53 protein-coding genes, 1 other RNA gene and 1 pseudogene (2 of these 55 running past the window's edge) are annotated in these 56,966 nt (G+C 62.4%); 19 read left to right on the top strand and 36 right to left on the bottom strand.

Annotated features, from left to right (window positions below):
* The 9 genes and pseudogenes from gspK to MU848_RS05900 all read right to left on the bottom strand — a co-directional run.
* On the bottom strand, positions 1-499 hold the 5' portion of the coding sequence (gene gspK, locus MU848_RS05940; protein WP_247230823.1) for a type II secretion system minor pseudopilin GspK. 491 nt of this gene lie to the left of the window's left edge; 499 of the gene's 990 nt are visible here — the first part of the coding sequence; its start codon is at positions 497-499; its stop codon lies off the left edge, out of view.
* Positions 492-1,193: a type II secretion system minor pseudopilin GspJ gene (gspJ, locus tag MU848_RS05935; RefSeq protein WP_247230822.1), complete on the bottom strand. Its 702-nt coding sequence runs from the start codon at positions 1,191-1,193 to the stop codon at positions 492-494. Before gspJ ends, gspK begins: the two co-directional genes overlap by 8 nt.
* Positions 1,193-1,546 (bottom strand): annotated as a pseudogene (gene gspI, locus MU848_RS05930) (type II secretion system minor pseudopilin GspI); the annotation flags it as partial. The pseudogene gspI and the gene gspJ, both read right to left, overlap by 1 nt.
* Positions 1,547-1,691: 145 nt before the next feature.
* Positions 1,692-2,177, bottom strand: a complete 486-nt coding sequence (locus MU848_RS05925; RefSeq protein WP_281494305.1) for a GspH/FimT family pseudopilin — start codon at positions 2,175-2,177, stop codon at positions 1,692-1,694.
* A complete protein-coding gene (gene gspG / locus MU848_RS05920) occupies positions 2,149-2,664 on the bottom strand; it encodes a type II secretion system major pseudopilin GspG (protein WP_380800648.1) in 516 nt (171 codons plus the stop codon). Before gspG ends, MU848_RS05925 begins: the two co-directional genes overlap by 29 nt.
* 27 nt (positions 2,665-2,691) lie before the next feature.
* Positions 2,692-3,909, bottom strand: a complete 1,218-nt coding sequence (gspF, locus tag MU848_RS05915; protein WP_097091954.1) for a type II secretion system inner membrane protein GspF — start codon at positions 3,907-3,909, stop codon at positions 2,692-2,694.
* Positions 3,902-5,443 (bottom strand): type II secretion system ATPase GspE, encoded by a 1,542-nt coding sequence (gene gspE / locus MU848_RS05910; protein ID WP_315862419.1) that lies wholly within the window; start codon positions 5,441-5,443, stop codon positions 3,902-3,904. Before gspE ends, gspF begins: the two co-directional genes overlap by 8 nt.
* A complete protein-coding gene (gene gspD / locus MU848_RS05905) occupies positions 5,440-7,644 on the bottom strand; it encodes a type II secretion system secretin GspD (RefSeq protein WP_201514595.1) in 2,205 nt (734 codons plus the stop codon). The genes gspE and gspD overlap by 4 nt, the downstream gene beginning before the upstream one ends.
* Positions 7,641-8,465, bottom strand: coding sequence for a type II secretion system protein N (locus MU848_RS05900; protein ID WP_247230818.1), 825 nt, complete (start codon positions 8,463-8,465; stop codon positions 7,641-7,643). The genes gspD and MU848_RS05900 overlap by 4 nt, the downstream gene beginning before the upstream one ends.
* 169 nt (positions 8,466-8,634) lie before the next feature.
* Between MU848_RS05900 and MU848_RS05895 the strand changes: the two genes are divergently transcribed.
* Entirely contained in the window at positions 8,635-9,288 is a 654-nt protein-coding gene (locus MU848_RS05895; RefSeq protein WP_247231678.1) for a prolyl hydroxylase family protein, read from the top strand.
* Here the strand turns inward: MU848_RS05895 and MU848_RS05890 are convergent.
* The 7 genes from MU848_RS05890 to MU848_RS05860 form a co-directional block, all read right to left on the bottom strand.
* Positions 9,285-10,721: a CYTH and CHAD domain-containing protein gene (locus tag MU848_RS05890; protein ID WP_247230816.1), complete on the bottom strand. Its 1,437-nt coding sequence runs from the start codon at positions 10,719-10,721 to the stop codon at positions 9,285-9,287. The genes MU848_RS05895 and MU848_RS05890 overlap by 4 nt on opposite strands.
* A gap of 123 nt (positions 10,722-10,844) precedes the next feature.
* Entirely contained in the window at positions 10,845-13,547 is a 2,703-nt protein-coding gene (locus MU848_RS05885; protein WP_247230814.1) for a TonB-dependent receptor domain-containing protein, read from the bottom strand.
* Positions 13,548-13,638: 91 nt separating this feature from the next.
* Complete coding sequence (locus MU848_RS05880; RefSeq protein ID WP_247230813.1) at positions 13,639-15,225, bottom strand: hypothetical protein; 1,587 nt, start codon at positions 15,223-15,225, stop codon at positions 13,639-13,641.
* A 258-nt stretch (positions 15,226-15,483) separates the two neighbouring features.
* Complete coding sequence (locus MU848_RS05875) at positions 15,484-15,867, bottom strand: tetratricopeptide repeat protein (protein WP_247230811.1); 384 nt, start codon at positions 15,865-15,867, stop codon at positions 15,484-15,486.
* A 305-nt stretch (positions 15,868-16,172) separates the two neighbouring features.
* Positions 16,173-16,516: a transfer-messenger RNA gene (gene ssrA / locus MU848_RS05870) on the bottom strand.
* A gap of 4 nt (positions 16,517-16,520) precedes the next feature.
* Positions 16,521-17,033, bottom strand: a complete 513-nt coding sequence (locus MU848_RS05865; protein WP_247230809.1) for a hemerythrin domain-containing protein — start codon at positions 17,031-17,033, stop codon at positions 16,521-16,523.
* Positions 17,034-17,099: 66 nt separating this feature from the next.
* Positions 17,100-17,501 (bottom strand): DUF6766 family protein, encoded by a 402-nt coding sequence (locus tag MU848_RS05860; protein ID WP_247230808.1) that lies wholly within the window; start codon positions 17,499-17,501, stop codon positions 17,100-17,102.
* A 118-nt stretch (positions 17,502-17,619) separates the two neighbouring features.
* Here MU848_RS05860 and MU848_RS05855 point away from each other — a divergent pair, with 118 nt between their 5' ends.
* The 5 genes from MU848_RS05855 to MU848_RS05835 all read left to right on the top strand — a co-directional run bounded on the left by MU848_RS05855 (position 17,620) and on the right by MU848_RS05835 (position 21,719).
* Positions 17,620-18,210 (top strand): anthranilate synthase component II, encoded by a 591-nt coding sequence (locus tag MU848_RS05855; RefSeq protein WP_247230806.1) that lies wholly within the window; start codon positions 17,620-17,622, stop codon positions 18,208-18,210.
* A gap of 86 nt (positions 18,211-18,296) precedes the next feature.
* Positions 18,297-19,289, top strand: a complete 993-nt coding sequence (gene trpD, locus MU848_RS05850) for an anthranilate phosphoribosyltransferase (protein WP_247231676.1) — start codon at positions 18,297-18,299, stop codon at positions 19,287-19,289.
* Positions 19,286-20,077: an indole-3-glycerol phosphate synthase TrpC gene (gene trpC / locus MU848_RS05845; RefSeq protein ID WP_247230805.1), complete on the top strand. Its 792-nt coding sequence runs from the start codon at positions 19,286-19,288 to the stop codon at positions 20,075-20,077. The genes trpD and trpC overlap by 4 nt, the downstream gene beginning before the upstream one ends.
* On the top strand, positions 20,074-20,544 hold the full coding sequence (gene moaC, locus MU848_RS05840) for a cyclic pyranopterin monophosphate synthase MoaC (protein ID WP_247230803.1): 471 nt from the start codon (positions 20,074-20,076) through the stop codon (positions 20,542-20,544). The genes trpC and moaC overlap by 4 nt, the downstream gene beginning before the upstream one ends.
* A complete protein-coding gene (locus tag MU848_RS05835; RefSeq protein ID WP_247230801.1) occupies positions 20,541-21,719 on the top strand; it encodes a molybdopterin molybdotransferase MoeA in 1,179 nt (392 codons plus the stop codon). The genes moaC and MU848_RS05835 overlap by 4 nt, the downstream gene beginning before the upstream one ends.
* A 55-nt stretch (positions 21,720-21,774) precedes the next feature.
* Here the strand turns inward: MU848_RS05835 and MU848_RS05830 are convergent, their stop codons facing one another.
* A complete protein-coding gene (locus MU848_RS05830) occupies positions 21,775-21,930 on the bottom strand; it encodes a hypothetical protein (protein ID WP_176502205.1) in 156 nt (51 codons plus the stop codon).
* A gap of 151 nt (positions 21,931-22,081) precedes the next feature.
* On the opposite strand from MU848_RS05830, the gene lexA reads away from it, so the two are divergent.
* Positions 22,082-22,753 carry a transcriptional repressor LexA gene (gene lexA, locus MU848_RS05825; RefSeq protein ID WP_097091969.1) on the top strand — a complete coding sequence of 224 codons (672 nt, stop codon included), beginning with the start codon at positions 22,082-22,084 and terminating at the stop codon, positions 22,751-22,753.
* Here the strand turns inward: lexA and MU848_RS05820 are convergent.
* Positions 22,714-24,849: a ComEC/Rec2 family competence protein gene (locus tag MU848_RS05820; RefSeq protein ID WP_247230799.1), complete on the bottom strand. Its 2,136-nt coding sequence runs from the start codon at positions 24,847-24,849 to the stop codon at positions 22,714-22,716. The genes lexA and MU848_RS05820 overlap by 40 nt on opposite strands.
* A 75-nt stretch (positions 24,850-24,924) precedes the next feature.
* Here MU848_RS05820 and gltX point away from each other — a divergent pair, with 75 nt between their 5' ends.
* The gene (gltX, locus tag MU848_RS05815; protein ID WP_247230797.1) at positions 24,925-26,388 is read left to right on the top strand and encodes a glutamate--tRNA ligase; all 1,464 of its coding nucleotides are present in this window, start codon (positions 24,925-24,927) and stop codon (positions 26,386-26,388) included.
* Between the two features lie 10 nt (positions 26,389-26,398).
* On the top strand, positions 26,399-27,685 hold the full coding sequence (locus tag MU848_RS05810; protein WP_097092843.1) for a citrate synthase: 1,287 nt from the start codon (positions 26,399-26,401) through the stop codon (positions 27,683-27,685).
* A 61-nt stretch (positions 27,686-27,746) separates the two neighbouring features.
* Here MU848_RS05810 and MU848_RS05805 read toward each other — a convergent pair whose 3' ends face one another.
* From MU848_RS05805 to MU848_RS05790, 4 genes are all read right to left on the bottom strand, one after another.
* Positions 27,747-29,129, bottom strand: a complete 1,383-nt coding sequence (locus tag MU848_RS05805) for a sensor histidine kinase (protein ID WP_247230796.1) — start codon at positions 29,127-29,129, stop codon at positions 27,747-27,749.
* Positions 29,129-30,208, bottom strand: a complete 1,080-nt coding sequence (locus MU848_RS05800) for a DUF2336 domain-containing protein (RefSeq protein ID WP_247230794.1) — start codon at positions 30,206-30,208, stop codon at positions 29,129-29,131. Before MU848_RS05800 ends, MU848_RS05805 begins: the two co-directional genes overlap by 1 nt.
* A gap of 58 nt (positions 30,209-30,266) precedes the next feature.
* Positions 30,267-31,433: a hypothetical protein gene (locus tag MU848_RS05795; protein WP_247230792.1), complete on the bottom strand. Its 1,167-nt coding sequence runs from the start codon at positions 31,431-31,433 to the stop codon at positions 30,267-30,269.
* A gap of 78 nt (positions 31,434-31,511) precedes the next feature.
* Positions 31,512-31,814, bottom strand: coding sequence for an Hpt domain-containing protein (locus MU848_RS05790; protein ID WP_097091974.1), 303 nt, complete (start codon positions 31,812-31,814; stop codon positions 31,512-31,514).
* Between the two features lie 79 nt (positions 31,815-31,893).
* Here MU848_RS05790 and MU848_RS05785 point away from each other — a divergent pair, with 79 nt between their 5' ends.
* Entirely contained in the window at positions 31,894-34,566 is a 2,673-nt protein-coding gene (locus MU848_RS05785) for a hypothetical protein (protein ID WP_247230790.1), read from the top strand.
* Positions 34,567-34,804: 238 nt separating this feature from the next.
* Here the strand turns inward: MU848_RS05785 and MU848_RS05780 are convergent, their stop codons facing one another.
* From MU848_RS05780 to MU848_RS05740, 9 genes are all read right to left on the bottom strand, one after another.
* Positions 34,805-36,916, bottom strand: coding sequence for a GumC family protein (locus MU848_RS05780; protein ID WP_380800351.1), 2,112 nt, complete (start codon positions 36,914-36,916; stop codon positions 34,805-34,807).
* On the bottom strand, positions 36,916-37,626 hold the full coding sequence (locus MU848_RS05775) for a polysaccharide biosynthesis/export family protein (protein ID WP_247230788.1): 711 nt from the start codon (positions 37,624-37,626) through the stop codon (positions 36,916-36,918). Before MU848_RS05775 ends, MU848_RS05780 begins: the two co-directional genes overlap by 1 nt.
* 123 nt (positions 37,627-37,749) lie before the next feature.
* Positions 37,750-39,045 carry a UDP-N-acetyl-D-mannosamine dehydrogenase gene (gene wecC, locus MU848_RS05770; protein ID WP_247230786.1) on the bottom strand — a complete coding sequence of 432 codons (1,296 nt, stop codon included), beginning with the start codon at positions 39,043-39,045 and terminating at the stop codon, positions 37,750-37,752.
* Between the two features lie 90 nt (positions 39,046-39,135).
* Positions 39,136-39,909 (bottom strand): exodeoxyribonuclease III, encoded by a 774-nt coding sequence (gene xth, locus MU848_RS05765; protein ID WP_247230784.1) that lies wholly within the window; start codon positions 39,907-39,909, stop codon positions 39,136-39,138.
* A 66-nt stretch (positions 39,910-39,975) separates the two neighbouring features.
* Complete coding sequence (erpA, locus tag MU848_RS05760) at positions 39,976-40,302, bottom strand: iron-sulfur cluster insertion protein ErpA (RefSeq protein ID WP_247230782.1); 327 nt, start codon at positions 40,300-40,302, stop codon at positions 39,976-39,978.
* Positions 40,303-40,378: 76 nt separating this feature from the next.
* On the bottom strand, positions 40,379-41,104 hold the full coding sequence (locus MU848_RS05755) for a M23 family metallopeptidase (RefSeq protein ID WP_201514620.1): 726 nt from the start codon (positions 41,102-41,104) through the stop codon (positions 40,379-40,381).
* A 109-nt stretch (positions 41,105-41,213) separates the two neighbouring features.
* Positions 41,214-41,969 carry a ferritin-like domain-containing protein gene (locus MU848_RS05750; protein ID WP_247230780.1) on the bottom strand — a complete coding sequence of 252 codons (756 nt, stop codon included), beginning with the start codon at positions 41,967-41,969 and terminating at the stop codon, positions 41,214-41,216.
* 50 nt (positions 41,970-42,019) lie between these two features.
* A complete protein-coding gene (gene bcp, locus MU848_RS05745; RefSeq protein ID WP_247230778.1) occupies positions 42,020-42,481 on the bottom strand; it encodes a thioredoxin-dependent thiol peroxidase in 462 nt (153 codons plus the stop codon).
* Positions 42,465-45,137: a bifunctional [glutamine synthetase] adenylyltransferase/[glutamine synthetase]-adenylyl-L-tyrosine phosphorylase gene (locus MU848_RS05740; protein ID WP_247231672.1), complete on the bottom strand. Its 2,673-nt coding sequence runs from the start codon at positions 45,135-45,137 to the stop codon at positions 42,465-42,467. The genes bcp and MU848_RS05740 overlap by 17 nt, the downstream gene beginning before the upstream one ends.
* A gap of 377 nt (positions 45,138-45,514) precedes the next feature.
* On the opposite strand from MU848_RS05740, the gene MU848_RS05735 reads away from it, so the two are divergent.
* A complete protein-coding gene (locus tag MU848_RS05735) occupies positions 45,515-45,844 on the top strand; it encodes a hypothetical protein (RefSeq protein ID WP_247230776.1) in 330 nt (109 codons plus the stop codon).
* A 16-nt stretch (positions 45,845-45,860) separates the two neighbouring features.
* Here the strand turns inward: MU848_RS05735 and ypfJ are convergent, their stop codons facing one another.
* Positions 45,861-46,736 carry a KPN_02809 family neutral zinc metallopeptidase gene (ypfJ, locus tag MU848_RS05730; RefSeq protein WP_247230774.1) on the bottom strand — a complete coding sequence of 292 codons (876 nt, stop codon included), beginning with the start codon at positions 46,734-46,736 and terminating at the stop codon, positions 45,861-45,863.
* Between the two features lie 144 nt (positions 46,737-46,880).
* On the opposite strand from ypfJ, the gene MU848_RS05725 reads away from it, so the two are divergent.
* From MU848_RS05725 to MU848_RS05705, 5 genes are all read left to right on the top strand, one after another.
* Entirely contained in the window at positions 46,881-48,059 is a 1,179-nt protein-coding gene (locus MU848_RS05725; RefSeq protein ID WP_247230772.1) for a DUF3734 domain-containing protein, read from the top strand.
* On the top strand, positions 48,056-48,847 hold the full coding sequence (locus MU848_RS05720) for a 3-hydroxybutyrate dehydrogenase (RefSeq protein ID WP_247230771.1): 792 nt from the start codon (positions 48,056-48,058) through the stop codon (positions 48,845-48,847). The genes MU848_RS05725 and MU848_RS05720 overlap by 4 nt, the downstream gene beginning before the upstream one ends.
* A 117-nt stretch (positions 48,848-48,964) precedes the next feature.
* Entirely contained in the window at positions 48,965-49,519 is a 555-nt protein-coding gene (locus MU848_RS05715; RefSeq protein WP_097091987.1) for an opacity protein, read from the top strand.
* Between the two features lie 122 nt (positions 49,520-49,641).
* A complete protein-coding gene (locus MU848_RS05710; RefSeq protein WP_247230769.1) occupies positions 49,642-50,997 on the top strand; it encodes an amidohydrolase in 1,356 nt (451 codons plus the stop codon).
* Between the two features lie 25 nt (positions 50,998-51,022).
* Entirely contained in the window at positions 51,023-51,610 is a 588-nt protein-coding gene (locus tag MU848_RS05705) for an arsinothricin resistance N-acetyltransferase ArsN1 family B (protein ID WP_247230767.1), read from the top strand.
* Here MU848_RS05705 and MU848_RS05700 read toward each other — a convergent pair.
* Genes MU848_RS05700 through MU848_RS05685 form a run of 4 tightly spaced genes read right to left on the bottom strand, consistent with a single transcriptional unit; the run spans position 51,607 to position 54,274 of the window.
* Positions 51,607-52,638, bottom strand: coding sequence for a nucleotidyltransferase domain-containing protein (locus MU848_RS05700; RefSeq protein ID WP_247230765.1), 1,032 nt, complete (start codon positions 52,636-52,638; stop codon positions 51,607-51,609). The two genes, MU848_RS05705 and MU848_RS05700, sit on opposite strands and share 4 nt — an antisense overlap.
* The gene (locus MU848_RS05695; protein ID WP_247230763.1) at positions 52,635-53,498 is read right to left on the bottom strand and encodes an HprK-related kinase A; all 864 of its coding nucleotides are present in this window, start codon (positions 53,496-53,498) and stop codon (positions 52,635-52,637) included. Before MU848_RS05695 ends, MU848_RS05700 begins: the two co-directional genes overlap by 4 nt.
* Positions 53,495-53,776, bottom strand: a complete 282-nt coding sequence (locus MU848_RS05690) for an HPr-rel-A system PqqD family peptide chaperone (RefSeq protein ID WP_097091991.1) — start codon at positions 53,774-53,776, stop codon at positions 53,495-53,497. Before MU848_RS05690 ends, MU848_RS05695 begins: the two co-directional genes overlap by 4 nt.
* A gap of 57 nt (positions 53,777-53,833) precedes the next feature.
* A complete protein-coding gene (locus MU848_RS05685) occupies positions 53,834-54,274 on the bottom strand; it encodes a hypothetical protein (RefSeq protein ID WP_380800343.1) in 441 nt (146 codons plus the stop codon).
* A gap of 98 nt (positions 54,275-54,372) precedes the next feature.
* Here MU848_RS05685 and MU848_RS05680 point away from each other — a divergent pair, with 98 nt between their 5' ends.
* The 3 genes from MU848_RS05680 to pstC all read left to right on the top strand — a co-directional run.
* Positions 54,373-55,626, top strand: a complete 1,254-nt coding sequence (locus MU848_RS05680) for an ATP-binding protein (protein ID WP_247230761.1) — start codon at positions 54,373-54,375, stop codon at positions 55,624-55,626.
* Between the two features lie 145 nt (positions 55,627-55,771).
* Positions 55,772-56,824 (top strand): substrate-binding domain-containing protein, encoded by a 1,053-nt coding sequence (locus MU848_RS05675; RefSeq protein ID WP_247230760.1) that lies wholly within the window; start codon positions 55,772-55,774, stop codon positions 56,822-56,824.
* 9 nt (positions 56,825-56,833) lie between these two features.
* A protein-coding gene (pstC, locus tag MU848_RS05670) for a phosphate ABC transporter permease subunit PstC (protein WP_247230758.1) crosses the window boundary here: on the top strand, positions 56,834-56,966 show its 5' end (the start). 1,262 nt of this gene lie beyond the right edge of the window; only the first 133 of its 1,395 coding nucleotides appear in the window; it begins with the start codon at positions 56,834-56,836; the stop codon falls past the right edge of the window.

Here is a 56,966-nt window from a genome sequence, read left to right as displayed (position 1 = left end):
CGCCCGGCTGCGGCACGCTGTCGCTGTCGATCCAATCGGCCAGCGACGCCGCCGCCACCTGCGCCTGACGCGCATCGATGCCCAGCGCCTGCAACAATGCCTGGAATTGCGACACGCCGACCGGCCGGACCTTCAGATTGGACTCATTCTCGCCAGCCACCACGCTGTTGAGGTTGAAGCAATTGCCCGCGTCGCTCACCCGCGCACTCGCAGCCCCACCCGGAACAGCAACCGGCTGCGGCGTCCCCATCCAGTTCCCGGCCAGCGTCGTCTTGCCCGGACTGGCGGCGACCAGATCTCCGATCCGCAGCCGCGCCATCTCAACGCCCGCATCGGCAAAGGCGCGCGCCTGATCCACCGCGCCGCCATTTCCCGTCATACGCGTCGCAAGCGCCAGCCGCTCCAACGCCGTTGAAGCAACCACCGCCATCACCGCGACCAGCAGCAACACCGTCAGCAGCGCCGCGCCGCGCTCGCCTTTCTTCCCGGGATCAGGCACCGGCCATCTCCCCTTCCAGCTTCTCCGCAGGCCCGGGTCCCACCAGAAAGCGCAGGGTAACGGGCGGCTCGCCCGTGCGCGTCACCGTCATTTCGACAGCGCGCGGCATCAGGTCGGGTTGCGTCGGGATCCACTCATTGCGCCACTCGCCCTGCCCATCGCGAAAGCGCAGGGCGACATCATCGACATGATCCAGCAGCGTGGCCGGTTCATCCCCCGCCGCGCCATCGACCTGCGCATAGGTGCGCCGTTCCAGCCGACCCTGCCGCACCCAATATTCGACCTTTTGCAGCGAAGGGCGCGGCAAATCGCCCAGATTGTCCCATCCGCCCCGCACGAACTGCATCACCGGCACGGCCTCGCCCTCCCGGTGGGACCAGAATGCAGGGGCGAGCGTCCCTGCCTCTGTCCGGCTAATGCGCGGCACCGCCTGCCCAAGATCGGCCGCCAGCGCTCCGCCTGCCCGCTGAACGGCCGCCATGTCATCCAGCCGCGCCTTCACCTGCGCCTGCGCGGACACGCTGTTGCCGAGCAGCAGCACGCCCGCCGCCGCCAGCATCGCGAAGATCATCAGCGCCACCAGCAGTTCGATCAAGGTAAAGCCCGCCTGCGCCCGGCCTCCCCCCCGATCGGTCCTATCGGAACGGAGAAGGCCGGTATTCGCCCCCGATCCCTGCTGATCCCGGCGCCTCATCACTGCACCGCTCGCACAAAGCTCAACACGACCGGCGACGTCCCCGCCTGCCCACTTACCGTCAAGTCGACCTGCAACAGCCGTTTGTCGCTTGTGGCCTTCACCATCCGCACCCAATGCCAGCGCCGCCCGCCATTCTCGACATCACCTTCTTCGCTCCCGATCGAAGGCGGCGCGGCATCGGTCTGCACCTCCACCATCAGGTTGCGCGCGACGATCTGTCCCAGCGCCTTGCTGTCGAGGTCCGCCGCCGTTCGCAACGTCACCCCCTGCAACCGCACCAGCGCCAGCGCCGCCAAGCTGAACACGGCAAGCGCCACCAGCATCTCCAGCAGTGTGAAGCCTTGCTCGCTCGCTGGAGCCGTTCTTCCACCCGCTAGAGCCGCCCCCTCACCCGTTCGGGCTGAGCTTGTCGAAGCCTGTCCTGAGCGCCTGCTGCAAGTAGGCAATCGAAGGGCCTCTTCCTTCTTTTCAGAGAGAAGCTTGAAAACCCAGCGCCTACCCATCGACCATGACCTTTCCAGTCATATCGACGGTGACGGACACCCGCTCCGCCTCCCGGGCCAAGGTCACCGTCATCGCATCGGTCGGCAGCCCCGTCCCATCAAAACCAATCTGCTGCCGCCCGTCTTTGCCAAGCAGCGCCCGTGTCCCCGACTTCCAGTTCGCCGTCACGAACGGCTTCTCCTCCACCGGCACCCATTGCCCGCCATCGCGGCGCTGAAATCCATAGCCTGATGCGGACACCCACACCCCCATCGGCCGCGCGGTCACGACCGCTTCGTCGCGGGCGGCAGCAACGCGCGCGGCAAAGCGATCGGCATCCTCGACAACCCGTCCGCGCGGATCGGGCATGGCAAGCACTACAGCAGCCGAAATGAAGCCGATGATCGACAACACGACCATCAGCTCGATCAAGGTGAAGCCGCACTCGTCGGAAGGCGAGCTCTCGGCCTCAAAGCTCGCTGGAATAAATATCCGCATTCTCGCTCTCGCCGCCCGGCTGGCCGTCCGCGCCCAGCGAACTGATGTCGAACGCGCCCTTCCGCCCCGGCACCGCATAACTATAGGCGCGGCCCCACGGGTCCTCCGGCAGCTTCTTAATATAGCCGCCTCGGCGATACCGTTGCGGCTGCGCCAGTGACGCGGGCGGGTTGATCAGCGCCTGCAATCCATCCGTCTGCGAAGGATAGCTCAGATTATCGAGCCGATACTGCTCCAGCGCCTGCTCGATCGTCGCGATATCCGCCTTCGCCTTCTCGACCCGCGCCGTATCTGTCGCCGGAATGACGTTGATCGCCACGATCGTTGCCAGCAACCCGATGATGACGATCACCACCATGAGTTCGACCAGCGTAAAGCCGTGTTCGGCGGAACGCCTCGAAAAGGTGAAGCCATCCTCGCCTGCGATCCGGCCTCCGTCCGCACCGGGCTTATTGAAGTGCCCTTCTTCTTTCTGGAAAAAGCGCATGGCTCTGGAAATAGACATAATCACTCCTCAAGCCCCCGTCAGGCTCTGCAATTGCAGGATGGGCAGCAGGATTGACAAGATGATCACCGCCACGATCCCGCCCATCAATATGATGATCACCGGCTCCAGCATGGCGAGCGCGGCGGAGGTGAAGCTGTCAAACTCCCGCTCCAGATAATCGGCTGCCCGCTCCAGCATCGTGTCCAGCCGCCCCGCGCTCTCCCCGCTCGCCGCCAGATAGACCAGCAGCGGCGGAAATACGCCCGCGCGCCGCAATGCCGCCGAAAGGCTCCCGCCACCGCGAATGGCCTCGACAATCTCTTCCGAAGCCTGCCGCAGCACACGATTATGCACCGTCTGCGTCGTCAGCGACAAACCCTCCATCAATGGCAGGCGGCTTGCCACCATCGTCGACAAGGTCCGCGCCATGCGCGCGGCATGCAAGTCGCGGATCAACCTGCCCAGCAGCGGCAGCCGCAACAACGTCGCGTCAAATCGATAGCGAAAAGCCTCGACCTTCAAGGCGCGCCAGAAGGCAAAAGCGCCCACCGCGATCAGGATCGCCAGCAGCCACCAATAGCCCGCAAGAAAAGCGGAAATCCCCATCACCATTCGTGTCAGCAGCGGCAGGTCCTGCCCCACCGTGTCGAATTGCTCCACGACCTTTGGCACGACGAAGATCATCAGCGCCGCGACCACGCACACGGCAAAGGCAGCCAGCACGCTTGGATAGGCAATCGCCGTCAGCACCTTGGACCGGATCACCGCCTGTCGTTCCATCAGGTCGGACAGGCGCTCCATGATCGTCGGCAGGCTGCCGGAGCTTTCACCCGCAGAGATCATGGCCCGATACAGTGCCGGGAAGCTCCTGGGCTCCGCGCCCAGGGCATCCGCCAGCCGCCGCCCTTCCAGTACGCCTGAATGCACCTTGCTGACGATCGCGCGTACATGCTCCTGCTCGCTCTGCCGCCCGATCGTCCGCAGCGATTCCTCCAGCGGGCTCACCTGGATCAACGTCGAAAGCTGCCGCGTGAACAGCGTCAATTCCTTGGCCGACAGCCTCGGTGCGCGCAGGGAAAAGGCTGCGCGCCTGGCCGCCTTCTCCACCACGCCCGGCTCGATCCGCACGATGAACAACTTGCGCGCGTCCAGCTTCGCGCGCGCATCCTCGACCGTCTCGGCCTTCACCTTGCCGGTGCGTTCCTTGCCCGCCGGATCGATGACCAGATAATCGAACTCAGCCATCGGCGATGGTTTCCACCTCCGCCGCATCGCGCCGCGACACGCGGATGGCTTCTTCCGCCGTGGTCTGCCCGTCGCGCACCAATGCCCGCGCCGCAGACCCCAGATTGGGTGCGTTCAGGAAAGCGTGCCGCGCGATCAAGGATTCATCGCCGCCATCATTAATCAGGCGGCGGATCGTGTCGTCCACCCGGATCGCTTCGAACACCCCGATCCGGCCCTTGTATCCGGTTCCGTTGCACTGCTCGCAACCCCGCGCCCGATAGATGATCGTTCCGGGATCGAAACCAAGCAGCGCGCTTGCAGACTTGTCCGCCTGCACCGGCTCGCGGCAATGCTGGCACAGCCGCCGCACCAGCCGCTGCGCAATCACCGCGCGCAATGTCGATGCGAGCAGGAAAGGCTCCACCCGCATGTCCCGCATCCGCGTGATCGCGCCGACCGCATCATTGGTATGCACGGTCGACAGCACCAGATGCCCCGTCAGCGATGCCTGAACGGCAATCTCCGCCGTCTCCCGGTCGCGAATTTCGCCGACCATCACCACATCAGGGTCCTGCCGCAGGATCGCCCGCAACCCGGCCGCGAAGGTCAGGCCCACCTTCGCATTCACCTGCGTCTGCCCGACCCCCTCGACCGCATATTCGACCGGGTCCTCCACGGTCAGGATATTGCGCGTCCCGTCGTTCAACTGCCTCAGCCCCGCGTAAAGCGTCGTCGTCTTGCCCGACCCTGTAGGACCCGTGACCAGGATAATCCCGTTCGGTTCATGCAATCCTTCACGAAAAATCCGGTCCGCCGCCCCCGCCATGCCCAGCAGGTCAAGGTTCATGCCCGCATTCTCCTTGTCGAGAATACGCAGCACAACCCGTTCCCCCGCCCGGCTCGGCAGCGTCGAAACGCGCACGTCCAGCAACTTGCCGCCCAGCGTCAGCCCGATGCGCCCATCCTGCGGCACCCGCCGCTCCGCTATGTCCAGACGCGCCATCACCTTGATACGGCTCACGACGACCGGCGCGACATGCGGCGGCATCCGCAAGGTTTCGCGCAGCACCCCGTCGATCCGCATCCTCACGATCAGCCCCGTTTCATAAGGCTCAATATGAATGTCCGAAACGCCCTGTCGAGCAGCCTCCGCAATGATGCCGTTGATCAAGCGGATCGCTGGAGCGTCATCCGCGCTGTCGAGCAGATCGTCAGCGGTTGGAATGTCGGCGGCCAATATGTCCAGCTCGTCCGCCCCGACTTCCAGCGAACCCGCCATGGCGGCCGCGCTGCCCTCCATCGCATAATGGTCGGACAAATGCCGATCGAACTGCGGCCCATCCACGAAGCGCACGTCGAAGCTGCGCGCCAGATGCCGCCGCACCTCCAGCAGTACGCGCGGATCGCTCCCCTCGCGCACGGCGATGATCAGCCGCTCGCCGTCCAGCGGCAGCATGACGACGCCATGCTTGCGCGCGAAGACATAGGGAATATCGACGGCACGCGGTGCAAGGTGCAGGGGCTCGCTCCCTTGCGGGCCTGCGTCCGTCACCGTCGTTCTCCACTTGCCGGAACGTCCACTGGCCGCACCACGCCGCTCGATTGCCGCATCGTCGGCTCGATCACCTGTGCTTGAGGCGGAGCCTCGGCTCCCGGCTGCACCACCGCATCGCCAGCCTGCATAGGCGCAGGCGGCGTCGCGCCCATATAGTCGCGCACCAGTTCATCGATGCTGGGTTCGGCATCGGGATTGCGCGCCATCTGCATGTTCCGCACATAGCCATAGCGTTGCTGCGTCAGCCGCTGCGCATCTTCCTTCGACCTCAGGATCGTCGGGCGGATGAAGACCATGAGGTTCGTCTTGCTCCGACTCTTGCTGCGCGATTTGAACAGCTCACCAAGGCCCGGAATATCGGACAGTAGCGGAATACGCTCGATCGTCTTGCGCTCATTGTCGTCGAGCAGTCCGCCCAGTGCCAATATCTCGCCATCATCGACCGTAACCGTTGTTTCGATTTCGCGCTTGTTGATGATGAGGTCGCTGTTGTTGTTCGACACCGGCCCCGCGACGCTCGACACTTCCTGCTTCAGGAACAGCTTGATCGCGCCGCCCGTGTTGATCTGCGGCTTCACCTCCAGCTTGATGCCGACATCCTGCCGCTGCACCGTACGGAACTGATTGTCGAAATTCTGGCTCAGCGCTTCGCCGGTAGTGATCGGCACCTGCTGCCCGACCAGGATCGACGCCTTCTGGTTGTCCAGGGTCATGACAGAGGGCGTCGACAGGATGTTGCTGTCCGTGTCGGATCGAACGGCGTTGATGATTGCGCCGAAGATGCCGTTGCGTCCGATCTGTGTCGCCACCCCGCCAAAGCCGCCGGTCGCGTTCATCAGACTATCGACTGCCGCCTGCTGCAATGTGTTGGCTAGGTCGCCATTCTGACGGGTCTCAGTTGTCGTTCTGGTTCCATCAGGCGCCACTACCGTTGTCGTGGTCGTGCCAAGATCATTGGCAGCAACAGCCCCCGCCAGAGTCAGCAGATTGGGCGAAGCGTTGGAATAGTTGGTCGCCGCGAAGCCCGTCTTCGTGCTGCCGATCAGGAACTGCACGCCCAGCTTCTTGGCGGCGGCGTCGCTAATCTCGACGATGATCGCCTCCACCAGAACCTGCTCGCGCCGCGTGTCCAGTTGCCGGATGGTTTCGCCCAGCATGCGCTGCACATCACTGTTGGCCGCGACGATGATCGCATTCGCCCCTTCATAGCGAGTGACGATCGCTGGGCCGCGCGTCGAAATGCCGCTGCCTGATGATCCGCCAGCGTTCATCACCGCAGGCGCGGCCGATGCTGGAGGCACGGCCGATGGAGCCCCCGCCGCCGCTGGGACCGACGATGTCACAGCAGAGCCGGTCGATTGCCCCACCAGTTGCTGCAATACCGGTAGCAGCTTTTCGGCGTCCGCATGTTCCAGCCAGTAGACACGGATTTCCGTGCCGCTCGCCGCTTGCCGGTCAAGGTCGCGCGCCATTTGCGCCAGCCGCGCCACCGTCCCGGCATCGCCACGAATCGCGACCGAATTGCTGCTGTCGATCGGCACGATCGTCGCCGCTCGTTGTGCGCCTTCGCCACTGCTTTGTACGAGCGCCTGAAGCGATGTCGCGATTTCCCGCGCGCCCGCATTGCGCAGAGTGACGGTCAGCGTGGCCGCCGTGTCGCGGTCGATCCGAGCCAGCACTTGGCGAATGCGGCCGATATTGTCGGCATAATCCGCCACCACCACGCTGTTGCCCGCGCGATTGGCGGTCACTGACCCATCCTTGCTGACCAGCGGCCGCAAGGTTTCCAGCGCGCTTGCCGCATCGATCGATCGCAGGCGAAAGACCTCCGTCACGAACTGGTTGCGATTAGCCCCACGGCCCACCACGCTGGGCTGCCCCGCCGCGCCATCGGCTGGCTGGATGCGATAAGCCCCACCCGGCGCCGGCACGGCCACAAGGCCGTTGGCGCGCAGGGTCGACAGGAAGATCTCGAAATATTCCGATCGCGACAACGGCCGGTCGGTGACGACCGACACCTTCCCCTGCACCCGATTGTCGATGATGAAGGTACGCCCTGTCACTCGCGCGGCGTCCTGGATGAAGGCACGGATGTCAGCGTCACGGACGTTGAGCGTCTGCTGGGCCAGGACCGGCGCGCCCATGGGCGACGCGAGCGCGAGGGCAGTAGCAGCGGAAAGAAGGAGTTTTCTGGTCATTGGCCTTGCAGGGTCAGGTTGATCGTCGAAAGGCCAGCGCCCCTCTCGACGGCCAGGGAAATGCGCGCCCCGGGCATGATTTTGCCCTGCAGCGCCTGAAGGTCGCTGGGCGAGCCGACCGGCTGTCCATCGACCTGGGTGATGACATCGCCGGGCTGGAAACCGGCGTTCTGGAAAGTGGGTCCCCTGGCCGTCAGGAAGAGGCCCGTGATACGCCCATTCTGCATGCGGGGCGCAAAGCCGATGTCGCGCTTCAGCCCGTCCGCCGTGGGATTGTCGATGCCGCCCGCCGGTGCCGGAACGGCGCCGCCTTCGCCCGGCGCAGCAGCGGGCGCGGGCTGGGATTGATCAAGGAATATCTGCTCTTCCGCGCCGCCGCGATCGATGGTGACATGATCGAACGCCACGGCCTTCAACAGGACGCCGGGCAATATCTCGTCACCCACCGCAAAGCTGTTCTGCACGCCGTCAGGTCCAGCGATGATCGCCGACCCAAGGCCAGACCCCTCGTTCAACCGGATGCCATAGACGGTCAGCGCAAGCGAAGTGACCACGCCGCCGTTGGCCGGTTGTTGCGGACCAGCGCGGTAAAAGGGGTCGAAGCTTGAGAAGAGCGCCTGACGCGCAGCGAAATTCGGAAACTGCGCCTGCCGCCCTTCCCAGGGACCAAAGCTGCCGACCGGCGTCAGCAGCGCCCAGATCAGCCTCGCGCACTGCACCGTCAGCAGCCCCAGCAACAGCTTCTCGACCACCCGCAGCCAATCGATGGGTGCCAGGCGGCTGCTAAGGCCCTGAAAGTTACTACGAAACGGCACGCGCATGGAACTTGGTGATCCCCCTTGACACCCGCGCTGCTAGGCAATTGTTTTTACTGCTGGATGACAAAAATGTGACCTATCCATGACAGGCGCAATCCGCAAGCGACGGCGCTTGCATTTAGAGCGTCAGACGGTAGCAAAAATGTCATATCACTCGCCCAGTGCAGCGCTCATGCCGAGCCCTGCCATCCCTGTAGCTGCCGATGCCGACCCGAAATGGATCGCTTCACATCCACGCGTGCAGCGGGTGCCTAGGCGCAACCTCACGCTGTTTATTCAGCGTCACTTCCTGACGGCGGAGGAATGCACCGGGCTGATCGCGCGGATAGAAGCGCGCCGTCGGCCCTCCACCATCGCCGATGCCAATGGAGACACGGCCTTCCGCACCAGCGAGACATGCGATCTTGACACAGCGGACCCGTTTGTTGCCGCAATCGACGAAAAGCTCGCGGCCTTTGCGGGCATCGATCCGGCGTTCGGAGAACCAATTCAGGGACAGCGCTATGCCGTGGGTCAGGAATTCAAGCCCCATACCGACTATTTCGATCCCGCCGGGCTGGACTTCGTGCGCTACTGCTCCCTTTCCGGCAATCGCACCTGGACGCTGATGGTCTATCTCAATCAACCTTCGGCGGGCGGCGCGACCCGTTTCGTGAAGATCGGCAAAATGGTGCAACCGGAAAGCGGAAAGCTGTTGGCCTGGAACAATCGTCTGGAAACAGGCCGATGTAATGACTCCAGCCTGCACCATGGGATGAAGGTGCGCAGTGGCGTCAAATACATCATCACCAAATGGTATCGGGAAAAGATTTGGGTGGAGTCTTAGCGCCAAAAGCCCTTCATGTCCGCCAGCGCCTCATAAGCGTCCTCAGCCGCAGCCAACAGTTTCTTCTTGCTGCGCGCGCTGCCTGACAGTTCAGCATCGATCGGCAGCCCATGCCGCGCCAATATCGTGCCTGTGCTGGCAAGGTCATTGAGCGCGCCCAACTCATCCTGCAAATTTTCCAGCACTTCGATATAGCGGCCATAACGCCGCTGCTGCTTCTTGCCAGCGAAGAGGCTTGCGAAGAATTCCGCCGCGTAGCGCAGCTTCTTTGCCTTCTTGCGTACTTCATGACGATGTTCATCGTCCAGCTTGGCCAGGCGGGCCGCGTGTTTGACCATCCAATGATGGAAATGCTGCAAGCGGTCGGCGGCAAATGCCTCCGCTCTCTCATCGTGCTTACCGTCACCCCCGCGAAGTGTCAGCCACTCCACGATATCCAACATCAGCGTACGCGCGCGAGGGGAATGGAGCGCTTCGATCACTCGTCCATGAACGACTGCCCGGGCCTCGCTGATCTGCTCATGCAGACCGCCGAGATCGATCCGCTCGATCAGCACATCCAGGTCGCGCGCTTCGCCCAGCAACCTGGCCAGCCATCGCAAATCTTCCCGGAATCGCGTGACATCCTGGTCCGCCAACTTCGCCTTGAACAGAGTAAGGGCAGAACGGAGCCGCCGAACGGCCACGCGCGCCTGGTGCAAGGCCGTGGGGTCATACTGATCCAGCAGCAAATCTTCGTTCAGCCGATATTGCCGCACACAAGCCCGGACGATCGTTGCGAACGCCTCTTGCGCACTGGCGCCAGCGTTCAGCGTCACCGGTTCAGCCTTGAAGCAGGAAGGCGCCGACGCAAGCAGCCGATACCCCCTCTCGGATTTCGCCACGACTCCCAGCCGCACCGGCACGGTTGCCTCTATATGGCGCGCCAGGGAGAATAACACGGCGGGCTCCCCGGTCTTTATCTCCAGCTCGGCCTCACAGATCGGCGCCTGCCGCTCGCCTGCGCGCACCCATCCACGGTCGAGCACAAGCTCGATCTCGGCCGCGCCTTCCTTCACAATCCATGTTCGCCGCTCGACCTCGACTTCGAAGGCAGGCTCGACCATTTCCGCCGCATCGCCTAGGATAGCGGCAAGCGGCGTACGGCTATCGATCACCGGCTCATCAGAGGCGACAGGCATTTCCCATTCGGCGCGCGCAAAAATGCCGCCGCCCTGGCCGCCGTCATCGGCCTTGACCGTCTGGACGCGCTTCTTTCCCGACTTGCGGACCCGCAACGTATATCCCGACTTTTGAAGCTGCCGATCGCGAGTGTCGAAATAGATGGCGCGAAGTTCAGCCCGCTGGACGTCCTCCGGCAGCAGGGGCAGTTGCTGAAACGCATCCGCCGCTTCGCGCGAAAGTTCCAGTTTCAGTTCGACTTCCTGATCCACCGCAGCCTCCGATTGCCTTGATCGGCTATCACAGATCGGGAGAACGCACGAACCCTGTAAACGGCAAAGCGGCCGACCCACGCCATGCGAATCGGCCGCTTTGCTTAGACATTGCCGATGAGATCAGAAGGCTACGGTGAGCGAAGCCGCGATGGTGGTCCCAATCTTGTAGCGGTTGTAGAACACCTTGTTGCCGCCAAGCTGTTGGAACTCCTGGAACTTGCGGCCGGTGATGTTACGGGCTTCAAACTTGAACTCGCTCTTCACCCCACCCGGCAGGGTCACGCCCTGACGCGCGACGAAGTCCAGCGTCAGGCCCGGCTTTTCCTTGATGTCAGGCTGAAGATTGGGCCCACGGCTTGTGACGCGGGGGCTGGCATAGGTGAGCAACAGCGTCTGCTGCGACAGCCTGTCCGTATCCTCTAGCCCGATCTGGAAGTTCACCAGATGGTCCGACTGACCGGTCAGCGGAGCGCCATCTTGGAAATAGTCCGACGCGGCAGGCAAAGGGCCCGTCGTGTAGCTATAAGGGATGGTCGTATCCCCCTCACTCACCTTCAGTTTCGACTGGGTATAGGTGTAATTGCCGATCAGGACGATCCGACGCGTCTGAAAAAACGGCGAGTTCGACCAGCCATCGAGCGGCAGATATTTCTGCGCCTCGAACTCCGCGCCGTACAGCTGCGCTTCGGGTGCGTTGGCGAAGCTGGTCGTCACCGCATAGGTGTCGGTGATCGTCGTGAAGGTTTCGATGGGGTTCTTGATCTTCTTGTAGAAGGCAGCGGCTGTCAGCCGTTCTTCACGCCCAATATACCATTCTGCACGGATATCGCCGTTCCACAACTCGCTGTCTTGCAGGAAAGGATTGCCGCGGAAGAAGCGGTTGGACTCGGTGTCCAGATAGGGTTGGGCGATCAATTCGCGGAACTGCGGCCGAGCGATGGTCTTCGATCCACTCACCCGGAATTGCAGGTCCTTCGCCGCTTCAAGGGTGACGGTAACAGCGGGCAACCAATAGTCTTTTCGGATCTGGTTGAACGGCGTCACGCCGGTGCTGTAAACATCGACGCCGGTCACGGACTGCCGCCCCTTTTCATAGCGGACGCCAGCGTCGAACGACAGACCCGGCAGCACCGATGCCTTCACCTGGGCATAGCCCGCATGGGTACGCAGGGCAGCGTCATAGACGGGATAATTGCCCGAAAATTCCAGCAGGCTGATATCGAACAACTGGATCGACGCATCCGACAGCAGATAGTCGGGGCGCAACTGCTGCACCGGCACCGGCAGGTTGGTGGCGTCGAAATGCAGTTCGTAGCGGGAGGATCGGCGCTTCGTGTCGCTGAACGCATAACCGACCGTCGCCGACACATCGCGCGAGAATTTGTAGCTGAGATCCCAACCAGCCGACCACAGATTTTCATTCAAGTCGCTGAAGGTGATCGACGCGTCGCCGCGCTGGCGATTGAGCGCATTGACGAAGCGGTCGCCAACAGGATCGACTGCCAGATCGCGGTTGGTGCGGACATATTCGAACTCGCGCTCATAGGGCGCTTCCCGCTGCGAATTGGCATAGCCGCCGCGCACGTCCAGGCTCAGCCCTTCGCTCAGCTTGAATTCGCCGACCAGCTGCGTATCGATCAGCTGCCGCTCATACCAGCCGGTCTGCTGGTTGAGATAATCCGCACCCTGGATCTGGCCGTCATTCTGGCCGATCGCCAGAGCGCTGCGTTTCAGCGTGTCGCGGATATAGACGTTGGTCCAGCGGAGCTTCTGATTGCCGAGTTCAAGGCCAAAGCCGAGCAGGCCATTGACCGTTACATCATTTTCAGTGCTGATCTGGTTGTAATTGCGGCCCGCGCCTGCGGCGACATCCAGCGACGCCTGCTGCAGGTTTTCACGCGTCCGCCACTTGTTGCTATAGGATGCGGTGGCAAGAACGCCAAAGCGGCCATCACTGCCGACATCGAAAGCGGTGCCGCCGTTGATCGAGGCGGAAAAGTTGAACGGCAAGCTGTTCGTGCGCTGCACGACAGAGGTGTTGCTGTTCTGGAACTGGGTCGCAATCGCGCGCAGGTCCGCGCGTGGAATGTTGGAAAATGGCGTGCCGCTGTTGATGGCGTTGGCAAGGAGCCCCGGCAGGTCGCGGGTGCCGTCATCAAAGCCGGTCCAGTCGGACTTGCTGCCATAATGGGTGTAGCCAAGCTGACCCGACGTTTCCGTGTTCGCCGAGCTGCCGACGCCGATTTCCAGGAAGCTTTCGACTGGAATGGCCTTGGTCGTCAGGTTGATGACGCCGCCACCGAACTCGCCGGGGAAGTTCGCGGAAAAGCTCTTCTGAACCAATGTCGATGCGATCACACTCGTCGGGAAGATGTCGAGCGGGACGACGCGCTTGAGCGGTTCGGGGCTGGGCAGCGGAGAACCGTTCAGCAGCGCCAGCGAATAGCGGTCACCAAGGCCGCGCACATAGACATACCCGCCCGACACGACCGACAAGCCGGTGACGCGCTGCAAGGAACCCGCAATGTCGCCTTCGCCGGTGCGCTTGATGTCTGCGGCCGACAGGACGTTCACGACCTGCGGCGCTGCCCGCGACACATTGGTTGTCCGGCGGCCGGTCACGACGATATCGGAACCAGGGATCGAGACATCGACATTGCCGGACTGCGCGTCGGCTTCTTCCGAAGCGCTCGGAACGCCGGACGTCGGAGCGGAATCGCCTGCCGAGGGCGTCGAACCGGTTGAGGTCTGCGCCATCACCGACGGAGCGGACAGCGCGGATGTAATGAGCAGCAGGCGAGCCAGGCTGAGCGGCTTCGACATGGCTTAGGTCCCCCTTGGGATGAAATTCTTTGCAAAGAGGGCGGGGAAGCGCCGTTGCACGCTCCCCCGCCCCTGTTGAGGTCAGGTCAGATCAGGTCGTCGGAATGGCCGTGCAATTGCCGCTGGCGCTGCCGAAGCTCGCCGTCACGGAGTTGCAGGTCCAACCGGCATACCAGGTGTCATTGCTGTCCTTGACCGCGCCGACATAGTTGGTCGTGGTGAAAGCGGCATCGATCGTCTTGGGATCGGTCGCCGGACGCGCCGTTTCAGTCGCACCGTTGATGAACAGGCTGGTCAGCGACGGGGTGTAGCTGATCGTGCTGTTTGGGCCGGCTTCGAAGATCGACTGGACCACTGCTGCGGTCACGCCGTTGTTACCCTTGTAGGGCGTTGCCGGCAGGCACTGCATCGAAACGGAGATGTAGCGCGGCTTGCCTGCATCCTGCAGAGCCGTGTCAGCATCGCGAACCGTCGTGGCGCTGTCGATGCGCAGGCAGGTCTGGGTGGGGCTGACAATCAGGCCGTTGACCAGCGTCAGGTCAGCACCGCCGCGCAGCAGCATCGCCGAGCCGTTCGAGCCAGTGGTCGATCGATTAATGGCCGTGAAGTTTGCGACCTTCAGATACTGGCGCGGCAGCACGTCTTCGCCGTTGTTAGACGCCGACCCGCCGTTGGAGTCGGTCTCGAGGAAGCTGTCGCCGATGTTATTGCCTTCGCGCTGGACGCTCAGCAGATACTGAACCGTGCCGCGGAAACCGACGTCAGTGTCCAGATTGTCGTCTTCGTTGCCGGTTAGCACCAGGTAGCGAGGATGGACGCTGCCGCCAAAGATTTCGATGCCATCGTCGGAGCTGTTGTGGACCTGGATGTGGTCAAGCTGTGTACCGGTGCCGACGCCCGAAGGGGTCAGGCCCTGAAGCTCGCTGGAACCCGAAAGGACGAACCCGGAATAGCGGATCTGCACATAGCTCATACGGCCCGAGCTGTCGGCGTCGTTCGCGCCGCCATACAGGGCGTTGCTCGCGCCTTCCGTGTCGCGTTCACAGGCCGTGGTGCCCGCAGCAGCAGCGGGAGCCAGACAGTCCGTGATCTTCGCGCGGCCAAGCAGCACGACGCCGCCCCACTGACCCGACGATTGATCAGTGGCGGTGCCCAGAACGTTTTCACGGCTGGTGAAGATGATCGGCTGCGATGCGGTGCCAACCGCATTGATCTTGTTGCCGCGATTGACCGCCAGGAAGGTGTTGCCAGTGCCAGCGAAGATGACGACGCCCGGATCGATGCTGAGCGTCACGGCGGTGTTGGTGCTAGCCGCGCCCTGATCGGTGCCTACATCGACGCGACCCGGCATAGAATAGATGACGCCCGCAACCTTCGCGATCGCGGTTGAGCTGTTGAAGCGCGCCGGGAAGCCGCAATTGCGCCAGGTGCTCGTACCGTTGGAAATGGTGCCGAGATCAGTCAGCTGGTCAGATCCTGCAATGCTCGGACAGTTCGCGGCCGGGGTCACGACGCCCGGCGTGGGCGTAGGCGTACCCGGCGTGGGCGTCGGCGTCGGAGCGGGAAGGACGATGGTTCCTTCGCCGGGCGATGCGATGTCGTCGGCGCCGCAAGCGCTCAGCGCGGCGCAGGCGCAGCCCGCCATCAGAATGCTAGTGATGCGATTAGTCTTGACCATGTCGTCTCCGCTCCGGCGTTGCCGGTTTGTGATTGGATGCGGAGCGAAGGGGATTTTCGAATCGGACAACGCCCCCTGCCGCCCTCAATCGCGGCAGCTAAGGGCGGCACATGACAGGCGCATTTTGCTTCAGTGACGAAAGCGTGACTTTAAAATGACGTTTTGAAGACTATTGTTGCAATTCAACGACGAAGCCCGCGTAAAAGAAAAACGTCACCCTTGCGGATGACGCCTTCTCCCTCAGCAGAGACCGAAGCCTCAGCGCATCGCGTAGCTGGCTTCCAGGCGACCGAGCGCGCGGCGCGCAACGTCGCGCGACGATGCCGCTTCACCGTTGGCGAGCAGCAGAGTGGACTCGGGGGCAAAGCGCGCCGAACGATACGCCTCGCGCGCATCCTTCATTCTACCAAGCCCTGCATAGGCGTTGCCCAGGTTAATGAGGCGAGCAGGATCATTTGCGCCTTCCGGCCACATAGGCGCCAATCGGCGGGCCGCTTTTTCATAATCTCTCGCTATCAGTGCGGGAGCGGCCAATCGGCCGTCCGGCACGCCTACGACCACGACTTCATCAGACGCTGCCGCAGCAGCGTTGGACATGCTTGCCGCCAGCGCCAGCCCAACTATCGCCGCCATTCTCACCATCCGATTTCTCCCGAAAAAACCTTCTACAATAGCCGGGATTATTTCATCTTGATGACAGGACTACAACTGACCGAAAGGACATGATAAAGGAATTTTATCCGTTCTATTTCAGCACGTTATAAGATTTTCGCACAACTGTCATAAAAGTGTAATCGCAATGTCTTCGTTGCATAGACCCGATTCGGGCGCATGCGGTGAACAGTATTTTCGCGCGACAATGCAGTCCGCTCATTGGCAAGATGATGAAGGTCAGACGATCAGGCAAGGTCCGGAGGATTCTGTTGCCCGGCTCCTCCGGAAGCCGCTGAATTCCCTTCTGTTGCCCGGTGGGTTCAACCGCGTTCTTTTTGAGTAATGTCTGGCCGTGAGGCCATCAATTACGCAGCAAGAGCAAGAGCCTCGTTATCGTTGGCACTTACGTGTTTTGAACATTTTTACGGCTTACTCAGGCCGGGTGAAAACATCGCTTTTCAACACACGTCGATCCTAGTTCGGCCCCGTCAGACACCCCGGAATGCGGGACATGTGGTGGAGCCGCCGGGTACTGCCCCCGGGTCCGCTGCGCCTATTGCACGACACAATTTATCACCATAGCCGGGCAAACCCGGCACCGACGCATATGGGATAATGCGCCGGCTTTTTCAACTGCCGGATCAGGCGGCGACCAGATGCACGGCCTTGGGCTTCGCCACGGGCAAACCGCTCGCCTTCGCCTGCGCCATCAATTCCTGCTTGCGGGCCATCATCTGGTCACGCAACGCCACCAGATCTACATCAGTCTTGCGGCACTGCGCGAACATGCCGTCGGACTGCCGCTCCTCTTCTTTCACATGATGTTTGATCTCTTCGGACAGCACCGTGACCTTGGCGTCGTAGAAATCGTCTTCGGGCGATCCGGCCTCGATGTCGTTGACCAGCACCTTGGCCCCGTCATGCTCGACATAAGCTTCATCCAGCGTGTCGTCCTCGATCTTCCCGCGGAAAGCAGGGTAGAAAATCTCCTCCTCGATCATCGTGTGGATCTTCAGCTCCGTGCAGATTTGACGCGCGATTTCCTGCTTACGGTTCGCAGCCTTCGCCTTTTCAAACTGCTCGAACAATTCCTCGACCTTGCGGTGATCGGCTTTCAACAGGGCGATCGCGTCGGTAAACTCAGCTTTGGCCATCTCTGTCCTCCTCACGAACGATATTGCGAGAAAGCGGCTGAGGTGCGGCCCGGTTCCCGTTGCAAGTCATTCTCGCCCCACATCATGGCCGTGCGGCTTCGCATGCCCACCGGCACGCAGATAACGATCATCGATTTTACGGATCAGCTGCTCGGCATCCTTGCCGCCAGCGATCTTCAGCAGCTCGTCAACCTTGGCTTCAAGCCGATCGTCATTTTCTTTCGAAGCAGGCGATCCCACATAAAGGAAATAGGCGAGGCCAACGACCTGCCAGATCAACTGCAGAAATTCTGATTGCCAATTCTCGAACGTATCCCGCCCCATCTCGACGGCATAGGACGCCAACTCAGGCACCTGCCCATGCGATCGAGCCTCATCGACATAGGCCCACCAGCCAAACAGCCAGTGCCCCGCGATCGACACCAGGAAAAACAGGGCCGTGATCCAACCATAGGCATAGCGTTTCATACGACCTTCCCTCATTTTCGTTTCGGAAGGACAACGCAAAGGCCGCACACGGGTTCAACGCGCTGGCGGACTGATTCCGATTGGCCCAGCGCACTTCAATCTTTATAGCCCTCATCCCATGATCCTCGTCATCGACAATTACGACAGCTTCACCTGGAACCTGGTCCATTACCTCATGGAGCTGGGCGCCGAGGTTGAGGTCGTTCGCAACGACGCCATCTCCGCAGGCCAGGCGCTGTCCAGCGGCGCCAGCGCATTCCTGCTTTCGCCCGGTCCCTGCACACCAAATGAAGCAGGGGTCAGCCTCGACCTGGTAGCCGCTTGCGCTGATGCAGGCTCACCGCTTCTCGGCGTATGCCTTGGCCACCAGGCGATCGGACAGCATTTCGGGGGCCAAGTCGTTCGCGGCGGCCTGATGCATGGCAAGACGTCGCCCGTCACCCATGACGGCAGCGGCCTCTTTACGGGCATCCCATCTCCCTTCACCGCCACCCGCTATCACTCGCTTATCGTGGAAGACATTCCCGATAAGCTCGTCGTCAATGCGACTAGCGAGGATGGCTCCGTCATGGGTTTCCGTCACCAGAGCCTCCCCATCCACTCGGTCCAATTCCACCCGGAAAGCATCGCGACGGAATATGGGCATGACATGCTGGCCAACTTCATGCGGATCGCCGGCATTCCGGTCCGGGAACGCGCCGCCGCCTGAATTTTGCGGCCCACAGCGGCCCGGACAGCGACTTTCCCATACCCCGCCCTCGACTCCTGCCAGCCATCGTGATTAAGGCAGGCGCGATGACCCGCCTGCCTGATCCCGCTACGCCGTTGAGCACAACCGAGGCTGCACGCGCCTTTGATCTTCTGTTCGACGGCGCCCTGCCCGAAGAGGACATCGCAGCCTTTCTCGTCACCATGGCGAAGCGCGGCGAGAGCGCCACGGAAATCGCCGCCGCTGCGCGCGCCATGCGCGCCCGCATGATCCCGGTCACTGCGCCTGCTGGCGCAATCGACGTCTGCGGCACTGGCGGCGATGGGCATCATACGCTCAACGTCTCCACTGCCGTCAGCCTCGTCGTCGCTGCCGCTGGCGTTCCTGTCGCCAAGCACGGCAATCGCGCAGCCTCTTCGAAAGCCGGAGCCGCCGACACGCTCGAAGCGCTTGGCCTCGACCTTGATCGCGCCGCCGACACAGCGGAGGCCACGCTTGGCGATCTCGGCATCTGCTTCCTCTTTGCGCAAAAACATCATCCCGCGCTCAAACGCTTTGGCCCAATCCGCAAAGCGATTGGCCAGCGCACCATCTTCAACCTGATGGGGCCGCTCGCCAATCCGGCAGCGGTCCGCCGACAACTCGTCGGCATTGCCCGTCCCGCCTATGTGCCCATCTACGCCGAGGCGCTGGCCGAATTGGGCGTCGATCACGCCATGATCGTGTCGGGTGACGAGGGTCTGGACGAACTGTCGCTCGCGGGCGGCAATGACGTCGCGGAAGTCACCGCGCAGGGACTCGTCGCCATGCGCCGGCTTACCGCTGCCGACGCTGGGCTTCCCACGCATCCCGTGGAAGCCATTCGCGGCGGCGACCCTGCGCACAATGCCGCTGCCCTCCGCGCCCTTCTTCAGGGCGAGCAAGGCCCCTATCGCGACGCCGTCCTTCTCAACGCCGCCGCAGCGCTGCTTGTCGCGGACGCCGTTGCGGACCTGCGCGAAGGCGTCGAGGAAGCGGCCGAAACCATCGATCGCGGCCTTGCCAATGCGCTGCTCAACTGCTGGATTGCCTATAAATGACGAACAAGCTGATCGAAATCTGCGACACGAAGCGTGAGGAAGTGGCCCGCCGCAAGGTTGCCACAACCGTCTCAGCGCTTCACGCCCGCGCATCCGAACAAACGCCTCCGCGTGGTTTCCGGCAAGCTCTCGACAGCGCCGCACGTTCAGGCTTCGGCCTCATTGCCGAGATAAAGAAGGCCAGCCCCTCCAAGGGTCTCATCCGCGAAGATTTCGACCCGCCTGCCCATGCCCAGGCCTATGCCGCCGCAGGCGCCGCCTGCCTCTCCGTCCTGACGGACGAGCCCTATTTCCAGGGCCATGACGACTATCTCATGGCCGCCCGCTCCGCCTGCGCCCTGCCGGTCCTGCGCAAGGATTTCATGGTCGACCCCTGGCAAGTGCTGGAAAGCCGCTCGCTAGGCGCCGACGCCATCCTCATCATCGCCGCCGCGCTTGATGACGGCCAAATGGCAGAGATCGAGGACGCGGCACTCGGCCTCGGCATGGACGCGCTGGTGGAGGTGCACGACGCGCATGAACTGGAGCGCGCACTCAAGCTTCGTTCACGGCTGATCGGCGTCAACAACCGTGACCTGCGTGACTTCAGCGTAGACTTCGCTCGTACCTACGAACTGGTCGGCCAAGCGCCGGAAGGTTGCACCTTCGTTGCAGAGAGCGGCTTGGGCAGTCATGCGGATCTCGTCGCCATATCCGAACATGGCGTCCGCTGCTTCCTGGTGGGTGAGAGCCTGATGCGCCAAGCCGATGTAGAAGCGGCGACCCATGCGCTGCTGACCGGCGCATGAGCAAGCTCACCCATCTTGATGAAGATGGATCGGCCCATATGGTCGATGTCTCGGCAAAGGAAATAACCTCCCGCGAAGCGATTGCTACGGGTCATATCGCCATGAGCGCCGAAGCATCGGCCGCCATCGCCCAGGGCCTCGTCAAGAAAGGCGACGTGCTCGCTGTGGCTCGCGTCGCAGGCATCATGGCGGCAAAACGGACCGCAGACCTCATTCCCCTGTGTCACCCTATAGCGCTGACGTCCGTCTCCATCGATTTCGAGCTTGAGCCACAGGGCGTCAAGGTGACGGCCACCGCGAGAAGCGCTGGGCAGACAGGCGTCGAGATGGAAGCACTCACCGCCACCTCCGCAACGCTGCTCACCATCTACGACATGGCAAAGGCCCTGGATAAAGCCATGGTTATCGGCAACGTCCGCTTGCTTGCCAAATCGGGCGGTAAGTCGGGCGACTGGCGGGCCCCATGAGCCTGCTCCCTGTCGCGGAGGCCCAAGCTCGCCTACTCGCGCTGGGCAGCCGCTTGCCAGAGGAGGAGGTAGCGGCATCTGCCTGTGCAGGCCGGTGGCTGACACGCGACATATTTGCCCTGCGCGACCAACCCTGGGCCGATCTCTCCGCGATGGACGGCTACGCCATCAAGGCAGCAGAATGGCCCGGCCCTTGGCGGATCGCCATCGAAAGCACGGCGGGAGCTGCCCTCCCCCCGCCACTGGCGAACGGGGAGAGCTGCCGCATTTTCACCGGCGCGCCACTTCCACCTGCATCGGACGCCATCCTGATCCAGGAAGATGCCGAGCTTCGCGATGGGCTCCTATATCCGCGCGGCGACGTGCTGAAGGCAGGGCGGCATGTTCGAGCCACCGCGACGGATTTCGCTGTGAACCAACGGCTCCTGTCAGCCGGAGCAGCGCTCGGCCCCGCTCAGATCGCGCTCGCCGTCCTGGGTGGACATGGAAGCCTTCCGGTCGGCGCGCGTCCCCGCGTCGCCCTGGTCTCCACCGGCAATGAACTTGTCCCCCCTGGAGCGCCCACCCCGCCCGGCTGCCTCCCTTGCTCAAATGCGCCCATGCTTGCTGCGATGCTCGGCGCCATAGGAGCGGAGGTGATCGACATCGGCATCATCCCCGACGACCTCGAAGCATTGACCAAGGCGCTGGAAAACTCCGCCAAGGCCGACATCATCCTTTCGACCGGCGGGGCGTCGGTTGGCGATCATGATCTGGTTCGCCCCGCCTTTGCAGCAGCGGGCGGCAGTCTCGATTTCTGGAAGATCCGCATGCGGCCCGGCAAGCCTCTGATGGCCGGAAAGCTCGGGCACAGCATCTTCCTTGGCCTGCCCGGAAACCCCGTATCCGCCTTCGTGACCGCCACGCTGTTCCTGCTGCCGCTCGTCCGCCACCTGGCCGGTGCGGCGGATCCGCTCCCGCGCTCCGCGATCGCATCACTTGCAGCGCCGCTTCCGGCGACGGGCGAGCGCGATGATTATCTCCGCGCCTTCCACACTGCCGATGGGCTGGTGTCGGTCACCTCGCAGGACAGCGCTGCGACCGCTGCGCTCGCCCAAGCGGAATGCCTTATCGTGCGGCCCGCAGGTTCGCCCCCGGCAACCGCCGGAGAGCAAGTCACCATCCTGCCACTTTAGCAAAGAGAAAGGGGCCGCGACGCGACCCCTTCCCATGCTTCAACCAATAGGTCGATCAGCGCTGCTGCTTGCCTTGTCCGCCTTTGTCCTTGTGGCTTTCGCCCATCTGACCCTGACGGTTTTCCTGCTGCTGCTGACGGCCGCCCTGACTGGAACGGTCGCCACCCTGCTGGCGGCGCTGATTGCTGTCCTGGTTGTTCTGGTTCGCCATCATTCTCTCCTATTCACCCTCTTTAGGAAGGCGGCTATTGAACGGCTGTGACGCAGGTCCGTTCCTTTCGTTACGCTTGGCGCAAGCCGCTTGACTCGCCCCCTTCCGTTTCCTATGCGTTCTCCATCCGTTCCATGGAGGACAAGCGGGCATGCTGACGCCTAAGCAACAGGAATTGCTGAGCTTCATTCAAAATCGGCTCGAGGAAGGCGGTGTCTCGCCTTCTTTTGAGGAGATGAAAGAAGCTTTGGACCTGCGATCAAAATCCGGGATACACCGGTTGATCAATGCGCTGGAAGAGCGCGGATTCATCCGCCGCCTGCCAAATCGCGCACGCGCACTCGAAGTGCTGAAGCTGCCCGAAGCGATGAACCGCGCGCCCAAGGCCGTCTCCCCGCCCAAGCCTCAACTGGCTGCAAAGCCTCCGATCGCCGCAAATGACGTGATCGAAATTCCGCTGCACGGCAGGATCGCGGCGGGTGTTCCGATCGAAGCCATGGAAGGACAGAATATGCTGTCCGTTCCAGCGGCACTGCTGGGTGCTGGGGACCATTATGCTCTGGAGGTCTCCGGTGACTCTATGGTCGACGCAGGCATTCTCGATGGCGATTTCGCGCTGATCCAGCGGACCGAAGTGGCTCGCGAAGGCCAGATCGTCGTTGCCTTGATCGAGGAAAGCGAAGCGACGCTCAAATATTTCCATCGGCAAGGACCTAAGGTCAGGCTTGACCCGGCGAACAGCGCCTATGAGGCGCAGATCTACGATCCGAAGCAGGTGCGCATTCAGGGCAAGCTCGCGGGATTGCTGCGGCGATATAATTGATAGGACTTATGGCGGGACGGTAAGTAGGATGGCTGCACAACCCACGGATGTGCGTCACCCGCCTTCTTGGCGGTCCGAACCGTCCCTCCATCAAGATCGATTGCCAGCCCTCCCGTGCGCGCCAACATCCGCCGGTCCGCTTTCAGCCAGCGCGGACGGCACCAGGCCGGCAGGCGGCGATCCGCAATAACTATGTCCGCGCGCGCACAGTCCCGTTGCAGGCTTTCCCTAGGAACGACGACGCCTGTCCTCGTTACCAGCAACTGCCATAGGCGCCCTCCTCCCCTGACGGCGACCATGCAGAGGTCAATCGAACAGCGCGCTTCGGGCAGTGCCGCGATCGGGCTCAAAGTCCCCTCATAGCCTGCGCTTTCGGCGATCATGTCCCGGACATAATCGCCTGCCCGCTCACGCAGGATCGCCATGCTGCCATCCTGCTCCCGCACCGCTACATGCCGTCCATCGGCCGTGACCAGAATGTCCGGAGGAGAACTCAGCACAATGACAGCGACGCCCGCCGCAACGGGCACTAAACCACACCAGCGCCAGGCACTCCGCCAGAGCAGGCACCAAAGTCCGCCCAGCACCATCATCCCAAAAACAAAGTTGGGAACGACCGGCGCGGTAACGACCGCCCACGGACTTGCCGCCACCCCATGTGCGATCATCAACAGCAGCTCGAGCGCTCGGCCGGTTAGCCACCAGGCCGGAGCGCCCAGACCCGCGACGTCCAGCAGCAAGGCGATCGCTTCAAGCGGCATCACGACAAAGGTGGTCAGGGGAATAGCGATGAGATTGGCGAAAGCGCCCAGCATCCCCGCCTTGTGAAAATGCGCCAGCGCGATCGGTGCGAGAACCAGTTCCACCGCGAAACCGGAAAGAAGGAGTATGACCAGGTGCCGCATCAATCGCCGAAACCCTGTCTCCTCCCGGGCCGCCGCAAAGGCGCGGAAGCGAGGATGCTCACTCAAGGCCACGAGCGCGATCACCGCTCCGAAGCTCATCTGAAAGCTGGGGCCTACCAAAGCTTCTGGCCACAGCAGCAGAACGACCAACGCACCGGCAGCTATCAATCGCAGCGTGATTGCTTCGCGGCCAAGCGCAAGCCCGCCGAGCACGAGCAGCGCGGCAACACAGGACCGAACCGTCGGAACCTCGGCCCCGGTGAGCAGGGTATATCCAATCCCCGCCAACGCCCCGCCCGCCGCCGCGACCAGCATCAACGGCCAGTTCAATGCTGCACGCGGGCTAAGCGCCATGATACGCATCAGCAGGAAAATGACCGCACCGATCAGGGCGGTGACGTGCAAGCCACTGATGGAAAGTAGATGGGCAAGGCCGCTGCGCCGCATCGCTTCAGCGTCCGCCTCGCTGATTGCGCCCTGGTCGCCCGTAGCCAGCGCTGCGGCGATGCCGGTCCCGTCGCCGTCGGCCTTCTCCAATATGTGCGCGAACAGGCGGTTGCGCAGAGGCGGGCCATCGGTAGATGGACGCAGCACCGTTATGGGCCTCAACGCTCTTCCCGTAGCTCCAATCCCCTGAAAATAGGCGCGGCGCGAAAAATCATATGCGCCTGGTAGACTTGCTTCGGCAGGAGGCATCAACCGGGTGCGGAATCGGATGATGGCACCTCTGCCAAGCCCGTCAGGCACATCCGCCGCGGCCATGTTCACCCGGATCAGCGGGGGCAGTCCAGCCGTGCCGATCGGTCTTATCTTCACACGACTCATCTGCTCGGCAGGAACGGCATCAACCGTCCTGACTTCCCCGGTCACCTCCATAAAGATCGCGCGGGGCAATGGCGCTGATCCGATAGCCACAGCTTTGCACCAAATCAGCACACAGCCAAAGGCGGCGAGCAAGCCCCCCAATATCATCGATTGGCGCAAGCGACCGCCCGCCGGCAGCATCATCCCGCCACAGGCGATAGCTAGTGCGCAGCAGCAGAAGCCCAACCATTCCAATGGATTAGGGAGAGAGAACCAAGCGCCGATGCCTAGTCCCAAGCCGACCGGTATCCATAGCGGAAGCTGTTCGCGCTCCGACTCCAGCCAGCCTTCGACAGCCATGAAAAATCGATGTCCGCCGCCTGTCATAATCCGGGCAACGGACGTTTGTCGTGGCTCAAAAGCCATGCTAGGGGGCGTCGCGTTCATGATTGAGCAAGGCGGATGTCGAGGAATAAAGCGGTGAGTGCAACGGGTTTGAACAAGCAGGTGGTAACCCGTTTCGCGCCATCGCCCACGGGATTTCTGCATATCGGCGGCGCGCGTACAGCGTTGTTCAACTGGTTATTCGCCCGGCATCATGGCGGCAAGTTCCTGTTGCGCATTGAAGATACGGATCGCGCCCGCTCCACCGAAGAAGCGGTCGCCGCGATTTTCGACGGCCTGGAATGGCTTGGCCTCTCCGGCGACGAGCCCGCTGTTTTCCAGTTCGAACGTTCGCAACGTCATGCGGAGGTCGCCAACCAATTGCTGGCCGCCGGGTACGCCTATCGTTGCTATGCGACTCCGGAAGAGTTGGCGGAACTGCGCGAGCAGCAGCGCGCCGCGAAGCAACCGATGCGCTATGACGGCCGCTGGCGCGATCGGGATTCTTCCGAAGCTCCGGCAGACGCGCCCTTCGTCATCCGTTTGAAAGCGCCGCGTGAGGGCGAGACGGTTATCGACGATGCCGTGCAGGGTCGCGTGGTGGTACAGAATGCGGAGTTGGATGACATGATCCTGCTCCGTTCGGACGGCACGCCCACATACATGCTCGCGGTGGTCGTCGATGATAACGACATGGGCGTCACGCACGTGATCCGCGGTGACGACCATCTGAACAACGCCTTCCGCCAACTTGGAATCATCAAGGCGATGGGTTGGAAAGAGCCTGTTTACGCTCATATCCCCCTCATCCACGGCTCGGACGGCGCGAAGCTTTCAAAGCGGCACGGCGCTCTTGGTGTCGACGCCTATCGCGATGAGATGGGGATGCTGCCTGAGGCGGTGCTCAACTATCTCCTGCGTCTGGGCTGGGGCTATGGCGACGAAGAAACCATCTCGCGGGAACGCGCGATCGAGTTGTTCGACATTGACGGCGTAGGCCGGTCTCCTTCCCGTTTCGACATCAAGAAGCTGGAAAATCTCAACGCATTCTACCTGCGCGAGGCGGACGATCAGCGCCTCGCGGAACTGGTCTTGCCTCGCGTCGCACACCGTCTCGGCACAACGCTGGGGGCAGAAGCCCAGACGCTGCTTGCGCAAGCCATGCCTTCGCTCAAGCCCCGCGCCAAGACCCTGAACGAAATCGCCGAGGGTGCCGAGTTTCTGTTCAAGAGCCGTCCTCTGGATTTTGACGACAAGGCAATGGCTCTGCTAGACGACTCGGCGCGCGAGCTGCTTGGGAAGACAGCCGACGCTCTTGATTCCGTCCAGTCCTGGACGATCGAAGCGATCGAGGAAGCGATCCGCCGCGTGGCAGAGGAAGCCGGATTGGGGTTGGGCAAAGTGGCCCAGCCGCTACGCGCGGCGCTGACCGGTCGCACGGTTTCGCCGGGGATATTTGATGTTCTTTTCCTTCTTGGAAAAGACGGGAGCTTGGAGCGGCTCGCGGATGCCAGGCAGGCATCGCCGGCTGTTGGCAATTAAGGAGAACGAGATGTCGGACAATAATGCCACTTTGACGGTCGGCGGTGATGCCAAGGAATATGGCATCCTGAGCGGCTCTGTCGGCCCGAAGGTCATCGACGTTCGCAAGCTCTACGCCAATACCGGCATGTTCACCTATGATCCGGGCTTCACGTCCACGGCCAGCTGCGATTCGGGCCTGACCTATATCGATGGCGACGCTGGCATTCTGTTGCATCGCGGATACCCGATCGATCAGCTTGCTGAACAGTCGAGCTTCATGGAAGTCAGCTATCTGCTGCTGAACGGCGAGCTGCCTTCGAAGAAGGATCTGGAAGACTTCACCCGCACCATCACCCGCCACACCATGGTGCACGAACAGCTGACCACCTTCTATCGCGGTTTCCGCCGCGACGCGCACCCGATGGCGATCATGTGCGGCGTCGTTGGCGCCCTCTCCGCTTTCTATCATGATTCGACGGACATCAACGATCCGGAGCAGCGCAAGATCGCGAGCCACCGCCTGATCGCGAAGATGCCGACGATCGCAGCGATGGCCTATAAATATTCGGTGGGTCAGCCCTTCGTCTATCCGCGCAACGACCTCAGCTACACCGCCAATTTCCTGCGCATGACCTTCTCGGTCCCGGCCGAGGAATATGAGCCCGATCCGGTCATCGTCGATGCGATGGACAAGATCTTCATCCTTCATGCCGACCATGAGCAGAACGCGTCGACCTCGACGGTTCGCCTCGCTGGTTCGTCCGGTGCCAATCCCTTCGCATGCATCGCGGCCGGCATCGCTTGCCTCTGGGGTCCTGCCCATGGCGGCGCGAACGAAGCCGCGCTCAACATGTTGCGTGAGATCGGCACCGTCGACCGCATCCCCGAATATATCGCTCGCGCGAAGAACAAGGATGACCCGTTCCGTCTGATGGGCTTTGGCCATCGCGTGTACAAGAATTACGATCCGCGCGCGACCGTCATGCAGAAGACGGCGAAGGATGTTCTGGAAAAGCTTGGCGTCAACGATCCGGTGTTCGACGTCGCCAAGGAACTGGAGCAGATCGCGCTCAATGATCCCTATTTCATCGAAAAGAAGCTCTATCCCAATGTGGACTTCTATTCGGGCGTGATCCTGTCCGCGATCGGCTTCCCGACCGAGATGTTCACGGTTCTTTTCGCCCTCGCCCGCACAGTTGGCTGGGTGGCGCAGTGGAACGAAATGATCTCCGACCCCGCGCAGAAGATCGGCCGCCCGCGCCAGCTGTACACGGGCCCCGCACAGCGCGACTATGTGCCGGTCAGCCAGCGCTGATCATCGCAGCTTTGGTGAAAATGGAAACGGCGCCCAACAGGGCGCCGTTTTTGTTTGCGGCTTATTCGCTGGCCGGCAGGGTCAGCATGAAGCGCGCCCCTCCATCAGGGGCATCACCGATGTGAATATCCCCGCCCATGGCAAGCGCCAGCCGCCGCGAAATATAGAGGCCAAGGCCACTACCGCCAGGATCGCTGCGGCCAAGCCGCTCGAACTTATGGAAAATCCGCTCCCGCATATCCTCGGGAACACCGGCGCCCTGGTCCATCACGGCAATCCAGGCCCGCCCTTCATCGACGCCGGTCTCGATCCTGACTTCACTATCTTCTGGCCCATAGCGCACCGCATTGCCGACGAGGTTCATGAGGATCTGTAAAGCCCGCCGGAACTCGCCTGTCGCGATGGCTTTCTGATCGGGCTCTGGCGAGATGATCCGGATCTTGCGGCTCATAGCCTTGACGAGAAACAGGCCCGCCGCCCGCCGCCCGATGTCGGCAAGGTCCACATCCTCGGTAGCAACGGTAAAATCCAGCCTGTCGATCGCCTGCAAGTCAGCCAAGTCGTCGATCAAAGCCATCAGATGGCGCCCGGCCGCTGCGATATCGGACGCGTAACCCGCATAATCCGGCCGCAAGGGACCGTCGAACTGGGCGTTGATGGAATCCGCATTGGCGATGATCCGGCCCAGCGGTTGGCGCAAGGACCTGTCAAGGCGACGTCCGAATTCCGCCGGATATATGACGACGGCCGGTGCAGGCGGCACATGCGGCGCAAGGATGGCCCGATCCAAGGGAAAGGCCTTGCCCCGATAACCCAGCAGCTGCCCCGCCAGATCGAACATCGGAAAACCGGACAGGCGGAAACATTGCTCGGGCTCTGCGATCAAGGTGGCGATCTGGTCGCGAAAGGCTCGCCGCTGCGCAAAGCCGCGCAAAATGGCAAGGTCGCCTTCCTCGTCAGGGCGCAATTCAAAATAGCTGGTCAGACGGCTGCCGGGCAAAGGCGGTGTCTGTGGCAGAGCGCTTTCCGGCCCAGCGCCCTCCAGCACCATCTGAAACCGCAACTGCGTATCAACTTGCCAGGTCCACCCCTCCGAGACCGCCGCAATATCTGCTTCCCGGCGTATCATGTCCGTGGGCGCAGCTGCCGCGGCCCGCTCGTTCCACTCAATGACGGAAAGCTGCACTCCGTCAGCTTCCGGCTTGGCGCGCACCCACATGTCCACGTCACCCCGCTCGGTGGCGGCAGTGACAGTACGGGACACGGCGATCGAGAGCCGCGACGCCAGCCGCGCGAGCGCCGCGAGTTGAGGAATGGCAAGGACCGCCCCGACATCCGACCCCGCCTCCCGCTGCAAAGCCAGCAACGGCGCATCAGCGCTCAGCAGCAATCCGTTCGCCGCCACGGTAGCGCGGATGATGGCAGGATGCGCCGGCATGTTCATCAGGTGGTGATCCGCCGCAAATGATCGATTTTCGCGCGGAGCGAACGAGGCGCGCGCAAGGCATTTACCAAAGCGTCCGCCTGCCCCTCTGTCAACGACTGATACCGTTCTGCCTCGACGATGATGGCAGCGTCTGTCAGTGAAGGTCGTACGGGACGCAGCGCCAGCAACAAATGCCGGTAGTCCGCATCCGAACCGCCGAGCGACCGGCAGAGCGCCGCCAGTTCACTGATAGGGCCCATCACCAATATGTCCGCCACATGCGCGCCATCCATGCGGAGCCGTCGGGCTGCAAGGGACGCGAACAGCAGGAAGCGCCTCTGGCTAAGGGCTGCTCCCAGCAACTCGGGCATGTCGGCTCGGGATCCCAGGCGCCGCACCAGCCTGTCCGCCGCAGCAATCGGCCCGCGCGTTTCGTCATGTTCGGCCAGCAGCGACCAACCCGCCTTTTCAAAAGCAGGCAATATCTCTCCGGCGTCAACAAGCGAGGCGCGCTGAACGACTGCCATCAGGCAGGCAGCCGCTGTCCACATGAGCTCCGCATAATGTTCGGCCGGAAGGTCCGGCTGCATCGCGTCATCCTCTCCGCCCAGCGCCAGCCAGCGCCCTTCCGCCATGGCAAGCGCAACCAACGATTCGGTCACCGCAGGATCATCAGCCGGGAAGAGGATTTCCGCCTCTGTTTCGTCCAGCCGGTCGTCCGGCTGGCCAAATTGCCTTAGCAGGAGCGTCACGCCAGCGCGCATCTGCATATGGGACAGTAATGCCGGTCCCAGCAACGTCGGTTGGGCGCAGATGGTGGGCCAACAGACAGGTTCAGGATGTTGCGCCAGGATGCTCGTCAGGTCGGGCCGTTCCAGCGCGAATCGCAGCGAATGCTCGATGCCAGCGACACAGCCACCCAGATGGCGGCGCGTCTCCGCCATCAGTGCGTCATGCCGCTCCCGTCCCTCATTGGGAAAGAAAAAGGCGAGATCAATGGCATGACCTACAGGAACGGCGGACATGCCGGCCAGGACGGGAGCCGCAGGCCAACTGTCCGCCGCAGTCGGTCCGGTAAGGAACGAAAAGGCGCTCATGACGGGCAACATAGCTGCACGTCCTTAAAATGCACTAAACCCTATCGCCGAAATAAATTCAGGTCGCTTTGCGTAAGATGATCGCGCCTGCGGAAGCGATCGCGGCCAGCATGGCGACTTCATAACCCATCATCGTCGCCCCTAGCAGCGTCGTCAGCAACAACAGAACAACCGCGCTTGCAGGCGTGAAGATCATCCACGCCCTGGCGCCTCCAGTCCGTTGCCAGCGATCGGCCAACTGGATGATTGCTAGCAGCAGCGCGAGGCACGTCGCCAACACACTGCCACCGGCCAGCGATATTCCTCCCACGGCGAAGAAAGGAACGACAAAGGCCACCCACCCGGCCGGGGGAGCGCGAAGAGCGAGCTCGTCCAGCCGATCCGCGATTTCGGCGAGCGCCAGTGCCACAAGCAACAACAGAAACCCTGTCGCGGGCCAGAGCAATTCGATCGGCACCAGGGCGATAGCCCCCAGCGCCATGGCGGCAACGCGCACCTGCGTCGCGGGAACCTGCGTGCGCATTAAAGCCGGGCTGAACAACCGGGCAGCGGGGCACAGGAGATAATGTTCAGCCAGGCCGCGCACCCTCTTCGCCAAGGATCCGGCGGACATCACCGCCTGGGCGACAAGGTCCGCCTGTGCCTGCCCATCGACCAGCGCGACACGGCCGGTCAACAGATCATCCTGCGGCACCGTGATCCGCCGTGCGTCATTCTGCACCGCCGCACGCACGAGCGTCAGCGACAGGTCCCAATCGCCGATCATGTCGAGCGTGCCGAAAAGCAGGTCAGGACTTATCCGTGCAAGGCCCGCCCAGCGCTGCCCCGCGTCGATCCGCTCGAACGGAGCGCTGGCGCGGCTGTCGTCGGTGACCAGAAGGGCATTGCCATCCCGCTCGGCGATCGCATCGAAATGCCCCTGCGCGATGACGACGCCGTCAGCGACAAGGAGGACATCGGCGTCGCGCGGCGCGTCCCGCACCATGGAGACCATATCGCGGATCAAGGCGACAGCGATGCCATCGGCGCTCAACCGATCGACGGCCTGCGACAGGGCAGGCGTAATGACGCTCACCAGGATCATTATCCGGTCTGCCCCCGCCCGAGCGGCCTGCCGCGCCTGATATTCCACCAGCGTCTGACCCGCAAAGTGCAGGCTGGCGCGAAGTGCGCCCGAAGAATCGCTGGACGCCCGGCTGGCGCTGAGAATGGCGGCAAAAGTCATGCTGAGATGGAACTGACCCGTTCTTGTGTGATCCCGCCTTTTCGCAAGGCTGTTGCCATCACGCAAGCTTGCTGCGGTTCAGCTCTGCTGAAGCCGGTCTATCGCCATCCGCAATTGACGCAAAATGCGCGGATCTCCAGGCGTACAATCCGCCGCCTCATCAGCCAGCGCCATCAGATGGGTGAGGCCAAAACTCGCCGCCAAACCCTTCAGCCGCCATGATGCGACTTCCCAGCCAGCATCATTCTGCGCGTTACGCAAAAGGTCCAGCTGCCTTTCGGCACTCTCCATGAAGGCCACACGCAGATCCGCGATCAGCGCGAAATCTTCGCCGACAGCGGCAGCAAGAGCAGCATTCAGGGCGCCAGGATCATAGGACATGGGCCGAACGCTATCGGGCTTGCGTTAAGTTTTGGTAACAGGGCATTTTGTTGCGCTGAAAAGATGATAGGATGGGGTCATGAACGGGGGCAGCACCATCGTCGAATTCTGGCGAGACAAGAGCATTGCGACTACTGGCGAGTCGCAAAAGGACGAAGCACTGCTGTTGGAGCAGGTCGTCGAGGACGCAGACACCGATGACGAAGCCGTGGAGCGGCGCGATCCCTTTGATCGACGAACGCAGGCTATCTTCGGGCTGGCCGCGCTGCTGTGGCTGGGCTTTGCCGGTTGGGCCACCATATCCACGCATCAATGGCAGGCGGGACCTGCTGCCTGGCCCGGCCTTGTCACGACCATGCTCCTGCCGGTGGTGGGCCTCGGGGTCTGCTATCTGTTGCTCGCTCGCACCAGCAGGGCCGAATCGCGCCGCTATCTGGACGCCGCGCGCGTGCTGCATACGGAGGCAGAGCAGCTCGAAGCCCGGCTGAACCGCATCAACCGCCAACTCGCTACCGCCCGCGATGCGATGCAGGATCAGGCGGAATTGCTCGATAGCTACGGCGCAGCGGCGAGCAGCAATATGGAAGCATCGGCCGAGCTGATCGCCAGCCGCGCGCACAGCACGACGGAAAAGGCCGAAGCAGCCGAGCGTGCAGGCACTGCCTTGGTCGGCCGCATGGACGCGTTGATAGCAGCCATGCCGGAATTGGAAGAGCGCGCCACCCGCATGGCCGCCCAGATCATCGACAATGGCCATGCCTTGGCCGAGCGTATCGACACTCTGGAAGCCCGGCTCCATGCTTTGGGCGAACTGTCCGACGATGCGCGGGCGCGCACCCTCACCGCCACGAAGAGCCTGTCGAGCCAGCTCACCCAGCTGCAGGAAGCCACGCGCTCCGCGACGGAAGAAGTGAACGGAATGGCGGACATCGCTGCCGGGCGGATAGACGCCACGGCGCAGAGTGCCCGCCTGACGATGCAGGAGGGCGCCGCCGAGATCGATCGCCAAGCAAGCACCCTTGCCAGCCTTCTGGAAAGAGCGCGCGCAGGCATCACCAACAGTGCCGAAGCCACGATCGAATTGCTGACGCAAAATCTCGACCGGGTTGAAGGCGATGTGCGGCAGCGCTTGGAAAATGCCGTTGATCACGCACAACAAAGCATGTCGGCGGCCGATCGCGATCTCACCGCGCAGGCGGAGTCACTCCGCGCCCTTGTCGAGACCGCGCAAGCAGGAATCGCCGCGACCAGCCAGAATGCCCTTGCCGCTCTGTCTCGCGACGCCGAAGAGATCGAGCTTCAGCTTCGCGCACGCGCAGAAGCTGCCTTCGCTCGCGCCCACGAAGGCGTGACGATCACTGAGGAAGGTCTCGCCCGGCAGGCTGAGGCGCTTGACGCATTGGTCGCCCGCTCTCGCGGCAATATCGCCAGCATCGCCGATGAGACCGTCTCCGCCATTTCCGACCATATGACGGAAGTGGAAAGCCGCCTGCATCAGATCAATGATCTGGTCGAGGGACAGCGCACACTGGTGGCTGGGCTGCACACGACGCTTGGCGATGCCATCGACAACGCGCAGTCGCGCTTCGCCGCGCTGGAAGAAAGCGCCCTGTCGCGCAATGACCGCCTCACCGACGCACTTTCGCGCCTTACGGTCGAGACACAGCGTATCGATGATGCGCTCGCAGCCGGCGGGGTCACGGCAGAAAAGCTCATCAGCTGCGCCGAAACCCTGCTTGTGGCGCTCGATTCAAGCGTGCGCGAACTGGACGAAACCTTCCCGGCCGCGCTTCAGCGTTTCGATGCCCGCATATCCACCAGCCGCGAGCTGCTCGACAGCGCGGCCCCCGAAATGGAGCGCCTGGAGGCGATTTCCGAAGCACTGGTCGGCCGCACGCAGGAAGCCGAAGAGCTGCTGCGCGGCCAAGGCCGTCGGCTCACCGAATGGCTGGAAAGCACGCAAAGCGGCGTCGAGGCCAATCGCGAGCTGGTTGAAAAGCTGCGGACGGCACTCGACCATGCCCATGAAGATGCAACGCGGATCACCGAGGGTGCTGGCCCGTTGCTGGTAACCGCCTTGCTGCGCGTCAAGGACACGGCTGATCAGGCCGCCGAACGCGCGCGCCAGGCATTGGGCCGCGCAATTCCAGATGCGGCGCAGTCGCTCGCCGAAGCAAGCGAAGTCGCCTTGCAGCAGGCCGTCAATGACAAGGTCACAGCGCAGATCGAAAAGCTCGCTCAAGTCGCGGAGGAAGCCGTTCGGGCGGCGCATCAAGCGTCCGATCGCCTTACCCGACAGCTACTGACGATTGCCGACACGAGCGCCAGCGTTCAATCGCGGATCGAGGAAGCAGAACGAGCCGCCGAAGACCGCGACCGGGATCATTTCGCCCGCCGCTCTGCCCTGCTCATAGAATCGCTCAACAGCACCTCGATCGATGTCGCCAAGATCCTGTCGAACGACGTGACGGATTCCGCCTGGGCTTCTTATCTAAAGGGAGATCGCGGCGTCTTCACCCGCCGCGCCGTCAAGCTGCTAGATGCAGGGGAATCGCGCGAGATCGCCTTGCATTATGACAATGACGCCGAGTTCCAGGAGCATGTGAACCGGTACATTCATGATTTCGAATCCCTGCTGCGGATCATCCTGTCGGCACGGGACGGCAATGCGCTCGGGGTTGCCGTGCTCTCGTCGGACATGGGCAAGCTCTATGTCGCCCTCGCCCAGGCTATCGAGCGGCTTCGCCAATAGACGCGTGGCCGTGGGTTCACCCGGCTACGCGTTTCCATTCCATGGTACAGCCATTCTTCAGCGGCCAATACCGTCTGCTGGCTGAGGAATACGTCCATAAATCATGCGGACGGGGCTGTGACTAACGCCATTCACGCGGCACTAATGAAAGATCCGATCGACCGGATCGGACCATGCTCCATCAGCTTTGGTCTTCCGCATTTCTTACGCCAGCAGATACGTCTGCTTCGAAAATGCACTAACCGTTTCTGTGATACTCATATTCGAAGGCGCGCCCCTGCTGCTTTGTCAGCACCGCACCGATGATCGCACCGCCCGCTCGGCGCAGACGGTCCACTGCCACGCGCAATCCGCCATGATGATTGCGGCCCCATTCCACGATCAGCACCGCCGCCTCTGCCTTTGCTGCCAGCAGCGACGTATCGGGAACCCCCAGGATAGGGGGCGCGTCGATCAGAACCGTATCATAGCCGCCCTGGACGTTCGCCAGCAGCACATCCAGAGCGGAGGTTGACAATAGCTCTGCCGGATTAGGCGGTATGGCGCCGCTGGGCAGCAGCGATACGCCGGGAATTCCACTCTGCACGGTTACGTCCTCCGGCTTCGCCTGCCCCGTCATGACCTCGCTGAGGCCCCGGTCAGGCGTGATGCCGAACAGGCCATGCTGGCGCGGTCTGCGCATATCGGCGTCGATCACCAGCACCTTGCGGTCGAGCTTGGCCAGCGCCAAGGCCAAGGCGTGGACGGTCGAAGACTTCCCCTCTCCTTCCTGAGCGCTGCTGACCAAGATCGACTTCGGCAATCCTGCGGAGGAGGCAAGCAACAGCGAAGATGCAATGGGGACGTAGGTTTCCGCAGCCGGCTTGTCGGTCACGGGGACCGTACCCAGCAACGGCATGTTAGCGCGCTCCGCCAATGTGTCGGCAGACGTCACGGCGTCATCGAACACATGCCGTCCCGCAACCATCAGCAAGCCCAGCAGCAGACCTCCAAGCGAGGCCATCAGCATGGTGGTGCCGATGTTGGGGGAAGACGGTCGTGAAGGAACGGCGGCACGGTCCAGCGGCTGAATGCGCCCTGCTTGAAAACCCGCCTGCGATGCCATGTCGCGATAGCGCTGGAGCAGGCTGTCATGCAGCAATCGATACGTATCGACCGACCGCTCCAAGATGCTCATCTGCACGCCGCGGCCACGTTCCGCCTGCGCCTGGCGCTCCACGCCCGCGATCTCGGCTTCGATCTGTTTTTCGCCATGGACGGCAACGTCAAACTGCTCCCGAAGGGACGCGCGGATGCTGTTTGCCATTGCCGCAGCTTGATCGTCGAGCGCCGCCAACCGGGCGCGCGCCTCCCTCATTTCCGGATGGGCATCCTTGCGGAACTGCCGTTCCTCCACGACTGATGCCCGGGCTTGCGCCCGCTGCGCCATCAACTGTTGCATGGCGCCATTGTTCAGCACTTCAGGCAGCGTCTCGACGCTCGACAGACGCGCGCTTTCCCAGCGCTTCTGCGCCGCGATCCGGTCTGCCATGGCTTGGGCGCGAAAGGCATTGAGTTGCGCGAGCCGGGTCGCGGTCGTGCCCGCGGAGCTGTCAGGCGGACCATCCCTGGTGCCAGCGGTTTGGGAAGGCGACCCATTCCTCGCGGCATAGGTTGCAAGGTCTCGCTCGGCGCGCTCCAGATCGCGGCGAGCGGCATCCAGTTCACCCAACAGGAAGCGCCGCGCCTGAACCCCGGACTCAAAACCTCGCTTCAGGTCCGCCCGGATCAGACTGTCGGCATAGCTGTTCGCCACCCGCGCCGATAGCGTCGGGTCCGCGCTCGTGAAACTGATGCGGATGACACGGCTTTTGCCGGGCAGCTGCACGTCCAGATTTTCGCGGAGAAGGTTGATCACCGCCTCTGTTTCCACCTGCCGCTGGCTGAGCGATCCCGATCCCCGCTCGGGGCGCCGTTCATTCATGCCGTCGAAGAAGGTGCGGCTGCCCACCAGCGCCAACTCGCGCGCGACATCTTCCGCAAGCGCGCGGCTGCGCAGCACTTCCTGCTCGGTTTGCATCAGCGCTTCATTGTCTGCGGGCGCAATCGGCCGCTGGGTCGCCCCTGCCCGCGCCGCTCCTGCCGGCACATCCTCGACCTCTACCGACGCGGTCGCGCGATAATCGGGGGTGGAGAGAAGGATGAAGATGATGCCCGCCAATACGCAAAGCGCCATGGTGACCAACAGGATGATGCGGTGCCGCCATATCGCTGTCCAGGCGGAACGAGCGATCGTCACCATGCGAGCGCTACGCCCTTCCGGCATCGCGGAGGCGTGGTCATTGTCGATGCGGATGATACGCCCCGCCATCAACGATCTCCGTCCAGCGCTATGAAGGCCGCTCCCAGCGCCGGGAGAGCCAGCAATGTGCCGCCAAGGATCGCTTTCGCCCGTGACAGGCCGACAATGATTGTATCACCGGGCAGGACCTCAGGATCAGCCGCCTCACCCTTGCGGATCGCGTCCAGGTCGAACTTGGCTGCTTGCCGCTGGCCCTGCACCTGACGGACAATGACGATCTGCTTCAGGCTCGCAAGGCGGCTGGGACCCTTCGCCAGGGCGACGGCTTGCAGCAGCCCGGTGCGCCCTTCGATGGGATAGAGCCCAGGCTCCCTCACCTCTCCATCCACCGTGATGCGGCGGCCTACGGCCTTTTTTACGAAGACGGTGACTTGCGGCGAGACCAGATAACGCTCGCCCAGCCTGCCCGCGATGACGTCGGAGGCCTCGCCCGCCGACAGCCCGGCGACCGGCACGTCTCCGATCAACGGCATTCGGATCATGCCTGCCGCCGTCACCTCGGCATCTTCCAGAGAAAGTCCGGGCTCATGATAGATCTGCACGCGCAGCACATCGTCGGGCGCGATGCGATAATCCATGCCCACCGCCGGAGCGGCAGGCATCAACGCATAGGCCGCAGCCTCACGCGGGGCATCTTCGACCGTAGCACATCCGCCAAGCAGGGCGCAGCCGAAGAGGATGCCCAAAGTCTGATGCGTCCTGTCGGTCGGCCTGCCCATCGATGACAAATTCCCCACATATTTCAGGCATTCCGCCAGACGGCGGATGCCTGCGGTGGGGTTAGCGAGGCGAAATGGTCATGGCAACCACGGCCACGCGCTCGCGCAACGGTCCGCAGTCGGTCAGACCGCGATACGCCCCGGCTGATCGTGCGGCAGACGGCGAGGCTGGTCGGGCCATACCCCACGCGTGTCATAAACCGCCTTGCCAAGACGCTCGTCCACCGGAACTGATTTGAACATGTCATGATCAACCAGAATGACGAATACGCCACATTGTTCCAGTGCCGTATCGAGATCGATCAGTTCCGCCCCAGTGCCTGCAAATTCCATCGGCAAGGCGTCGGCATAGGGCTCGACCAGTTTGATCCGGCGGCCATAGCGGCGGGCGAGGCGGCTCGCCACTTTCACCGCCGGACTTTCCCGGAAGTCATCGATGTTCGCCTTGAACGCAAGGCCAAGGCAAGCGACGTCCTCGCCCGCAAAGTCATCGATCAGGTCCGATACCTTTGCAACAACATGGTCCGTCTTCGCATCATTCACTTCCCGTGCCGCCCGGATAAGGCGGCTGTTTTCGGGATCCCCATGCACGATGAACCAGGGATCGACAGCGATACAATGTCCCCCAACGCCCGGTCCGGGCTGAAGGATGTTCACGCGTGGATGGCGATTGGCGAGCCGGATCACTTCCCACACATCGATGTCCATGCCCTCGGCGATGACGGACAATTCGTTGGCGAAAGCGATGTTAACGTCACGGAAGCTGTTTTCGACCAGCTTCACCATTTCGGCAGCACGCGCGCTGGTGGTGATGCATGCGCCGCGCACGAACTGGCGGTAAAAGGCTAGCGCTTTGCGGGCGCATCGTGGCGTGATGCCGCCAATGCAACGGTCATTGTCGATGAGTTCGACAAGGATGCGGCCCGGCAGAACGCGCTCTGGGCAGTAGGCAATCGCCACGTCTCCCGCAGTGCCGGGGCCCGGCATCTTCAGGTCAGGGCGAAGTTGCGCGAACAGGTCCCGCATCGCTTCGGTCGTGCCCACCGGCGAGGTGGACTCCAGGATCACCGTGTCGCCCGCCTTCAACACCTCGGCAACGGTCCGTGCGGCGTTCAGCACATAGGAAATATCGGGAGCGCGATCCTCCGCCACGGGAGTGGGCACTGCGATGATGAAGACATCGCTTGGTTCGACGGTCAGGCTGGCCCGCAAATTTCCACGCGCAACAACGCCTTGGACAAGGCCGTCGAGATCAACTTCCTCGATATGGACACGGCCCGAATTGACCGTCTCGACAACATGGGCGCTGACATCCACGCCCACGACCTGAGCTCCGCCGCGCGCAATCAGGGCCGCAGTGGGCAACCCGATATAGCCAAGGCCAATGACGGAAACTTTCTGCTGCTTGTCGATGGGCATGCTTCAATCCTGGAAATCGATCAGTTGCCGCTGTTTTTGAAGGCAAAAGCTGAAGATTCCGGTAATGACGCCTGATCGAGCAGGCCCTGATTACTCGCGCAGTTCGACCCAGGTCGGCGCGTGGTCGCTTGCTTTTTCCCGCCCGCGAAAATCCTTGTCCACTTGTGCGTCCACCAGGCGATCGGCCGCCGCAGGGCTCAGCAGCAGATGGTCGATGCGGAAACCGGCGTCGCGTGGCCAGGCGTTCATCTGATAATCCCAATAGGTCCACACCCCGCCTGCGGGGTGGCGGCTCGCGATCGCGTCGGTCCACCCGTCGCCCAGCAATCGGCGGTAAGCGGCGCGGCTCTCCGGCTGCATCAGCGCGTCGTCCGCCATGGCCTTGACCGAATAGACGTCCCGGTCGCGTGGGATGACATTATAGTCGCCAGCAAGGATGGCGGGCACTTCCTCCGTCCAGATTTCCGTTGCACGATCGCGCAAGCGCTTCATCCAGCGCAGCTTGTAATCGAATTTCGGCCCCGGCTGCGGATTGCCATTGGGCAGGTAGATGCTGGCGACGCGCACGCCCTTCACATCGGCTTCGATATAGCGGCTATGCTCATCCTCGGGCTCCCCCTCCAGACCCCGGCGTATCTCGGCCGGCGTCTCGCCACGCGCCAATATGGCAACGCCGTTGAAGCCCTTCTGCCCGTGCCATATCGCGCCATAGCCGACATCCTCGATGTCCTTCAGCGGGAAGGTCTCGTCCGAAGTCTTGATTTCCTGAAGGCAGGCGACATCGGGCTGCGTTTCGTTCAGCCATTCCAGCAGGCGCGGCAATCGCGCCTTGATGCCGTTGATGTTGAATGTCGCGATGCGCATGGGGCTTTTCTCCTCCCGCGCATCCCTAAAGAGAACAGCAGCCCTTAGACAAGGGAGCCCCCAAGATTAAATGGAAAAGCTCGATCCGCAGCCGCAGCCAGCGGTAGCATTGGGGTTCGTCACCTTGAACGCCGATCCACCCAGGTCAGACACAAAGTCCACCGCCGCGCCGCGCACCAGGTCCAGGCTGATATCATCTACGACCAACGTCACGCCATCCCGCTCCACGGCCAGGTCGTCCGCCTCCACCGCATCGGCCAAACCGAACCGGTACTGAAAGCCCGAACATCCGCCACCCTCGACGGCAAGCCGCAGGATCGCTGGCTTGCCCTGCTTGGCGGCGATCGCGGCCACACGGGCAGCGGCGGAAGGGGTAAGGTCGATGTCAGACATGCTCATTAGATAAGGTCAAGCAAAAGGCCCGGCAACCCATCGGCGCCGAGCCTTTGCACGCAAAGCGGCTTGGCCGTTAATCGGCTTCCTTTTCCTGCGCCTTGGTCGGGCCGCCCATCGCGATCGGCGGCTTCGTGTTCATCGCCACCAGGACGTCGGGGCCGGTGACGAAAGGCATGGGGTTGATCGCCTGACCATCCACGCGGACTTCATAGTGAAGATGGCTGCCGGTCGAGCGGCCCGTCGATCCCATCAGGCCGATCAGCTGGCCACGACGGACAAAGCTGTTGGGAGCTGCGACCAGCTTGGACATGTGCCCGTAACGGGTCTCAAGACCGCCACCATGGGTGATCTGGACCAGATTGCCATAGCCGCTGGCCCAACCGGCGCGGCTCACGATGCCATCTGCGGTAGCGTAGATCGGGGTGCCGACGGGCCCTGGAATATCGATGCCCTTGTGCATCCGCGCGCCGCCATTGAAAGGATCGGAACGAACGCCGAAGTTGGACGTCAGCGACAGCTTCAGCACCGGGCGTCCGGTCGGGATATTGTTGTTGGCGGCCTTCACGCCACCATCAAGCCGCTGCATGCTGGAAAAGAGATTGGAAAAACCGATGTCGGCAGGACCGAGCGCGCTGTTGTTGATTTCCGACGCCTCCCCATAGGGATCGTCACCGACCGCCTTTGCCTGGGCCGGGACGGCGGCGCACAACACACCCGCCACACTCATCACACCAACAGACTTGCACGCAGACAGGAACCATCGCGCGCCACGCGCATTCATAGAACGAAGAAACAACATGCCGACCCCGACTTATCCTCCGGAGGCTCTTTAAGCCTCTCGGCGCTCCCCGTGTTGACCAAATGCGACCTAGATCGCCACCCGCATCATCAAAAGGACATTTCCCGTCTCATTGTGCAAGCGCGCCGTAAAAATCCAGCGTTAAACCGGCTTGTCGACGCGCCGAGTCGTTGAACGGAGGTTTGAGCGACCCGCGAAAATGGCGTTTTACAAGGATTTGGTAATGATTTGCGGGGGTCAGCGCCTCTCGCTTCGCCGCATGTTCGAACCACCTTGTCCCCGCCGCCACATGGCGAATCTCATCTGTCATAATGCGGCGCAACATGCGTGCCGATACAATGTCCCCGATGCTTTCGAACCGCGCGATCGTGGACGGCGTGATATCCAGCGCACGCGCTTCCAGCACCATCGGAACGATCGCCAGACGTGCCATTGCATCCTGCGCGGTTTCGGACGCCGCCTGCCACAATCCGTCATGCGCGGGCAATTGACCGTAAAAGCTCCCCAACTGCCGCAAGCGCCGGTCCAGCAAGGCGAAATGCATCGCTTCCTCCGCGCCCACCTGCATCCAGTCATCGACAAAGCCTTGCGGAAACGCGCTTCCAAACCGTCCGATCAGGTCAAACGCCAGGTCGATTGCCACGAACTCGATATGGGCAAGCGCATGCAGCATCGCGATCCGCGACCGATCGGAACCGATCTTGCCGCGCTTGGGCATCTGGTTGGCGGGCAACAGCAACGGAGCATCCGGCCGCGCAGGCGTATCCGGCATCGCGGCATCAAAGCGATGTGCCAACCGGCCCTGCCGCCAGCACCGGGAGGCGGCGCGCGCCGCCATCAGCTTGGCTCGCGGCTCCGGCGTCATCAGTACATGCGCGCAGGCCTGGCTTACGCCTTCAATCTCGCGCGGCAAAATCAAAGCGCTTTCGCGGCCTCGAGCACCTCGGCAGCATGGCCCTTCACCTTCACCTTGGGCCACACGCGCAGGATCTTGCCCGATGCGTCCGCCAGGAACGTGGCCCGCTCGATCCCCATATATTTGCGGCCGTAGAGGGATTTTTCGACCCAGGTGCCGAACGCTTCGCATGCGTCGCCCGGCTCGTCGGCAGCAAGCGTGACGTTGAGGCCATATTTATCAGCGAACTTCTTGAGCTTGGCGGGCTTGTCCTTGGAAATGCCCACCACCGGTACGCCCAGCGCGGCGAACTCGCTCGATAGGTCCGTAAAGTCCTTCGCCTCGTTCGTGCAGCCCGGCGTGTCCGCCTTGGGATAGAAATAGACGACCACCGGCTGGCCTCTGAACCGCTCCAGCGTGAAGTCGGCGCCGTCCGCATCCTTCAACGTCACGTTCGGCAGGCTATCACCGGCTTCCAGCATCTTCTTCCTCCGAATAGGGCGCCGACAGCGCGGCCCAGGCATCGCCCACCCTTTGCCGGGCCTGCGCATAGCTTTCAAGCAGCGCGTCCCAGCTTTCGACGCCGCATGCCCGCGCGACGAGCGGACGGGTGGCTTCCGGCGGCTCCGTCGATTTGGGCGACACCAGCCGCGACACGATCAGGAATCGCGTGATCAGGTCGTGCGCATCGATCAGCTCGGCTGGCAGATGGCCCGCCCCGACCAGTTCATCCAACGCCGCGCGAAGATCGGGATTGAACGCCATCTCATGCTTGAACTGCGACACATGGATCAGGAATTCCAGATCGACCAGCCCTCCCGGCACCAGCTTCACGTCCAGTTCGCTGGCAGGCGGCTTGTGTTTGGCAATGTCACTCCGCATCTTCACCGCCTGCCGCGCCAGTTCCGGAAAATCGCGCGGCCGCTCCAATGTCTCGGCAAGTATGGCGCTCAACGCAGCCCGGCCGCTTGCGGACCCGAACACCGGCCGCGCCCGCGTCAGCGCCAGATGCTCCCAGGTCCAGGCTTCCTCACGCTGATACTTGGCGAAACTGTCGAGACTGACCGCCAGCAGCCCCTGCGCGCCCGATGGCCTAAGCCGCGTATCCACCTCATAAAGCGGCCCGGCGGCAGTCTGAACCGATAACGCATTGGTTATGCGTTGCCCCAAGCGGTTGAAATATTGCGTCGCCCCCAACGGCTTTTTTCCATCGGATTCCTTCATGAAATCGCCGGAAAAAAGATAGACCAGATCCAGATCAGAAGCATGCGTCAACACGCCCCCGCCCAATCGGCCCAGCGCCAGGATCAGCATCTCGCCCCCCGGCACCCGCCCATGCACCGCTTCAAATTCCTGGATGGTCGCCCGCGTCAGCGCCTCGATCGCGGCTTCCGCCACCCGCGAATAGCCGCGCCCTGCCTCCAGCGGATCGCTTCCACGAATGATCTGGGCCCCCAGCGCGAACCGCCGGTCATTGACGCGCTGCCGCACACGATCCAGCAGCGCCTGATAATCCTCCCCCTGCTCCAGCTGCGTGAACTGTTCCGCGAGCTGCTCCACCGCAGGCGGCGGATCGAACGCCGATGTATCGATAAGACCATCGAGCAGCTCGGCCCGCCGCCCCAACGCATCCGCCAAAGTCGGCGCGTGACTCAGCAGCTCCGCCATCAACTCCGCCAGACCCGGCCGCGCCGCCAGCAGCTTGAAAAAGTTGATCGCGCTCGGTAACCGCCCGATCAGGTCGTCCAAACGGTTAAGCGCCCGCACTGGGTCCGGAGCGGCGGCGAGCGTCCGCATCAGGTTCGGCAACAAATCTTCCAGCGCTTCCCTGGAGGCCGTGCTACGCAACGCCCTGACCGTCCCTGTACGCCAACACCCGATCCGCGCAACCGGCGCTTCCGGATCAGCAAAGCCCATCTCGGCCAGCTGGTCCGCGAGCCGCTCTTCATCATGCGACAGCGACTCAGCTTTCTGGGCTGGTGTCAGCTGGTCATAATTGGTTCCGACCCACTCCACCTTGGGCCGCAGCAGCTCGATCAGATCGCCGCCGGTTTCCAGCCCATGCAGCCGCGCCACATTGTCCATCGCTTCAGCGGTCTTGGGCAGCTCATGCGTTTGCCGATCCTCCACCATCTGCAGCCTGTGCTCGATAGTGCGGAACAGAACATAGGCCTCGTCGAGCTTCCGGGACACTTCGGCATCGAACAGCCCCGCCGCCGCCAGGGCTTGCAGCGCCTCCCGCGTATTTCCCGACCGCAGCGCCGGATCGCGCCCGCCATGGATCAGCTGGTGAGTCTGGGCGAAAAACTCGACCTCACGGATGCCCCCGCGTCCCCGTTTCAGGTCATAGCCAGGCCCGAAAGCCTGACCCTGCGCATAATGGTCGCGTATCCGCCGCGAAATATCCGTGATGGCATCGATCGCGCCGAAATCCAGACTCCGCCGCCATACGAATGGGCGGATCTGCTGCATGAAATAGTCACCCAGCGCCATGTCCCCGGCTGCCGGGCGAGCGCGGATGAAGGCCGACTGCTCCCATCCCATCGCCATCGACTCATAGTAGCCGATCGCCGCCTCCACCGGCAGCGCAATGGGGGTAGCTTCAGGCGATGGCCGCAACCGCAAGTCCACGCGGAACACATAGCCGTCGCCATCGCGCGCGTTCAGGAGTTCGCTGACCCGCCTGCCGATCCGCACAGCCGCATCCGCCGGGTCCTCCCGCTCGCCATGTGGCAAGGTAGCCGGATCGTAGAGCAGGATCGGATCGATGTCGGACGAGTAGTTGAGTTCGCGGCTGCCATGTTTGCCCAATGCGAGAACGACGAACCCTTTAGGTTCCGCATCCGGATAGCGTTCGGCAAAGGTCGCGAGCAGCGCTTCTTCCAGGGCTTGGTCGGCAAAGGCGGACAGGGTACGCGTAACGCGGTTCAGGTCCCACGCACATGACAGGTCAGCAGCAGCCGTCACCAGCGACAATGCGCCCTTGCGCCGTCTCAACGACCTGGCGATGCCGTCATCGGGACCAGACACGTCACGCGCCGCATTGAGTGCCGCGTCGACATCACCCGCAGCCAGCAAGCCCGTCACATCCGGAAACCGGTCCATCTGCCTGGCAAGAAACGGCGAATGCGCCCGCATCCGCTCCAATGCCGCCGCCCAATCCGTCACGCAACTTCTCCGATCATGGCGGAGCTATCGCCCGAGGCTGCACTGAAAGCCAGAAACTTTTCCCGCCTATGCCCGTTGTATGAACATGGAAATGCAGCGCAAATCAGCAAGCCGATCGGGCAATGGGCGAGCGAGCGCTGACCGCAGTTTTATGACCGTGGGCGTGCCTCAGCCATATGAAGGCGTTGGCAATGCGCTTCGTTCCACCTTTCGCGCAGGACGCGAGAGCTTGCCTTCGGACATGCTCGATTTGCTGGACAAGCTCGACCGACACTGAGGCTGGCGGCAGGACTTTATTTACCGCAAACCGTTAAGACGAGCGCCTCTTTGATCCAGGATGCGCTTGCATGCTCTACAAGGCTTTTGCTGTCATTACGCTGGTGGCGGCACCCCTGATCATCCTGATGGTTCAGGGGCTCGCGCCTCACGTGCCTGCGCAGAACATGTCCGCTCCCATGCGGCCCGTCGTTGAGCAAGCCGTCCCGTCGCCGCAACCTATCGCAACGCCTGCCGCGGAGCAGCCCGCATCCCCGCCCATGTCGTTCGGCCAACCGATGCCGGAGGCTGGAAAACCCTTTCTCTCACCCGGAAACGGGCTTCCCGGCACATCATCTGCTCCGGAAAGCGGAGCGGCAGACAATGATGCGGATGCAAGTTTGGACGCTCCTCAATTCTGATCCCTGAAAAGAGCGCTCATCGCGCTGCCGACGCAAAAGTGTTGCATTGAGCAGGATCGCCACTGTCCAGCCCTTTACGCAGCCAGGTCATCCGCTGCTCGCTGGACCCATGGGTAAAGCTTTCCGGTACGGGGCGACGTCCGGCTGCCTTCTGCAATGTGTCATCGCCGATCGATTGCGCGGCTGTCATCCCTTCCTCCAGGTCGCCCGCTTCCATCAGCCCCGTGCGCTTCGCCCAGACGCCCGCATAGCAGTCCGCCTGCAATTCGACGCGCACTTGCAAGGCATTGCCTTCTTCCTCGCCGACGCTCCGCTGGCGCTGCTGCACCTGGCCCAAAGTGCCTTCGAGGTCCTGCACATGATGGCCGACTTCATGCGCGATCACATAGGCCTGGGCAAAGTCCCCGGGCGCGCCAAAGCGTTGGCGAAGCTCTGTGAAGAAATCGGTGTCCAGATAAACCTTCTTGTCGTTCGGGCAGTAGAAAGGTCCCATCGCGCTTTGCGCGGCGCCGCAGCCCGACGCCCCAGCCTGTGAGTAGAAGGACAAGACGGTCGGCTGATATTGCTGGCCGGACTGCTGGAAAATCTGACCCCAGACCCGTTCCGTCGATCCTAGCACCTTGAGCGACCAATGCTGGATTTCCGATAATTTCTGGGGATCGCGGCTGACCGAGACATTCTGCTGAACGCCACCCCCGCCCCCTATCAGGCTGAGCGGATTGACCCCCATGACCGCCAGGATGATAAGCACGACCACGATCCCGCCGCAGCCGAATCGGCTGCCGATGAATGGCAACAGCATGCCAAGGCCGCCACCTAGCCCGCCTCCGAAGCCGCCACGGCCGCTCTGAACCTCGAAATTCGAGCTTTCCCGTTCATCGTCCAGCCGCATGACGCCCTCTCTTTCCTCACCTGCCTAGCTGATTGCTGCGAGGGTTGGAACGGCTGCGATATGGAGTTGGTTGCTTCAGCTGATCGGATTGTTACAGCACATTAAGTTGGAACCTCCGCGCTTGTCGTTATATTGCACTGCGACATGGCCGACATAGATCCCCAAATCCCGCGCCGGGCAGGCACGCCGCTCCCTCTGCCGCAAGAAGTCGCGCTGCTGCTGCAGGGTGGCGGAGCGCTCGGCTCCTTCCAGGCCGGGGTTTACCAACGCCTGGACGAACTGGGCATCGACGTGAGTTGGGTCGCAGGCATCTCGATCGGAGCAGTCAACGCGGCGATCATCGCGGGCAATCCACCGCATCGCCGCATCAGCCGCATGAAGAAGTTCTGGCTGACGGTGTCCGGCGGACTTCCCAATATCGTCCTCCCCGAAATAGATCATATTCGCGAGGCGGCTCATCTGATGGCGGCTGGCGCGGTCGCGACCTTTGGCGTGCCCGGCATGTTCCGCCCGCGCCTATGGCCTTCCGTGCTGATGCCGGAAGGCACGCCAGGGGCGATCAGCTTCTACGACAGCGCGCCTCTTAAAGAAGCGCTGGATGCCTGCGTCGATTGGGACCTGCTGAACGATGGGCCGGTTCGCCTTTCGGTCGGCGCGGTGGACGTGGAAAGCGGCAACTTCGCCTACTGGGACACGCGCGGACCCCATGGACGTACGCGGATCGACGCGCGGCATATCATGGCTTCCGGCGCCCTTCCTCCGGGCTTGCCGCCGGTCGAAATAGACGGGCGGCATTATTGGGACGGCGGCATCGTGTCCAACACGCCCCTCGCCCATGTGCTGGAACATCAAAATGACGACATGCTCGTCTTTCAGGTCGACCTGTTCCCTGCCGAAGGTCCGATGCCGCGCCAGATGACGGACGTCTATTCCCGCGCCAAGGACATTCAATATTCCAGCCGCACCCGTCAGGTGACCGATCAATATCTGCGCCTGCGCCGCGAGCACAAGGCGATCAAGGCATTGCTGGACAAGTTGCCGCCGGACCTGAGGGACGATGCCGACGCCCTGCGCCTCAGACAATATCTCGACCGTGGATCTGTCAACATCGTCCACCTCATCTATCGCAGCCGCGCCTGGGAAAGCGGCGCGCGCGACTTTGAATTTTCCCGTTCCACCATGCTGGATCATTGGAGTCAGGGCCGCGACGCCGTGGAAGAGGTGATGCACAAGGGCGACCTGATCGCGCGCAACATCATCAACGGCAAAAGCGCCACCTTCGATCTTCAGGCCCCCGACACTCTCAAGGAGAAGAACGCATGACCAAGTCCCTCGCCGGAAAGACAGCGCTTATCACAGGCTCCACCTCCGGCATCGGCCTTGCTTATGCCAAGACCCTCGCGGCCGAGGGTGCGAACATCATCATCAACGGTTTCGGCGACAGCGCCGCGATCGAGCAGGAGCGGCAGGCGCTGGAACAGGCCAGCGGAGCAAAGGCGCTCTACAGCGGGCACGACCTCACCAAGGCCTCCGAGATCGAAGCCATGATGCAGGAAGCGGCAAGTGCCTTCGGCGGCGTCGACATCCTGATCAACAATGCGGGCATGCAGCATGTCGCTCCGGTCGAAGAATTCCCGGTCGATAAATGGGACCTCATTATTGCGCTCAACCTGACCAGCGCCTTCCACACCTCACGCCTCGCCATCCCCTATATGAAGTCAAGGAAATGGGGGCGCATCATCCAGACGGCCAGCGCCCATTCATTGAGGGCATCGCCCTTCAAAAGCGCCTATGTAACCGCCAAGCACGGCCTTGCGGGGTTCACCAAGACGCTGGCGCTGGAACTCGCCACCTTCGGCGTCACCGCCAATTGCATCTCGCCGGGTTACGTCTGGACTCCCTTGGTTGAGAACCAGATTCCCGACACGATGAAGGCGCGGAACATGACGCGCGAGCAGGTGATGAACAATGTCCTTCTGGCAGGACAACCGACCAAGCAATTCGTGACGGTGGACCAGGTCGCCGCCATGGCCTTGTTCCTGTGCAGCGATGCAGCAGCCAACATCACAGGCGCGAATATGACCATAGATGGCGGCTGGACGGCACAGTGACAGCCGTGGCATTTTTGCCACGCTGCTGAAGCAATTGTTTTTGGCGGGGAAACCATAAGGGGCTGCTCCCGTTACCCTCGGGCATCTGATGATCAAGGCTCAAGGGAGTAGCCACATATGAAGAAGTATCTTTTCGCAGCCGCCATGCTGGCGGCGCTGCCTTCGCTCGCTCATGCGCAGGAAGAAGCTGCACCTGATGGGACCGAAGCCTTCGGCATCGAACCCTATGTCGGTATTCTGGGCGGCTATCACACCTTCGATCGCCGTTCCGAATTCGGCAGCGTACCCGGTGAAACGATCATGAACGGCGCGATCATCAGCGGCGTTGCAGGCGTCAATGTCCCGCTCGGCCCCGTCTTCGTGGGCGTCGAAGGTAACGCCACCAAGGGCTTTTCGGACATCGACTGGGAATATGGCGTGAAGGGCCGCTTCGGCGCGCGCGCTGGTGAAAGCGGCATGATCTTCGCTTCGGCCGGTTACCAGTGGGTGAACGGCAAGCAGGGCTGGCCGAACCGCAAGGACTGGATGTACGGCGTCGGCGTTGAAGTTGGTCCGAAGGATATCGGCCTTGGCGGCATCACCGGCAACAGCGGCATTCGCCTGCGCTTCCAGACCGAAACCTATGATTTCGACAGCTTCCGTCCGACCGCAGGTGTGATCTTCCACTTCTGATCCCGTCGCGGCAGAATAGGATCAGGCGCTCGTCCTCCCGAGGACGGGCGCCTTTTCATGTCAGCCACTTTCCTTGTGCCGCGAAATCTTCCTATGCTCCCGTCCCACAGGGAGAATAGCCGATGCGTCACGCGTTCAATCTCATCATGGCCGCCGCCACCTTTTCGTCTGCCGCGACTGCACAGACCGGTGCCGCGCCTGTTGACACGTCTCCCGTTCCGCAACTGAACGAGATAAATGTTGAGGTCAGCCGCGACATGAGCGGCCTCATGACGCTTTACCGCGACCTTCATGCTCATCCCGAACTGTCGGAACAGGAAACAGCAACCGCTGCAAAGCTTGCGCGCCGCCTAAAGGCGATGAAGTTCGATGTGACTGAGAAGGTCGGCGGCACCGGCGTCGTCGCGGTGATGAAAAATGGCGAGGGACCGGTTCTCCTCATCCGCGCGGACATGGACGGCTTGCCGGTCACGGAACAGACCGGCCTTCCTTTCGCATCGAAAGTGCGCACCAAGACGGTGGATGGGATCGAAACGGGCGTGATGCATGCCTGCGGCCATGACACGCACATGACCGCCTTCATCGAAACCGCCCATCTGCTCTCGTCAAGGAAGGATCGTTGGCAGGGGACACTGGTCATGATCCTTCAGCCAGCAGAAGAGGTCGGACGCGGCGCACGCGCGATGTTGGACGATGGGCTTTACACCCGCTTTCCCCATCCGACCCATGCCATTGCCTTCCATGACGCAGCCAATCTGCCGGCAGGCGTCATCGGCTACACGCCAGGCTATACGCTCGCCAATGTCGACAGCGTGGACATAGTGGTGCGCGGCACCGGCGGCCACGGCGCTTATCCCCAGACTGCAAAGGACCCCATCGTGCTCGGCGCACGGATCGTGGGGGCGCTGCAAACCCTCGTCAGCCGCGAGCAGGACCCTCTCGACCCCGCTGTCGTCACGGTCGGCAGCTTCGTGGGCGGCGCCAAGCATAATATCATCCCTGACGAGGCCAAGCTGCTCCTCACCGTCCGCAGCTATTCCGACGAAACGCGCGAACGCCTCATCCAGGGCATCAAGCGCATCGCGCGCGGCGAAGCCATTGCGGCAGGCGTGCCTGACGATCGAATGCCGATCGTGTCCGTGAAAGATGAATTCACGCCAGCCGCCTATAATCCGCCCGCCTTCGCCAATGAAATGGCGGGGCTGCTCAAGGCGCACTTCCCCGAAGGCCGGGTGATCGAGACAAAGCCATCAATGGGGGGCGAAGATTTCGGCCGCTATTACCGGGCTGACAAGAACCTCAACAGCTTCATCTTCTGGGTCGGCGGCGTTCCCGCGGACCAGATGGCAAAGGCAGCAGCCGGTCAACTCACCCTACCCTCCCTCCACAGCCCCTTCTGGGCGCCAGAGGCCGACAAGGTCATCGCCACCGCAAGCGAGGCCATGACCGTGCTCGCCCTCAACATCCTCAAGCGATAAGTCGCGGCATCGGGGGGCCTAGAACATGACGGCAAGGATAAGGATCGCGGTAGAGGATGACGCGCCTTGCGTGGCAGCAATCTACGCTCCCTATGTGCTGAACAGCGTGATCTCCTTTGAAAGCGTGCCGCCGGACGCAGCAGAGTTCAGGGCCAGGATAGCTGCCTGCCTGCCCGACTATCCCTGGTTGATCGCAGAGGTGGAAGGCCAAGTCGCCGGCTATGCTTATGCCGGACCCCATAGCGCGCGAGCCGCTTATGATTGGTCCGCCAACATCTCCGTCTATCTTGCCCCCGATCATCAGAGGTGCGGCATCGGCAGGCGCCTCTACGACATGTTGGTCACTCTGCTGCGCCATCAGGGTTATCACAGTTTATTTGCAGGCATCACCCTGCCGAACCCGGCCAGCGTGGCTATCCATACCGCTCTGGGCATGAAAGACGTCGGCATCTACAAGGAAGTCGGTTTCAAATTCGGTGCGTGGCATGATGTCATGTGGATGGGCATGGCAATCTCGCCTGCCACAGCCCCGCCAGCACAGCCGACGCCTTTCGCGGCGCTTCAAAATCTTGCGCAGATCGTCCCGGGTCTTGGCGCGGGGCCCGATCGCTAGGCGGGCCGGTGCCCCTTGCGCCACTTGGTCAGCAAATGCCGCGCCAGCATGAGCGGCGGCATGCGCAGCCAGTGGGAACGGACGTAAAATGCGAAGCGGAGCAACTTGCGCGTTTCGCGACCCCAACCATCGCGGGCGAGCAAGCGAGCAATGAAAAGGCGGTCACTCCATCTGGGGCAATAATCGGCCTGAATGGGCGCGCGAAGCTGGCGGACAGGAGAGCCGAACAAGCCATGCGCCAGCCTGAGCGCACGCAACACCACTGCATATAACTGATGTTCCGCAGCCCTTTTGAGCAGAGCCAGGTCGAAATCCGGTGTCCGTTCCCGAAACTGGCAGCACAGGCAATGAATATCCCACAGGTTGCGGAGCCCACCCGCCAGGTCGCCGTCTGCGAACAGATGCGCGGCCGAATGACAGATCATGTCCTCGGGCGCCAGCACCATCAGACGATCAGTCACCGGCACCGCATCCGCCAGCATCACCTCCACATCGGGTGTCGGACGCGCTGTCAGCGGCAGGATCGTATGATGCACATCGATCATCCTGTCGCGCTCACGGTGGATCATCGGCGGCAATTCATGCATCCATTGCCGGTAATAGGCGTCGTCATAGGCGTCTTCCTTGACCCACTCCCAACCCGCCGCGATCAGCCGGTCTTCGGCTTGGCTCAACTCATTCTGAGGAAGCAGGATGTCGAGATCGCCGATGAACCGCCCTTCCCCGGCTTTCAGCCCAGCGGCAGCATAGGCGGTGCCCTTCAGCAGCAACACTGGCTCCCCAAGCGCCTCCGCCGCTCTGTCCGCCTCCCACAGGGCCTGCCGCGCCTCCCGCGCAGCGTCCAGCCGGGCATCGGCAAGGATCGGCCGGACGCTCTCGGGCACGCACCGCTCATCGAGCGCCAGCGCCAATGTTCCGATCAGCCGCTCCGCCCTCGCTGCCGCGATCAGCGCGTTCCATCCAGCCCCATCCAGAGCGCTGACCACATCCGGATCCCGCAGAACCGACACCAGCAGCGCCGCACTCATGCGAGTTCTTCCCACAGGCGCTCGACCATGGCGATCGCGTCTTCTCCCGAAGGAAAGTCGATGGCCCGCGCAGGGACATGCTTCACAAATCGGGTCAGGGCGCCAAAGCCCGCTTCTCCCAAGGCGACATAGTTGGTGGAAGCCTGGGTCAGGCGCATGAAAACCTCGCCCTGACCAACCGGCCGGACATCGACGGCATGTCCGAAGCGCGGGAAAAGCAACAGCGCGGGCCGTGCTCCCTCTCGCATCCGTGCAACCGCATCGGCGCGGGGGACGAGGTGCCGGATGTCCCCTTTCGCCGTATTCCCCAACAAAGGCCCCATGCGATCGGCGGAGACTTCGGCGGCGATCACGTCGATGGCGCCGTTCTTGAGCGAAACGAGCCGGGGAAACGGCAGCAACTCCCCTGTAACCAGGTCCAGCAACGCAAATTCATCACCCATGAGACGCCAGCCGCGTTCGTCAAGCTGGGCTGCAAGCGTCGATTTTCCGGACCCGGACTCGCCGGTCATGACAAGGGCTCGCCCGTCCTTCTCCACGCTCGACGCATGGAGCAGCAGATGCCGCCGCCAACCCAGCGCCATCTGTAGGTTCATCCCCATTTCGGCGGCGAGCAGCCCGTGGTTCAGGCTCATCGGCGCCGCATCCGCCAGCCCATGGTCGCCCGTTATGAAGATGGACGGGCGGAACCACTTACGCAGCAGAGCCGTCGGCTCCAGCCTCACGGTGAAATCGGCTGTCTCTCCGCTCGGCCGGGGATAGCCCGCATAGAGCTCCGCCAGCTGATGCAGCGGCTGGCGCCATGCGGAACCGATGCGGAAGGACGCAGGGCCGATCGTCAGGGAAAGCTGGTGCCTCACGACCGGCACACCAGACCGAGCGCAGTCAACGATTCCAGATGCGCTTCGATCTCAGCGATGGCCTGTTCCGGCTCGCCCAGATCATAATGACGTTCCAGCAGGGCATGCAGTTGCGCCGCGGTCGAATCAGCTTCCTCGTCCAGGGCGTCCAATATCTCCGGAACGGGGCTGATCATCATATGCGTCTGGCCCGACGCGCGATGATAAAGGAGCGTGATGTCCTCCAGCACGCATGCAACAGCGTCCTTGTCTCGATGATAACGACGCTCTGCGGTCACGATCTGCTTTAACTCCCTGGCGGCGCTCCTCTGTAGCGGACAGGAGTAAGCAGTTGCCTAACGCGGCATTTGCAATGATGCGTAGCAGGTAAAGCCGCTGGTCCCGGACTGAAGGCGGCGGATATAGTTCAGATAGGCCTGATTCTGCTCATAGCTGGTGCCGGGCAGCCGTCCGCCGCGCAGGGCCCGCCGGACCTCCTCACCGCTATAGCTGCGTCCCTGCGTGGGCACGGCTCCCGCCGTCCCAGCCGGAACGACCTGACCATTGGGGGCGATATATTTGCCAGCCCGCGCCTGATCGGGAACCGGGATGGTGCAGTTCAGCACCGATGCAGCCGTGTTGGCCAGCGCCGGACGAATGGACACGATCGCTGAAGCCGCCACCGCGCCACCCATCAAGATCTGGCGGCGCGAAGGCACTATGGAATCGACATCCCGCTCCGTACCTTCTGCAGGTGCGGAATCGGAAAGATGCTGTCCGGACGATGGCTCTGTCATATCATCCTGATCCGCTATCGCGCTTGCCAAAGCGTAAAGAATCCACGTTATTGCGCCAGCCATTGCAGCAAAGCAGCCAATAATCCAGCACGGTAACCATGAATCGACTGAGCATTTCCCAGATCATCGCCTCGCTGGCCATGCTGTTCCTGGCTACCGGATCGACATTGCTGATGGGCGCGCCCCTGTGGGCCATAGCTCTCCCGGTACTTGCGGGTATCGCCGTCCTCCTTATCACGGCGCAGGGAACGCCGCTTGAACCGGTCCCGCCTTCTTCGGCCGAACAAGCGGCCAATATCGCCGACCACCCGGACTTTGCCGACCTCATGGAGGCGATCACCGACCCGCTGATGCTGATCGAGCGCGGCCGGATCGTCCGCGCCAATCGCGCCGCCCAACGCTTGCTGGGCGCGCATATCGAAGGTGAGGACGCCCGCATAGCCATCCGCCATCCCGCCGCGGCCGAACGGCTTGCGAGCCTCGCTCCCATGTCGGAGGCCATGATGCTCGACCTCGTCGGCCTTGGGACACGCGATCAGCGCTGGCAGATGCGCATCGCGCCGCTCGGCGCTGAAGGTGATATCCGTCGGCTCGTCCATCTTGCAGACCATAGCGGAGCCTATGCAGCGGAAAAGATGCGGGTCGATTTCGTGGCCAATGCCAGCCACGAACTGCGCACCCCGCTCGCGGGCATATTGGGCTTTATCGAGACGCTCGGCGACCCCGACCTTGGCCGCGACAATGATACCCGGCAGCGCTTCCTGAAGATCATGGATGGCGAAGCGCGCCGGATGCAGCGGCTGATCGACGATCTCATTTCCCTCTCCCGGATCGAAGCGGAAAAATATCGGGCGCCTGACAGCCCGATCGATCTGGGTTCATTGGCGGCTGAAGTAGTGGGCGTCTTCCGGACGAGCCATGGCGAGCGGGGCCGGGAGGTGGAACTGGACGTCACCCCCGGCCTGCCGGAAGTCGCCGGAGACCGGCCGCAGTTGTCGCAGCTTTTGCACAACCTGATCGGCAACTCGGTCAAATATGGGAAAGCCGGCACGCCGATCCGCGTGAGCCTGGCCGCAGGCCCAAGCGGCATGACCCGCCTGATGGTCGCAGACGAAGGCGAAGGCATCGGCCCCGATCACCTCCCCCGGCTCACCGAACGCTTCTACCGCGTGGACTCGGGCCGCAGCCGCGCCGTGGGCGGCACGGGCCTGGGCCTCGCCATCGTCAAACATATCGTGGAACGACACCGTGGCAGGCTCGACATCACGAGCACGCCCGGCAAAGGGACGACGATCACCGTGCTGCTGCCTCCAATGCCCCTTGAAGAGAAGATGTCGGCATCCAGGCTTTGAAAGAAAATCTGCGATCCGGTGGGCAGACCGGTGGCTATGTCATAAAAGTGCAATTGGATTGTCACAAAGGCGCGACGTACCGCGGCTAAGGCGCCCGGAGGGGGGCGGCGATTGCGAATCGCGGCCTTGATCAAGGAGACTATCCGTGAAGCATTTCGCTCTGATGGCTGCTACCGCAGCAGCCGCTCTTACCCTCGCCGGTTGCGGCGAATCTGGCGGCGGCGCCAGCGCAACGCGCGACCAGATCCGCGCGGTTGGCTCATCCACCGTCTACCCCTTCGCAACGGCCGTCGCCGAGATGTTCGTGCAGGGCAATTCCGGCATGAAGTCGCCGATCATCGAATCGACCGGCACCGGTGGCGGCGTGAAGCTGTTCTGCGCTGGCGTCGGTGCACAATATCCGGACATCGCCAACGCCTCGCGCCGCATGAAGAAGGCCGAGTTCGAAGATTGCCAGAAGAATGGCGTCAAGGACATCATCGAAATCCAGGTCGGCGTCGACGGCCTCGCCTTCGCTGAATCGAAGGCCGGACCCGGCTTCAAGCTGACGCCCAAGATCGTTTATGAGGCGCTTGCCGCGAACCCATATGGCAAGGGTCCGAACAAGGCCGAAACCTGGAAGGACGTCGACCCGAGCCTTCCCGCGACCGCCATCAGCGTCTTCGGCCCGCCATCGACCAGCGGCACGCGCGACTCGCTCGCCGAACTGGTGCTGACCAAGGGCTGCGAGACGGATCCTGCCATGAAGACGCTCAAGGAAAAGAGCGAGGACGAGTTCAAGGCGACCTGCACCCGCGTCCGTGAAGACGGCAAATATGTGGATTCGGGCGAAAACGACAATCTGATCGTCCAGAAGCTCGCCGCCAATCCCAATGCGCTTGGCGTGTTCGGCTTCAGTTATCTTGAGGAAAACAAGGACAAGCTGAAGGACGTTTCGCTCAACGGTGTCGAAGCCACCTATGAAACCGTATCCACCGGCAAATATCCCGGCGCGCGTCCTCTCTACATCTATGTGAAGAAAGCGCACATGACCGCTATCCCAGGTCTTCAGGCTTTCCTCAACAGCTTCGCCGCCAACTGGGGTCCAAGTGGCGCGCTGACGAAGCGTGGCATGGTCGCCGCACCTGATGATGTGCGCAAGGCGAGCGCGGAAACGATCAAGTCGCTTGCCGTTCTCGACGGTTCGCAGCTCAAGTAAGCGGAAGACATGACAGGTCCTGCAATCCTCCTGCTGCTGGCGGGCCTTGGCGCGATCGCCTGGGTCAGCGCCCGGGCGCGCGCACTGCGGCTGCAAACCGCCGCGCGCGCCTCGGGCCGCCGCGATGCCGTGCATAGCCTCC

Origin of the sequence: Sphingobium agri (assembly GCF_023051225.1) — a bacterium.
In the GTDB taxonomy this organism is placed as follows: Bacteria; Pseudomonadota; Alphaproteobacteria; order Sphingomonadales; family Sphingomonadaceae; genus Sphingobium; species Sphingobium agri.
The sequence above is the reverse complement of the archived record's forward strand: the minus strand, read 5'-3'. Positions and strand labels throughout refer to the sequence as shown.

What these genes read in the sequence shown, in the direction of transcription:
- MU848_RS05720 (WP_247230771.1), top strand. Translation starts at nt 48,056, where the DNA reads ATGACCAAGTCCCTCGCCGGAAAGACAGCGCTTATCACAGGCTCCACC.
- MU848_RS05820 (WP_247230799.1), bottom strand. Translation starts at nt 24,849, where the DNA reads ATGACAGGCGGCGGACATCGATTTTTCATGGCTGTCGAAGGCTGGCTG.
- MU848_RS05810 (WP_097092843.1), top strand. Translation starts at nt 26,399, where the DNA reads ATGTCGGACAATAATGCCACTTTGACGGTCGGCGGTGATGCCAAGGAA.
- lexA (WP_097091969.1), top strand. Translation starts at nt 22,082, where the DNA reads ATGCTGACGCCTAAGCAACAGGAATTGCTGAGCTTCATTCAAAATCGG.
- MU848_RS05685 (WP_380800343.1), bottom strand. Translation starts at nt 54,274, where the DNA reads ATGACAGAGCCATCGTCCGGACAGCATCTTTCCGATTCCGCACCTGCA.
- MU848_RS05795 (WP_247230792.1), bottom strand. Translation starts at nt 31,433, where the DNA reads ATGACTTTTGCCGCCATTCTCAGCGCCAGCCGGGCGTCCAGCGATTCT.
- MU848_RS05865 (WP_247230809.1), bottom strand. Translation starts at nt 17,033, where the DNA reads ATGGCCAAAGCTGAGTTTACCGACGCGATCGCCCTGTTGAAAGCCGAT.
- bcp (WP_247230778.1), bottom strand. Translation starts at nt 42,481, where the DNA reads ATGCTGGAAGCCGGTGATAGCCTGCCGAACGTGACGTTGAAGGATGCG.
- erpA (WP_247230782.1), bottom strand. Translation starts at nt 40,302, where the DNA reads ATGTCTGACATCGACCTTACCCCTTCCGCCGCTGCCCGTGTGGCCGCG.
- MU848_RS05790 (WP_097091974.1), bottom strand. Translation starts at nt 31,814, where the DNA reads ATGTCCTATGATCCTGGCGCCCTGAATGCTGCTCTTGCTGCCGCTGTC.
- gspF (WP_097091954.1), bottom strand. Translation starts at nt 3,909, where the DNA reads ATGGCTGAGTTCGATTATCTGGTCATCGATCCGGCGGGCAAGGAACGC.
- MU848_RS05925 (WP_281494305.1), bottom strand. Translation starts at nt 2,177, where the DNA reads ATGCGGATATTTATTCCAGCGAGCTTTGAGGCCGAGAGCTCGCCTTCC.
- MU848_RS05735 (WP_247230776.1), top strand. Translation starts at nt 45,515, where the DNA reads ATGCTCTACAAGGCTTTTGCTGTCATTACGCTGGTGGCGGCACCCCTG.
- MU848_RS05750 (WP_247230780.1), bottom strand. Translation starts at nt 41,969, where the DNA reads ATGACGCCGGAGCCGCGAGCCAAGCTGATGGCGGCGCGCGCCGCCTCC.
- MU848_RS05885 (WP_247230814.1), bottom strand. Translation starts at nt 13,547, where the DNA reads ATGTCGAAGCCGCTCAGCCTGGCTCGCCTGCTGCTCATTACATCCGCG.
- gspJ (WP_247230822.1), bottom strand. Translation starts at nt 1,193, where the DNA reads ATGAGGCGCCGGGATCAGCAGGGATCGGGGGCGAATACCGGCCTTCTC.
- gltX (WP_247230797.1), top strand. Translation starts at nt 24,925, where the DNA reads ATGTCGAGGAATAAAGCGGTGAGTGCAACGGGTTTGAACAAGCAGGTG.
- MU848_RS05755 (WP_201514620.1), bottom strand. Translation starts at nt 41,104, where the DNA reads ATGTTGTTTCTTCGTTCTATGAATGCGCGTGGCGCGCGATGGTTCCTG.
- MU848_RS05705 (WP_247230767.1), top strand. Translation starts at nt 51,023, where the DNA reads ATGACGGCAAGGATAAGGATCGCGGTAGAGGATGACGCGCCTTGCGTG.
- MU848_RS05895 (WP_247231678.1), top strand. Translation starts at nt 8,635, where the DNA reads ATGCCGAGCCCTGCCATCCCTGTAGCTGCCGATGCCGACCCGAAATGG.
- MU848_RS05860 (WP_247230808.1), bottom strand. Translation starts at nt 17,501, where the DNA reads ATGAAACGCTATGCCTATGGTTGGATCACGGCCCTGTTTTTCCTGGTG.
- MU848_RS05800 (WP_247230794.1), bottom strand. Translation starts at nt 30,208, where the DNA reads ATGAGCGCCTTTTCGTTCCTTACCGGACCGACTGCGGCGGACAGTTGG.
- MU848_RS05710 (WP_247230769.1), top strand. Translation starts at nt 49,642, where the DNA reads ATGCGTCACGCGTTCAATCTCATCATGGCCGCCGCCACCTTTTCGTCT.
- MU848_RS05855 (WP_247230806.1), top strand. Translation starts at nt 17,620, where the DNA reads ATGATCCTCGTCATCGACAATTACGACAGCTTCACCTGGAACCTGGTC.
- MU848_RS05715 (WP_097091987.1), top strand. Translation starts at nt 48,965, where the DNA reads ATGAAGAAGTATCTTTTCGCAGCCGCCATGCTGGCGGCGCTGCCTTCG.
- MU848_RS05875 (WP_247230811.1), bottom strand. Translation starts at nt 15,867, where the DNA reads ATGGTGAGAATGGCGGCGATAGTTGGGCTGGCGCTGGCGGCAAGCATG.
- gspG (WP_380800648.1), bottom strand. Translation starts at nt 2,664, where the DNA reads ATGCGCTTTTTCCAGAAAGAAGAAGGGCACTTCAATAAGCCCGGTGCG.
- moaC (WP_247230803.1), top strand. Translation starts at nt 20,074, where the DNA reads ATGAGCAAGCTCACCCATCTTGATGAAGATGGATCGGCCCATATGGTC.
- xth (WP_247230784.1), bottom strand. Translation starts at nt 39,909, where the DNA reads ATGCGCATCGCGACATTCAACATCAACGGCATCAAGGCGCGATTGCCG.
- MU848_RS05805 (WP_247230796.1), bottom strand. Translation starts at nt 29,129, where the DNA reads ATGAACATGCCGGCGCATCCTGCCATCATCCGCGCTACCGTGGCGGCG.
- MU848_RS05900 (WP_247230818.1), bottom strand. Translation starts at nt 8,465, where the DNA reads ATGCGCGTGCCGTTTCGTAGTAACTTTCAGGGCCTTAGCAGCCGCCTG.
- MU848_RS05785 (WP_247230790.1), top strand. Translation starts at nt 31,894, where the DNA reads ATGAACGGGGGCAGCACCATCGTCGAATTCTGGCGAGACAAGAGCATT.
- MU848_RS05830 (WP_176502205.1), bottom strand. Translation starts at nt 21,930, where the DNA reads ATGGCGAACCAGAACAACCAGGACAGCAATCAGCGCCGCCAGCAGGGT.
- MU848_RS05725 (WP_247230772.1), top strand. Translation starts at nt 46,881, where the DNA reads ATGGCCGACATAGATCCCCAAATCCCGCGCCGGGCAGGCACGCCGCTC.
- MU848_RS05700 (WP_247230765.1), bottom strand. Translation starts at nt 52,638, where the DNA reads ATGAGTGCGGCGCTGCTGGTGTCGGTTCTGCGGGATCCGGATGTGGTC.
- MU848_RS05780 (WP_380800351.1), bottom strand. Translation starts at nt 36,916, where the DNA reads ATGGCGGGGCGTATCATCCGCATCGACAATGACCACGCCTCCGCGATG.
- ypfJ (WP_247230774.1), bottom strand. Translation starts at nt 46,736, where the DNA reads ATGCGGCTGGACGATGAACGGGAAAGCTCGAATTTCGAGGTTCAGAGC.
- gspD (WP_201514595.1), bottom strand. Translation starts at nt 7,644, where the DNA reads ATGACCAGAAAACTCCTTCTTTCCGCTGCTACTGCCCTCGCGCTCGCG.
- MU848_RS05775 (WP_247230788.1), bottom strand. Translation starts at nt 37,626, where the DNA reads ATGGGCAGGCCGACCGACAGGACGCATCAGACTTTGGGCATCCTCTTC.
- MU848_RS05740 (WP_247231672.1), bottom strand. Translation starts at nt 45,137, where the DNA reads ATGCGGGCGCATTCGCCGTTTCTTGCCAGGCAGATGGACCGGTTTCCG.
- MU848_RS05880 (WP_247230813.1), bottom strand. Translation starts at nt 15,225, where the DNA reads ATGGTCAAGACTAATCGCATCACTAGCATTCTGATGGCGGGCTGCGCC.
- wecC (WP_247230786.1), bottom strand. Translation starts at nt 39,045, where the DNA reads ATGCCCATCGACAAGCAGCAGAAAGTTTCCGTCATTGGCCTTGGCTAT.
- MU848_RS05835 (WP_247230801.1), top strand. Translation starts at nt 20,541, where the DNA reads ATGAGCCTGCTCCCTGTCGCGGAGGCCCAAGCTCGCCTACTCGCGCTG.
- MU848_RS05680 (WP_247230761.1), top strand. Translation starts at nt 54,373, where the DNA reads ATGAATCGACTGAGCATTTCCCAGATCATCGCCTCGCTGGCCATGCTG.
- trpD (WP_247231676.1), top strand. Translation starts at nt 18,297, where the DNA reads ATGACCCGCCTGCCTGATCCCGCTACGCCGTTGAGCACAACCGAGGCT.
- trpC (WP_247230805.1), top strand. Translation starts at nt 19,286, where the DNA reads ATGACGAACAAGCTGATCGAAATCTGCGACACGAAGCGTGAGGAAGTG.